This window comes from Streptomyces piniterrae (assembly GCF_005048155.1).
In the GTDB taxonomy this organism is placed as follows: Bacteria; Actinomycetota; Actinomycetes; order Streptomycetales; family Streptomycetaceae; genus Streptomyces; species Streptomyces piniterrae.
In genome coordinates this window covers 346,029-393,690 of sequence record NZ_SUMB01000009.1, presented here as the reverse complement: position 1 = coordinate 393,690, position 47,662 = coordinate 346,029, and the positions used below count along the sequence as shown (strand labels likewise).

Genomic DNA, 47,662 nt, shown 5'->3' with positions numbered 1-47,662 from the left:
GTGGCCGGCTCGGATCTGCACCGGCGGATCGAGCTGGGCGGCCCGGACGACGAGCTCAAGGAGCTCGCGGACACCTTCGACGAGATGCTGGACCGTCTCGACCGGGCCTTCGAGTCACAACGTCGCTTTGTCTCCAATGCCTCGCACGAGCTGCGCACCCCGTTGGCGATCAACCGCACGCTGCTGGAGGTCCAGCTCGCCGACCCGGACGCCTCCCCCGAGCTGACGCAGCTCGGCAAGACGCTGCTGGCGACCAACGAGCGCAGCGAGCAGCTGGTGGAGGGCCTGCTGCTGCTCGCCCGCAGTGAGAACAAGGTCGTGGACAAGAAGCCGGTCGATCTCTCGGAGGTCGCCGCCCAGGCCGTCGAGCAGACCCGCGGGGAGGCGCACACCAAGGATGTGGAGTTCCGAGGGGTCCGCCAGCAGGTCTTCGCCCAGGGCAACGGCGTACTGCTGGAGCGCATCGCACTGAACCTCGTCCAGAACGCGGTGCGCTACAACATCCCCGAGGAAGGCTGGGTCGAGGTCTCCACCGAGGCACAACCGGGCTGCGCGGTACTGGTGGTCTCCAACACCGGACCGATGGTCCCGGCCTACGAGATCGAGAACCTCTTCGAGCCCTTCCGGCGGCTGCGCACCGAGCGCACCGGCAGCGACAAGGGCGTCGGCCTCGGCCTGTCCATCGTGCGGTCCGTGGTGCGCGCACACGACGGCACCATCACCGCCGAGCCCCGCGAAGGCGGCGGCCTGGTGGTGCGGGTCGTGCTGCCGCTCTGACGTGGACGGAAGGGGGTCGCGCGGCCCGGTGAACGCGCCGCGCGCCCCTCCGGGCACTCATAGGACATCTGTGCGTGCACTCGCCCGTCGGGCGGCGGCACACCGTCTCGCCTCCCGGTTTGACGAAACGGTGGGTCGCCGGGGATCCTTCGCCGAGTTCGCTTTGCGCGGAATTCGGCCGGCCCTCCGGCCGCCCTGATCGTGTGTGATCCCTCACAGACGCGAATTTCCGGCCATCTACGCTCCGTGATCAAAACGCCCGGTGGAAAGCCGGGAAAATCCTGGTTTCCCGGGGCCCTGATCACGGGAAGTACACGTGATGGGCTGCGCGAGGTGCGACATTCGGACCGTGTACGGTCCTGATCGCCATCCAAACCGATCACCTCTTCAGGGGGCCGGTTGGGTGTCGATTGAGTAACAGACCTTGATGTGAGGCAAAATCTCCGCCTCAGGTCGGGCACAAGTCCGGCCTCTCACGCGTTACCTGCGCTGAGACACCGCAGACACCCAGAGGGGGAGAGCGAAAATGGCTACGGATTACGACACCCCACGCAAGACCGATGACGACCTCAACGAGGACAGCATCGAGGAGCTGAAGTCGCGGCGGAACGACAAGTCCGCCTCGGCCGTCGACGTCGATGAGTTCGAGCAGGCCGAGGGCCTGGAACTCCCTGGCGCCGACCTCTCGAACGAGGAGCTCGCGGTCCGCGTCCTGCCCAAGCAGCAGGACGAGTTCACCTGCATGAGCTGCTTCCTGGTCCACCACCGCAGCCAGCTGGCCGCGGAGGACAAGAACGGTCAGCCGATCTGCCGCGACTGCGCGGCCTGAGGCCCGTCGACGCCGTGGCAGGCGCGCACCCGTTCCGTAAGGGCCACAAGGGCGAGCGAGGTCCGGCGGCCGGCGCACGATCACGCGAGGAAAACGCGTCCGTGCCCGCCGACCCGGCCGCCCTCCCCGCGGAGCGGACCACCGACGCAGTGCAGGAGCGGGGCCGCACGGCCTCGCTCGCGGCAGCTGTCGGGCGCGGCGCGAGAAGGGCGGCCCATGTCGGCGCGCGGGCCGGCGGCATCTCCCGGGCGAGGTTTCGGGGGACGCTGGCCGTGATCGCCGACCGGATCATCGAGACCGCCCCGCGGATCCCGGTCCGCGACCTGGCCACGCTGCGCGCGCAGTTCCCCGGCCTGACCCCCGAGGAACTGGCCGACAAACTGGTCGCCGGTGCCTGCAGGGGCACCGCCACGGTCGGAGCGGGCGTGGGCGCGGCCGCGATGCTGCCCGTACCGCCTGCCATGCCGGCCGAGCTGGCCGCCGAGGTGGCCGGCGTCGCCTCGGTCGAGATCAAGCTGATCGCGGAGCTGCACGAGGTCTACGGCCTGCGGCCCCCGGGCAGCCTCACGCAGCGCGCCATGGTCTATCTGACGGCCTGGACCGAGGAGCGGGGCATCGAGGTCACCGCACCGGCCTCGCTGGACGCCGCGCTCGGCGGGCAGATGAGGCGCCGACTGCGCCAGCGGATCATGCGGCGCACGCTCCGCAACCTCCCCAACCTCGTACCGTTCCTGATCGGCGCCACGGTCGGCGCCCTCATGAACCGACGGGACACCCGAAAGGTCGCGGAGAAGATCCGCAGGGACCTGCGCGACCGTCAGGTTCCGTGGGACGCCCTTCCCGGCGCCTCGCACGAGGCCCTCCCGGTGGGCAAATGGGCCGGCACGGGCCGGTCACGGGCGCGCCACTGACGCCGCCCCTCCCGCGCCGCCCGTCAGGCGCGTACGGCCGTCAGGGCCGCCACCAGCCGCTCCGGTTCACGCGTCGAGAGGTACGCGTACGGCGTCGGGTCCGACGGGTCGTCGATCTCCACCCGCACCGCGGTCGGAATGTAGCTGCGCAGCAGCAGGAACGCGCGGGCGTCGGCCTTGTGCGTACGCCACGCCAGCGCCTCCTCGGCGTCCAGCGCCCGCGCCTCGCCCAGCACCGCCACCGGGATCTTCGCGTCGCCGGCGACCAGCGCGCCGCCCACCACCCGGATCCGCACCGAGCCGTACGAGCTCACCGCCACCGCCGCCAGCGCCGCGCCGCCGATCAGTCCGCCGAGCATCGGGAGCGTCCCCAGGGGGAGCAGCATCAGGGCGCAGGAGACGCCGATCAGACCGGCGATCACCCACCAGGAGCGGGGCACGGTGAGGCGTTCTTCGTACGACTGCATGGCTCCAGCTTGGCACGGCGGCGCGGGCCCGTTACGCGCGCGGGTAGGGTCTGCACTCGTGAGTGGAACTGACAGAACGACGACCGGGCAGACGGGCCTGTCGCGGCTGACCCCACCCGAGGGCGCCACCGCTCCGGTCCGGCACCCCGACGCGCCGGCGCCCGGAGAACTCCTCGGTGCGCACTACGAGCGGTGCTTCGGCTGCGGCACGGGACAGCCGCACGGTCTGCACCTGGAGGCGCGGGCCGGCGACGGTGTGAGCGTGCTCGCCGAGTTCACCGTCAAGGAGGCCCACCAGGGCGCGCCCGGCCTGGCGCACGGCGGGGTGCTGGCGACCGCGCTGGACGAGACGCTCGGCTCGCTGAACTGGCTGCTGCGGGTGATCGCGGTGACCGGCCGGCTGGAGACCGACTTCGTACGGCCGGTGCCGCTGGGCACGGTGCTGCATCTGGACGCGCGGGTGACCGCGGTGCACGGGCGGAAGATCTACTCGACGGCCGTCGGGCGGATAGGCGGCCCGGACGGCCCGGTCGCGGTGCGCGCGGAGGCCGTCTTCATCGAGGTGAAGGTCGACCACTTCATCGAGAACGGAAGGACCGAGGAGATCCAGGCGGCGATGTCCGACCCGGACCAGGTCAAGCGTGCGCGTGCCTTTGAGGTGAACCCGTGAGTCAGCTTCGGAACCCGGTGGATGTGCTGCTGCGGCGGCTGGACCCGGAGGTGCCCGTCCCGGCGTACGGGCATCCGGGCGACGCGGGCGTGGACCTGGTGACCACCGAGGCCGCGGTGCTCGCACCGGGGGAGCGCGCGGTGCTCCCCACGGGTGTGTCGATCGCGCTGCCGGACGGCTATGCCGCATTTGTGCACCCGCGGTCGGGTCTGGCGGCCCGCTGCGGACTGGCGCTGGTGAATGCCCCGGGGACGGTGGATGCCGGGTACCGTGGGGAAATCAAGGTGATCGTGGTCAATCTGGATCCGCGCGAGAGCGTGCGGTTCGAGAGGTTCGACCGGGTCGCCCAGTTGGTCGTCCAGCAGGTCGAGAAGGTGCGCTTCCACGAGGTGGCGGAACTTCCCGGCTCGGCGCGGGCCGAGGGGGGATTCGGTTCCACCGGCGGTCATGCGGCGGTGGGCGGCTCCACGGGCGGGAATGGATACGCATCGGTCGGTGCCGACCGGGAAGGACAGTGACGTGTTCGGACGTCGCAAGAAGAACGAGGCTCCTGAAGAGTCGGCAGAGGTGACGGAGCTCGCCGAGGACGCGACTTCGGACGAGAGTGCCGAGCCCGGCGAGCGGGTCATCCTCCCGCCGGCGCCGCGGCCCGACGGTCCCTGGGACGCGTCGGAGGTCAAGGAGCCGGGCGAGGGCCGGGTGGACCTGGGCGGTCTGTTCGTGCCCGGTGTCGAGGGCATGGAGCTGCGGGTGGAGGTCGCCGGTGACGCGATCGTCGCCGCGACCGTGGTGCTGCAGGACAGTGCCGTGCAGCTGCAGGCCTTCGCGGCCCCCCGTAACGAGGGGATCTGGGGCGAGGTCCGCGAGGAGATCGCCTCCGGCATCACCCAGCAGGGCGGCGTCATCGACGAGGTCGAGGGCCCGTTGGGCTGGGAGCTGCGCGCCCAGGTACCGGTACAGCTGCCGGACGGGACGAACGGCGTGCAGGTCGTGCGGTTCGTCGGTATCGACGGCCCGCGCTGGTTCCTGCGCGGTGTGATCTCCGGTCAGGGTGCGGTGCAGCCGCAGGCCGCCGGGGTGCTGGAGCACATCTTCCGGGACACCGTCATCATCCGCGGTGACGCCCCGATGGCGCCGCGCGACCCGATCGTCCTGAAGCTGCCGGACGACGCCCAGATGGTGCCGGACGGCGTGCAGCAGGAGCCGGCCGAGGGGTCCCGCTTCGGCGGTGGCGTGGAGCGCCTGGAGCGCGGGCCGGAGATCACCGAGATCCGCTGACACATGCCGCGGGCCCGGCGGCGGGAAACGCGCCGGGCGGCGGCTCGATAACGAGGGTCACGGAGGGCCGGACTCCCCTTGAGGGGTCCGGCCCTCCGGCGTTTGCGCAGGTCAGAGCCCGAGCCGTATGGGTTCCGTCAACGAAGCGCTAATGGCCGTAAGGGAGGCGTCAACGGCCTCCGTAACCGGTCGGAGGGACGGTTTGCTCTAGGGGTCCCATCCTCCCCATCACCTAGGAGCACACGATGGCCGACGTGGCCTTCGTCGTCGTCACGATCGCGGTCTTCGCGTTGGTGGCTCTCGTCGCCAAGGGGGTGACGAAGCTGTGACCGTGGAAAACATCGTCGGCCTCATCGTGGCCATCGGTCTGCTCGGCTACCTGGTCCTCGCCCTCGTCTTCCCGGAGAGGTTCTGAGAGCCGTATGAGCCCCGTTCTCGCGGGCGTGCTCCAGCTGACAGCGCTGATCGCCGCGCTTGCCCTGGCGTACCGTCCCCTCGGCGACTACATGGCCGCCGTCTACAGCTCCCCGAAGCACCTCCGTGTCGAGAAGGTCGTCTACCGCTGCATCGGCGCCAATGCGGACGCCCAGATGCGGTGGCCCGCCTATCTGCGCAGCGTCCTCGCGTTCTCCGTCGCGGGCGTCCTCTTCCTGTACCTGCTGCAGCGCGTCCAGGGCGGCCTGCCGCTGTCCTTCGGCTTCGCGTCGATCAGCCCGGACCAGGCGTTCAACACCGCGGCGTCGTTCGTCGGCAACACCAACTGGCAGTCCTACAGCGGCGAACAGGCCATGGGCCACGTCGTGCAGACCGCCGGCCTCGCGGTGCAGAACTTCGTCTCCGCCGCCACCGGCATGGCCGTCGCCATCGCGCTCGTACGGGGCTTCGCCCGCAGTGTCCATAGCCGGCAGGCCGGCGGGCACACCGGAGACCTCGGCAACTTCTGGGCGGACCTGGTGCGCGGCACCGTGCGGGTGCTCATCCCGATTTCCGTCCTCGGTGCCCTCGTCCTGGTCGCCTGCGGCGCGATCCAGAACTTCTCCGGCATCCACGAGGTCGGTCAGTTCATGGGCGGTACGCAGCAGACCGGCGGTGGCGCGTACGCCTCGCAGGAGGTCATCAAGGAGCTCGGCACCAACGGCGGCGGCATCGCCAACGCCAACTCGGCCCACCCCTTCGAGAACCCCGACGCCTTCACCAACCTCTTCGAGATCTTCCTGATCCTGGTGATCCCGTTCTCGCTGACCCGCACCTTCGGCAAGATCGTCGGGAATGTGAAGCAGGGCTACGCGATCCTGGCCACGATGGGCGTCATCTGGCTCGGCTTCACGCTGCTGATGATGTGGACCGAGTTCGCCCACGGCGGCCCGGCGCTCCAGGCGGCCGGCGCGGCGATGGAGGGCAAGGAGACCCGCTTCGGAGTCGGCTCGTCCGCGATCTTCTCCGTCGCCACCACCCTCACCTCGACGGGCGCGGTGGACTCGTTCCACTCGTCCTTCACGGCCTTCGGCGGCGGGATCCAGCTGCTGGGCATGATGCTGGGTGAGATCGCACCGGGCGGCGTCGGATCCGGCCTGTACGGCATGCTCGTGATGGCGATCATCGCGGTGTTCATCGCCGGCCTGATGGTCGGCCGTACGCCCGAGTACCTGGGCAAGAAGATCGGCACCCGCGAGATCAAGCTCGCCGCGTGCTACATCCTCATCACCCCGACGCTGGTGCTCGGCTTCTCCGCCGCCTCGATGGTGATGCCGGACGCCCTGGGTTCCATGCTCAACACCAAGGCGCTGGGCGCGGGTTCGCACGGCTTCTCCGAGGTGCTGTACGCCTTCACCTCCGGCGCCAACAACAACGGTTCCGCGTTCGCCGGACTCAACGCCAACACTCCCTGGTACAACACCACGATCGGTCTGTGCATCCTGCTCGGCCGCTTCCTGCCGATGGTGTTCGTGCTCGCGCTGGCCGGTTCGCTGGCCGAGCAGAAACCGGTCCCGGAGACCGCGGGCACCCTGCGTACCGAGAAGCCGCTCTTCGCCGGGCTGCTCGTCGGCACGATCCTGATCATCACCGGTCTGACCTACTTCCCGGCGCTGGCCCTCGGGCCGCTGGCGGAGGGCCTGTCATGACCGCCCCCGTGAAACCAGAGGAGCCGGGCTCCATGGCCTCCAGCTCGACCGCTACTCCGACCCGTGCTCCGCACCAGGACGTCCCCAGCGGGCACCAGGCCGGTGACGGCCGGGTGGGCGGCGGTCTCTTCGATCCCAAGCAGCTGGTCAAGTCCTTCCCGGACGCGATACGCAAGCTCGACCCCCGGGTGATGGCCAAATCCCCGGTGATGTTCGTGGTCGAGGTCGGCTCGGTGCTGACCACGATCTTCGCCGTCAAGTCCCCGACGGACTGGTTCGGCTGGGCGATCGCCGCCTGGCTCTGGCTGACCGTCATCTTCGCCAACCTCGCGGAGGCGGTCGCCGAGGGCCGCGGCAAGGCGCAGGCCGACACCCTGCGCAAGGCCAAGACGGACACGGTCGCGCGCCGGCTGTCCGAGGACGGCAAGACCGAGGAGCAGGTCCCCGGTACCGAGCTGCGCATCGGCGACCTGGTCGTGTGCGAGGCCGGCGACATCATCCCCGGTGACGGCGATGTCGTCGAAGGTGTCGCCTCTGTCGATGAATCGGCAATCACGGGTGAGTCGGCGCCGGTGATCCGGGAGTCGGGTGGCGACCGTTCCGCCGTCACCGGCGGTACGAAGGTGCTGTCCGACCGCATCGTCATCAAGATCACGACGAAGCCGGGCGAGACCTTCATCGACCGCATGATCAACCTGGTGGAGGGCGCCGCCCGCCAGAAGACGCCCAACGAGATCGCGCTGAACATCCTTCTCGCGTCCCTCACCGTCGTCTTCCTGCTCGCGGTCGTCACCCTGCAGCCGTTCGCGGTCTACGCGGGGGCCGAGCAGCCCATGATCGTGCTGCTCGCGCTGCTGGTCTGTCTGATCCCGACGACGATCGGCGCCCTGCTGTCGGCCATCGGCATCGCCGGCATGGACCGGCTCGTGCAGCGCAATGTGCTGGCGATGTCCGGGCGGGCCGTCGAAGCCGCAGGCGATGTATCGACATTGCTGCTCGACAAGACCGGCACCATCACCCTCGGCAACCGCCAGGCCGCCGAGTTCGTGCCGGTACGCGGCACCACCGAGGCCGAGGTCGCCGACGCGGCTCAGCTGTCCTCGCTGGCCGACGAGACGCCCGAGGGCCGCTCCATCGTCGTGCTCGCCAAGGAGAAGTACGGGCTGCGCGAGCGTCACCAGGGCGAGCTGGTGGACGCCGAGTGGGTGCCGTTCACCGCCCAGACCCGGATGTCGGGAGTGGACGTCACCGACGACGGTGCCCACCGCAAGGTGCGCAAGGGCGCGACCGGTTCGGTCATCGCCTGGGTCGAGGAGCGCGGCGGCGAGGTCGCCGAGGACGCCCAGCAGCTCACCGACGCGATCTCGCAGGCCGGCGGCACCCCGCTGCTGGTCGCCCTGGAGGACGAGCGCGGTCCGCGCGTCCTGGGTGTCATCCACCTCAAGGACGTCGTCAAGGAGGGCATGCGCGAACGGTTCGTCGAACTGCGGAAGATGGGCATCAAGACCGTCATGATCACGGGTGACAACCCGCTGACGGCCAAGGCCATCGCCGACGAGGCGGGCGTGGACGACTTCCTCGCGGAGGCCACACCCGAGGACAAGATGGCGCTCATCAAGCGGGAGCAGGCCGGCGGCAAGCTGGTCGCGATGACCGGCGACGGCACCAACGACGCGCCCGCGCTGGCCCAGGCGGACGTGGGCGTGGCCATGAACACCGGTACCTCGGCCGCCAAGGAGGCCGGGAACATGGTGGACCTGGACTCCAACCCGACCAAGCTCATCGAGATCGTGGAGATCGGCAAGCAGCTGCTGATCACCCGGGGTGCGCTGACCACCTTCTCGATCGCCAACGACGTCGCCAAGTACTTCGCGATCATCCCGGCGATGTTCGCGGTGGCCTACCCGGGCCTGGACACCCTCAACATCATGCGGCTGTCCAGCCCCAACTCCGCGATCCTGTCCGCGATCATCTTCAACGCGCTGATCATCATCGCGCTGGTGCCGCTGGCCCTGAAGGGCGTGCAGTACCGGCCGGTGAGCGCCGACAAGATGCTGCGGCGGAACCTGGCCGTCTACGGACTCGGCGGCCTGATCGCCCCGTTCATCGGCATCAAACTCATCGACCTGCTCATCTCCCTCATCCCCGGGCTGCATTGATTTAGAGACATGGTGAAGACCGTGAACAACTCCGTACGCAACAGCGCCCGGTTGCTGGCGGCGGGGCTGCGCGCCCTGCTCGTCCTGACCGTGGTCTGCGGGGTGATCTACCCCCTGGTGGTCACCGGAGTGGCGCAGGCCGCCTTCCCCGCCAAGGCCAACGGGTCCGAGGTGAGCTCCGACGGCAAGGTGGTCGGCTCGTCGCTGATCGGCCAGCGCTACGACAAGGGCACGGACAAGAAGGGCGATCCGATCCCGGACCTGCGGTACTTCCAGTCGCGCCCGTCGGCCGGCCTGGGCAGCAACAAGGACAACGGCGTCAACACCCGCTACGACCTCCAGGTCTCGGGAGCCTCCAACCTGGGCGCGAGCAACACCGACCTGGTCGACGCGGTGCACGAGCGCAGGAAGTGGGTCGCCGAGACGTACGGCGTCCCGGAGTCGAAGGTCCCGGCGGACGCCGTGACCTCGTCCGGCTCCGGCCTCGACCCGCACATCTCCCCGGAGTACGCGGAGCTGCAGGCCGCCCGCGTCGCCAAGGAGAACCACCTCGACGCGACGAAGGTGGCGGCCCTGGTGAAGGAGCACACCGACGGCCGCGTCCTGGGCTTCATGGGCGAACCGCGGGTGAACGTCCTGGAGCTGAACATCGCGCTCAAGGATCTGGCGCAGCGGCACGGCGGGGGCTGACCCGCCGCGCAGCGGGCGGCCCCCGGGGAGAACGTTCCCCGGGGGCCGCCCGTCTTCGCGTGCACACCCCGGCGGACCCGCCGCCCCGTCACCAGACGTCGCCGTCGCGCCAGTCGCAGGTGAGGTCCGCGTCGAGATCGAGGGGGACCGCGGCCGACGGCAGGACGTAGAGGAAGCCGTCCTCGTCCTCGGTGCGCCGGATGCCGGCCGGGGTCAGCGCCCAGGCGCGGCCCCGCCACAGCCGCCAGCCGCGCGCCGCGTAGAACGCCGCGGCCGTGTCGGAGGCGCCCAGCGCGCCCAGGTCGTAGCCGCCGCGCACCACCCGCTCCAGAGCGTCCATCAGGGCCGCGCCATGACCGCGGCCGCGCCGGTCCGCGCGGACTCCCACGCCCTCCACATAACCGCAGCGCAGCGCCCGGCCGCCGTGCAGCAGCCGCCGCTGCACCACGGACGCGTGCCCGATCAGCTGCCCGTTCTCATGGACCAGCGCGTGCATACCGCCGAGCGCGTGCTCCCAGTCGTCTTCGGTCATGTCGTCGAAGACGTCGTACAGCAGCGCGCGGGCCGCGGTCAGAGTGGCGGTGTCCAGATCGGCGCTGTGGGCGACGGTGACGTGTACGTCCGTCCCGCCGTTCATTTCGGTCATACGGGGATCCTCGCGGTCGGTTCGCGGCGGGGGAGCGGACCCGTATCAGAGTCGCGTCAAGACCCGGCGCCAAGCCGCTACCTGGGCCTTTTGTCCGCCTGTGGGGTCTGTAGGGTCGAAACAGGCCAGCCCGGTGGGGGCGGCTGTCACGTAAGACAATGAGGCCATGGCACGCGGAAATCGTGGAAAACTCCGCATCTATCTCGGCGCGGCACCGGGCGTCGGCAAGACGTACTCCATGCTGTCCGAGGCGCACCGGCGGCTGGAGCGGGGCACGGACGTCGTCGTGGCATTCGTCGAGCACCACGGCAGGCCCCGCACCGAGGTCATGCTGCACGGCCTGGAGCAGATCCAGCGCCGGGAGCTGGACCACCGCGGCACCGTGTTCACCGAAATGGACGTGGACGCGGCCCTGGAACGCAAGCCGGCCGTCGCGCTGGTCGACGAGCTGGCGCACACCAACGTCCCCGGTTCGCGCAACGAGAAGCGCTGGCAGGACATCGAGGAGCTGCTGGAGGCCGGGATCGATGTGATCTCGACGGTCAACATCCAGCATCTCGAATCGCTCGGGGATGTCGTCGAGTCGATAACGGGGGTCCGGCAGCGGGAGACGGTTCCGGACGAAATCGTCCGGCGCGCCGACCAGATCGAGCTTGTCGACATGTCGCCTCAGGCACTCCGTCGCCGTATGGCACACGGCAACATCTATCGGCCCGACCGGGTGGACGCCGCGCTGTCCAACTACTTCCGCCCCGGCAACCTCACCGCGCTGCGCGAGCTGGCGCTGCTGTGGGTCGCCGACCGGGTCGACGAATACCTCCAGCAGTACCGCACCGAACACAGCGTCTCGACCATCTGGGCCGGCCGTGAACGCATCGTCGTCGGCCTCACCGGCGGCCCCGAGGGACGCACCCTCATCCGCCGCGCCTCCCGTATGGCCGCCAAGGGCTCGGGCAGCGAGGTGCTCGCCGTCTACATAGCCCGCAGCGACGGGCTGACCTCCGCCTCGCCCAAGGAGCTCGCCGTCCAGCGCACGCTGGTCGAAGACCTGGGCGGCACGTTCCACCACGTCATAGGCGATGACATACCGAGCGCACTGCTGGAGTTCGCGCGCGGGGTGAACGCCACCCAGATCGTGCTGGGCTCCAGCCGCCGCAAGGCCTGGCAGTACGTCTTCGGGCCGGGCGTGGGCGCCACCGTCGCCCGCGACTCCGGGCCCGACCTCGACGTGCACATCGTCACCCACGACGAGGTCGCCAAGGGCCGGGGACTGCCGGTACCGCGGGGCGCGCGCCTGGGCAGGACCCGGAACATCGCCGGCTGGCTCACCGGCGTGGTCGGGCCGGTCCTGCTCACGCTGCTGCTCACCAGCCTCAGCAGCGGCCCCGGGCTGGCCAACGACGTCCTGCTGTTCCTCTTCCTGACCGTCGTCGCGGCGCTGCTAGGCGGACGGCTGCCGGCGCTGGCCTCCGCGGCCGTCGGTTCGCTGCTGCTGAACTTCTACTTCACGCCACCCACTCATACGCTCACCGTCAGCGACCCCAAGAACATCGTCGCCATCGTGATCTTCTTCGCGGTGGCGGTGTCCGTGGCCTCCGTGGTGGATCTCGCCGCCCGGCGCACCCATCAGGCCGCCAGGCTGCGCGCCGAGTCGGAGATCCTCTCCTTCCTGGCGGGCAGCGTGCTGCGCGGCGAGACGACCCTGGACGCCCTGCTGGAGCGGGTCAGGGAGACCTTCGCGATGGACACCGTCGCCCTGCTGGAGCGCGGCAGCGACGTCGACCCGTGGACCTGCGCGGGCCGGGCCGGCGATACCGACGGCAGCAGGCCGCTGCTCCGCCCCGAGGACGCGGATGTCGACATGCCGGTCGGCGACCACATGGCGCTGGCCCTGACCGGCCGGGTGCTGCCCGCCGAGGACCGCCGGGTGCTGGCCGCGTTCGCCGCCCAGGCCGCCGTCGTCCTGGACCGGCAGCGGCTGGTGGGCGAGGCGGAGCGGGCCCGGGAGCTGGCCGAGGGCAACCGGATCAGAACGGCTCTGCTGGCCGCGGTCAGCCACGATCTGCGCACCCCGCTCGCGAGCATCAAGGCGTCCGTCACCTCCCTGCGCTCCGACGACGTCGCCTGGTCCCAGGAGGACGAGGCGGAGCTGCTGGCCGGCATCGAGGCGGGCGCGGACCGGCTGGACCACCTGGTCGGCAATCTGCTGGACATGTCCCGGCTGCAGACCGGCACGGTCACCCCGCTGATCCGCGACATCGACCTCGACGAAGTGGTCCCGATGGCGCTCGGCGGCGTACCGGAGGGCAGCGTCACGCTCGACATCCCCGAGGAACTGCCGATCGTCGCCGTCGACCCGGGGCTGCTGGAACGTTCGGTCGCCAATCTCGTCGAGAACGCCGTGAAGTACAGCCCGGACGGCGAGGCGGTGCTGGTCGCGGCCAGCGCGCTCGGCGACCGGGTGGAGCTGCGGATCGTGGACCGCGGCCCCGGCGTGCCGGACAGCGCCAAGAACCGGATCTTCGAGCCCTTCCAGCGCTACGGTGACGCCCCGCGCGGCGCCGGTGTGGGGCTCGGCCTCGCCGTCGCCCGCGGCTTCGCGGAGGCGATGGGCGGCACGCTTGCCGCCGAGGACACGCCCGGCGGCGGGATGACGATGGTCCTCACCCTGCGGGCCGTCGCGGGCCGGCCACCGGTCAGGCCCGACCTCCCGGCCCAGGCCACCACATGAGCCGGGCCACCCCGACCACTCTCACCAGACGTCCCGCGGGCCTGGCCCGGCGGGAACCGACACCACGAGGAGAACGCCAGTGAACCGGGTGCTTGTGGTCGATGACGAGCCGCAGATCGTACGCGCCCTCGTGATCAACCTGAAGGCGCGCAAGTACGAGGTGGACGCCGCCCCCGACGGGGCCACCGCGCTCAAGCTCGCCGCCGCCCGCCACCCCGACGTCATCGTCCTGGACCTCGGCCTGCCCGACATGGACGGGGTCGAGGTGATCAGGGGGCTGCGGGGCTGGACGAGGGTGCCGATCCTGGTGCTGTCCGCGCGCCAGACCTCCGACGAGAAGGTCGAGGCGCTGGACGCGGGCGCGGACGACTACGTCACCAAGCCGTTCGGGATGGACGAGCTGCTGGCCCGGCTGCGGGCGGCGGTGCGCCGGGCCGAGCCGACCGGACCGGCCGACGACGAGGTCGTCGTGGAGACCGACGGCTTCACCGTCGACCTCGCCGCGAAGAAGGTGAACCGCGGCGGCCGCGACATCCGGCTGACCCCCACCGAGTGGCACCTGCTGGAGGTCCTCGTACGCAACGCGGGCCGCCTGGTCAGCCAGAAGCAGCTGCTCCAGGAGGTCTGGGGCCCGTCGTACGGCACCGAGACCAACTATCTGCGGGTCTACATGGCCCAGCTCCGCCGCAAGCTGGAGTCCGATCCCTCACATCCGCGGCACTTCATCACGGAGCCGGGGATGGGCTACCGGTTCGAGCAGTGAGGTGGTGGTGGGGGGCCGGCCGGGGGTCCGGGGGTTGCCTCCGGGGTGTGCGGTATCGCGGGGCCCGGGGCGGGCTGCCGGTTCGAGCAGTGATCTCCGCGGGGCGCACCGGTACGCTGGCGCTATGAGTGCTGGGACCCGATCCGGGAAGCCTGCCGGTCGCTTCCGCCGGCTGCTCGACCGACTGTCCTCCTCCGAGGAGGAGCTGCAGTCCGCCGAGCTGCAGCAGGACGCGCACGATACGGGGTGCACCCGCATCTGCGACTGCGACGACCGCCAGATAGTGAAGGTCACCGGCACCCTGCGGCATGTGACGCTGCGGCCGCGCGCCGGTGTGCCCGCGCTGGAGGCGGAGCTGTACGACGGCTCCGCCGCCCTCGATGTGGTGTGGCTGGGACGTCGCTCCATCGTGGGGATAGAGCCGGGCCGTAAGCTCATCGCCTCGGGCCGGGTCTCCATGAGCCACGGACGCCGGGTGCTCTTCAACCCGAAGTACGAACTGCGACCGCTCGGACAGGAGTAGCCGGTGACGTCTCACGACCGACCGACCACTGACACTTCCGCAGACCTTTCGAAGGCTGCCGCGCCCACCCCCGGCGCGGGCCAGGACGCCGACGGCAGGCAGGTCACAGAGGCCGCCCTGTTCGAGGCGTTCGGCGGCGTTCGCGGCATGGTGGAGACCGTTCTCCCCGGCCTGCTGTTCGTCGCGATCTTCACGGTCAACAAGGACCTGCACATCTCGGCGATCGCCGCGCTGGCCGTCTCGCTGGTGCTGGCGGCCGTCCGCCTGGTGCGCAGGGACACCGTGAAGCACGCCTTCGGGGGCGTCTTCGGTGTGGCCTTCGGCGTGGTCTTCGCGATGATGACCGGCAATGCCAAGGACTTCTATCTGCCGGGCATGCTCTACACCCTGGGGCTGTCGCTCGCCTACTTCGTCACGACGCTGGCGGGCGTGCCGCTGATCGGCCTGATCCTGGGCCCGGTGTTCAAGGAGAACCTCTCCTGGCGCACCCGCAACCCGGGCCGCAAGAAGGCGTACGCCAAGGCCAGCTGGGCCTGGGGCCTGATCCTGCTCGCCAAGTGCGCGATCCTCTTCCCGCTGTACTGGTGGGCGGACACCACCCACCTCGGCTGGGTGCTGATCGCCCTGAAGATCCCGCCGTTCCTGCTCGCGGTCTATCTGACCTGGGTCTTCCTGACGAAGGCGCCGCCGCCCATCGATGTCTTCGCGGAGATGGAGGCGCAGGAGAAGGCCGAGGAGGAGGCGAAGAAGCAGCGGGAGCAGGAGCGCGAGATCCTGGGCCGGGTCGCGGACGATCTGTCCCGCGACATCACGCCCGACGCGATCGCCGAGCGGCCGGAGGGCCCGCGCCACCGCCGCTGAGAGGAACCCGGCGCCACCGGGCACCGGCCACCGCCCGGCACTCCGCGCACGACCCGCACACGACAGGGCCCCTGGGACCGCACCGGTCCCAGGGGCCCTCGCGTACGTCCGTACGCCGCGGCGGCCGGTCCGCTCAGTCCGCCGTGTCCTCCCGGCGCACCGACAGCAGGTCCTCCAGCTGCTCCTCGCGCGACTGGGCCGCGACGAACAGCAGCTCGTCGCCCGCCTCCAGCGCGTCCTCCTTGTTGGGCGTGAGCACCCGCGTACCGCGGATGATCGTGACCAGGGAGGTGTCCTCGGGCCACTCCACATCGCCGACCCGGGTGCCCGCCAGGGCCGCCTCCGGGGGCAGCGTGAGCTCGACGAGGTTGGCGTCGCCGTGGCTGAAGCGCAGCAGCCGCACCAGGTCGCCGACGCTCACCGCCTCCTCGACCAGGGCCGACATCAGACGCGGCGTGGAGACCGCGACATCGACGCCCCACGACTCGTTGAACAGCCACTCGTTCTTCGGGTTGTTGACCCGGGCAACCACCCGCGGCACGCCGTACTCGGTCTTGGCGAGCAGCGAGACGACGAGGTTGACCTTGTCGTCGCCGGTCGCCGCGATGACGACGTTGCAGCGCTGCAGCGCCGCCTCGTCCAGCGAGGTGATCTCGCAGGCGTCGGCCAGCAGCCACTCCGCCAGCGGCACCCGCTCGACCGAGATGGCGGTCGGCGCCTTGTCGATGAGCAGGATCTCGTGGCCGTTCTCCAACAGCTCACCGGCGATGGAACGGCCCACCGCGCCCGCGCCCGCGATTGCGACCCTCATGCGTGCGCCTCCTCAGGTCCCCCGGCGAATGCCGCTTCGACCTTCTCGACCTCGTCGCTGCGCATCATCACGTGCACCAGATCGCCCTCCTGCAGCACGGTCTGCGAGGTCGGCAGCATCGCCTCGCCCAGCCGGGTGAGGAAGGCGACCCGTACGCCGGTCTCGTCCTGCAGCTTGCTGATCTTGTGGCCGACCCAGGCAGCGGAGGTGTGCACCTCGGCGAGCTGGACGCCGCCACTCGGGTCCCGCCACAGCGGCTCGGCGCCCGAGGGCAGCAGCCGGCGCAGCATCTGGTCGGCCGTCCAGCGGACGGTGGCGACCGTGGGGATGCCCAGCCGCTGGTAGACCTCGGCGCGGCGCGGGTCGTAGATCCGGGCCGCGACGTTCTCGACACCGAACATCTCGCGGGCCACCCGGGCCGCGATGATGTTGGAGTTGTCACCGCTGGAGACGGCGGCGAAGGCGCCCGCCTCCTCGATGCCGGCCTCGCGGAGCGTGTCCTGGTCGAAGCCGACGCCGGTCACCCGGCGGCCGCCGAAGGACGAGCCCAGGCGGCGGAACGCGGTCGGGTCCTGGTCGACCACCGCGATGGTGTGCCCCTGGCTCTCCAGGGTCTGCGCGAGCGCTGAGCCCACCCGGCCGCACCCCATGATGACGATGTGCATGCTGATTACCCCGTGCCTTGGACTAGCGCGCTGACCTGCACAAACACCCTGCTCACTACTTTCTTCTCCGAGTACCGGCGACACGAAGCCACTGCTCGCGACACGGACCCGGTACGGCAACGCGAGCGCCGGGCGCACCGTGGTCCGGTACAACCGTAGCCGTAATGACGTGCCCTGGAGGGGCCGCGGTCGGCGCCGTTGTGAAGCGGTCGGGCACCGCGCCCGCATCGGATCCCGCGCCCGGCCGCGCTTCGGCGCACCGTATGAGGCACGCTACGAGGTGTGCCCAACCTGCCTCAGCAGCCCCAACAGGGCTCCCTCGCCCCGCATATGGTGGTCTGCGGCGACGATGCGCTCGCGCACCGGCTCGCCGTCGAACTCCAGGACGTCTACCGCGAACGGGTGACCCTCGTGGTGCCCTCCGCCCGCGAGCCGCACCGGCCGCGCATTCCCCCGCCGGCGCGCGCCCTCGGCCGGGCGACGGCGCTGCTGGGGCGGATGTCGGCGGCGATGGCCCGTACTTCGCTGACACCCGCCCCGCCCCCCTCCCCGACGCCGTCCGAGGCGGCCGATGACGAGGACCTGCCGCCCGAGGAGGCCATTCGGATCGTGGAGGCGGCCGAAGCCGACGACCGAGCCTTAACCGAGGCCGGTATCGCCGACGCGGGCGCGCTGGCGCTCGTCTATGACGACGACGAGACCAATATCCACGCCGCGCTGCGCGTCCGCCGCCTCAACCCCCGGCTGCGCCTGGTCATCCGCCTCTACAACCGCAAACTCGGCCAGCATCTGGAGGAGTTGCTCGACCAGGCCGCGACGGTCGACGCCCGGGAGGCCGACGGCGCGAGCGTCGACGCCTCCACCACCGTGCTGTCCGACGCGGACACCGTGGCCCCCGCGCTCGCCGCCACCGCGGTCGCCGGGACCAGCAAGGTGATCGAGGCGGACGGGCTGATGCTGCGGGCGGTCGAGCGTGCGCCGGTGCCTCCGGGCCGGCCCGCCGGACCCGGTCTGTGCACCCTCGCGGTGCTCTCCGCCTCCGCCAACGACCCGGCGGACGCGCCGAGTTCGACGGGCGGCGGCAGCGATGACGGGCCTGTGCTGCTGCCGGACGACGACACGGTCGCGGCCGCCGCCGGCTGCGGCACCGTCGTCCTGGAAACCGTCTCGTACACCGGCCGGACGGTGCGCCCCGGCGGGCTGCGCGGCCGGGGCGCACCCCTCACCTCGCTGTTCTCCCGGCGGCTGCGCTGGTCGCTGGCCGGTGTCGTCGGTGCGGTGCTGGCGGTGGCCGTGGCCTCCTGGCTCACCACCCCCGACGAGACCCCGCTGCACGCCGCGTATCTCTCGCTCCTGGACCTCTTCGCCATCAACGATCCGGCGCTCGGCGAGCCACTGCCCCGCAAGATCCTCCAGCTGCTGTCCGGACTGATCGGGCTGTTGCTGCTGCCGGTGCTGGTCGCGGCGGCGTTCGAGGGGCTCGGCACGTTCCGCAGTGCCTCGGCGCTGCGCCGTCCGCCGCGCGGTCTGTCCGGGCATGTGGTGCTGCTCGGGCTCGGGAAGGTCGGTACCCGGGTGCTGACCCGGCTGCATGAGCTGGGCATCCCCGTGGTGTGCATCGAGGGCGATCCGGAGGCGCGCGGTATCGCGCTGGCCCGCCGGTTGCGGGTGCCGACCGTTCTGGGGGACGTCACCCAGGAAGGCGTGCTGGAGGCTGCGAAGGTCGACCGTGCGCAGACATTGCTCGCCTTGACCAGCGACGACACCACGAACCTGGAGGCCGCTCTCTACGCCAGGTCGCTCAAGCCGCGGCTGCGGGTGACGCTGCGGCTGTTCGACGACCGGTTCGCCACCGCCGTCTACCGCACGCTGCGCGCCGCGCACCCGCGGGCGCTGACCCGAAGCCGCAGCGTCTCCTTCCTGTCCGCGCCCGCCTTCGCCGGCGCGATGATGGGCCGTCAGATCCTGGGGGCCATCCCCGTGGAGCGGCGGGTGCTGCTGCTCGCCCGCGTCGAGGTGCGCGGCCATGCCGTCCTGGAGGGCCGTACGGTGGCCGAGGTGCTGCGGCCGGGGCGGCTGCGGGTGCTGGCCGTCGACACCTCGGCGCCCGACGACCCCGATCCGGCGGGCTCGCCGGACACCGCCGGCGCGCCACACCAGGACACCGCACGCGGTCCGGCCCACCTGGTGCACGAGCTGGGCGACGGATATGTCCTGCGGCCGCAGGACCGCGTCCTGCTGGCCGCCACCCGCCAGGGCCTGGGCGACCTGCTGGCCCGGCGGCCGCGCGCGACCGCCGTCCGGCAGGATTGATCACGGCCTGGATGTCAGGGACCTGGCAACCAGGGAAGGGTGGGGGGTGAGCGTGCGCACCCTCTCCTGCCGGCTGGACCGGATCGCCTTCCTGACCGGCTACGACCCGGCCGACGCGCTGCAGCGCTTCACGCTGGAGACGGCGGTTATGGGCGCCCGGCTGCTGGGGTGGCCGGAAAAGCCGTTGTAGCCGGGGCCGCCGTGCGGTCTCCGTACCGCGTCAGCAGATCATCAGGAACGCATAAAGGTTGCCGGATTCCGGCAATGTGCCCGCCCCGGTGGTGCTGTCACGATCGACCCGGCCGCACGCTGCCGGCCGCCGCCGCCCACGGCTGCCCGCCGATGCGGTGCCATGGGCGCGCGCGGTCGGCGCGCGGCGTGGGCGGGAGGTGCGGATCGTGTGCAGGCGCGGTGCCCGGTGCCGTTCTGACCAGGCACGCCGGGCCGCACCGGACCTCCGCGTGACCGCCATGCGGGTGGTGGGTGGGCGTGAGCGTTGACAAAGGCTTAGCATCCTCTCCGTGTCCAAACTGACCGACGTGCCCAAACGGATCCTGATCGGGCGCGCACTGCGCAGCGACAAGCTGGGGGAGACGCTCCTTCCCAAGCGCATTGCCCTCCCCGTCTTCGCGTCCGACCCGCTGTCCTCCGTGGCCTACGCGCCGGGTGAGGTACTGCTCGTGCTCTCCGTTGCGGGGGTGTCGGCATACACATTCAGCCCCTGGATCGCGGTCGCGGTCGTGGTGCTGATGTTCACCGTCGTGGCGTCGTACCGGCAGAACGTGCACGCCTACCCGAGCGGCGGCGGCGACTACGAGGTCGCCACCACGAATCTCGGCCCGCGGGCAGGCCTCACCGTCGCCAGCGCCCTGCTCGTCGACTATGTGCTGACCGTCGCGGTCTCCATCTCCTCCGGCATCGAGAACCTGGGCTCCGCGATCCCCTTCGTCGTCGAGCACAAGACCCTCTGCGCGGTCGCTGTCATCGTCCTGCTGACGCTGATGAACCTGCGCGGGGTCAGGGAATCCGGCAAGCTCTTCGCGATCCCCACGTACGTCTTCGTGGCCGGTGTCTTCATCATGATCGCGTGGGGCGCGATCCGCGGCCTGGTGATGGGCGACACCATGAAGGCCCCCACCGCCGACCTCACCATCCACGCCGAACAGGGCGGCCTGGCCGGCTTCGCGCTGGTCTTCCTCCTGCTGCGCGCGTTCTCCTCCGGGTGTGCCGCGCTCACCGGCGTCGAGGCGATCTCCAACGGCGTCCCGGCCTTCCGCAAGCCCAAGTCCAAGAACGCCGCCACGACGCTGGCGCTCATGGGCGGCCTGGCCGTCACCATGTTCTGCGGCATCATCGCCCTGGCCATGGCCACCAACGTGCACATGGCGGAGAGCCCGGCCAAGGACCTGCTGAGGAACGGCACACCGGTCGGCGCCGGCTTCACCCAGGACCCGGTCATCTCCCAGGTCGCCGCCGCGGTCTTCGGCAGCGGCTCGTTCCTCTTCGTCGTGCTGGCCGCCGCCACCGCGCTGGTCCTCTTCCTGGCCGCCAACACCGCGTACAACGGCTTCCCGCTGCTCGGCTCGATCCTCGCCCAGGACCGCTATCTGCCGCGCCAGCTGCACACCCGCGGCGACCGCCTGGCCTTCTCCAACGGCATCGTGCTGCTGGCCGGCGCCGCCGCCGTCCTCACCTATATCTACGGCGCCGACTCCACCCGCCTCATCCAGCTCTACATCGTCGGCGTCTTCGTCTCCTTCACGCTCAGCCAGATCGGCATGGTCCGCCACTGGAACCGCCACCTGCTGACCGAGAAGGACCCGGCCAAGCGCCGCCGGATGCAGAGCTCGCGCGCCATCAACGCCTTCGGCGCCACCTTCACCGGCCTCGTCCTCGCCGTCGTGCTGCTGACGAAGTTCACCCACGGCGCGTGGGTGGCGCTGCTCGGCATGGTCATCTTCTTCGTCACGATGACCGCGATCCGCCGCCACTACGACCGGGTCTCCGACGAGATCGCCGCCGACGACACCCCCGACGACGACGTCGTACGCCCCTCCCGGGTGCACTCCCTCGTCCTGGTCTCCAAGGTCCACAAGCCCACCCTGCGCGCCCTGAACTACGCCAAGCTGATGCGCTCGGACACTCTCGAAGCGGTCAGCGTCGACGTCGACCAGGCCGACACCAGGGCGCTGCGCGAGGAGTGGGAACGCCGCGGCATCGAGGTCCCCCTCAAGGTCCTCGCCTCCCCCTACCGCGAGATCACCCGGCCGATCATCGACCACGTCAAGTCGCTGCGCCGGCAGAGCCCGCGCGACGCCGTCTCCGTCTACATCCCGGAATACGTCGTCGGCCACTGGTACGAGCACCTGCTGCACAACCAGTCGGCGCTGCGCCTCAAGGGCCGCCTCCTCTTCACCCCCGGCGTCATGGTCACCTCCGTGCCCTGGCAGCTCGACTCCTCCGAAGCCGCCAAGAAGCGGGCCCGCAAGCGCGCCGAGTGGAACGCACCGGGCGCGGTGCGGCGGGGGCCGGTCGCCGCCCAGCCGAAGAAGGACAAGACCACTCAGAAGGACAGGGCCGCCCAGAAGGACAAACAGGAGAAGACGCCGGCCACCGAGCGGTGACCGCCGGTCCCCGGGCCGGCGGGCAGGGGCATCGCACAACGCCACGTAGAATTGACGGCTGGCCTCCCGCCCGGAGGCCGGCCGTCATGCTCACTCCCCCGCACCCCTGGAGCCCTCCCACCATGCAGACCGAACCCAAGAAGTCGCTGGTAGGGGAGGAGTACGAGGTCGAGGTCGGCCCGGTCGCGCACGGCGGCCACTGCATCGCCCGTACGGCCGAGGGCCAGGTCCTCTTCGTACGCCACGCCCTGCCCGGCGAACGCGTCATCGCCCGCGTCACCGACGGCGAAGAAGGCGCCCGCTTCCTCCGCGCGGACGCCGTGGAGATCCGCACCGCCTCCAAGGACCGGGTCGAGGCCCCCTGCCCCTTCTCCGGCCCCGGCCGCTGCGGCGGCTGCGACTGGCAGCACGCCGCGCCCGGTGCCCAGCGCCGCTTCAAGGGCGCCGTCATCGCCGAGCAGCTGGAGCGGCTGGCCGGTCTCTCCCCGGAGGAGGCCCGCTGGGACGGCACCGTCGAGCCCGCCCCGGGCGACAAGGTCGCCAAGGGCGAGGTGCCGGCCTGGCGTACCCGCGTCCAGTACGCCATCGACGACGAGGGCCAGGTCGGCCTCCGCAAGCACCGCTCGCACGACGTCCAGCCGATCTCCCACTGCATGATCGCCGCCCCCGGCGTCTCGGAACTGGGCATCGAGAAGCGCCAGTGGCCGCAGATCGCCACCGTCGAGGCCATCGCCGCCACCGGCTCCCACGACCGCCAGGTCGTCCTCACCCCCAAGCCCGGCGGCCGCCTCCCGATCGTCGAACTCGACAAGCCGGTGTCGGTCATGCGGGTGAGCGAGAAGGACGGCTCCGTCCACCGCGTCCACGGCCGCCCCTTCGTCCGCGAACGCGCCGCCGACCGCACCTGGCGGGTCGGCAACGGCGGCTTCTGGCAGGTCCACCCGAAGGCCGCCGACCTCCTGGTCGAGGCCGTCATGCAGGGCCTGATGCCGAAGAAGGGCGACATGGCCCTCGACCTGTACTGCGGCGTGGGCCTCTTCGCCGGCGCCCTCGCCGAACGCGTCGGCGACAAGGGCGCGGTCCTCGGCATCGAGTCGGGCAAGCGGGCCGTCGAGGACGCCCGCCACAACCTCCAGGACCTCGACCGCGTCCGCATCGAACACGGCAAGGTCGACCAGATCCTCCCCCGCACCGGCATCACCGACGTCGACCTCATCGTCCTCGACCCCCCACGCGCCGGCGCCGGCAAGAAGACCGTCACCCAACTCGCCGCCCTCACCCCGCGCCGCATCGCCTACGTCGCCTGCGACCCGGCGGCCCTGGCCCGCGACCTGAAGTACTTCGCGGAGGCGGGGTATGTGCCGCGCAGGATGCGGGCGTTCGATCTGTTCCCGATGACGCATCACGTGGAGTGCGTGGCGATTCTGGAACCCAGCGGAAAGCAGCGCTGAGCCGGGGGCTCCTGGGCCGGAGGCAGGCTCGGGGGCCGGTGGAGGCCATGGAGCTCGAACGCGCCGGACCCCCGCACCCATGCCGGATGCGGGGGCCGGTCGAGCGCCCGTCGGGCGGATCGTGCGACTCGGTCAGAAGAGACCCTGCGTCAACGCGACCGAGTCGGGCACCGCGACCTCCTCGGGGGCCGAGAGAGGCATGATCCCCATGATCTGCTGGCACACGTAGTGGGCCGACATCATGGCGCCCTCCTGCCAGCCGGGCAGTGGGGAGATCTGGTCGCCGGTGATGTAGAACGCGTCGGTTCCCTCGGGCTGGAGCAGTTGTTTGTACGCCGTTTTGTGGGCGGGCTCATCTGGTTTCCAGGCCGCCCAGCCGCCCAATTGGTGGGGCACTTTGTGCCAGGCGATGGTGACGCCCTTGTCGTCGGGGACGAGGTCTCTGTTCTTGAACTCCGGGTGGAGTTCCATGGCGCCTTTGCGGGCCATTTCCAGACGTTCGGCAGGGGAGCAGTTGCCGAGTTCCTCCGCCTGCTTCTGGAAGTTGTAGGCGCCGGTCAGAGTTCCCTTGTCGGAGAAGTAGTCGTTGGACGGATACCACAGCTGGGTGATGTTGTGGCCGGTCCAGCTGATGCCTCCGTAGATGCCTTCGGTGTCGCTGACGCTGTCGAGGTCGCCTTCCCAGAAGCGGCGGTTGGCCTGCCAGCCGACCTTGCAGGTCTTCTCGAAGTCGACGGCCTGGATGGCGTTCTCGAAGGGAGTCGTGAAGTTGGTGCGGTCGATGTCGCGGAGCACCGGGATCGGGATGTTGCTGACGCAGTAGCGCGCCTCGGCGGTGAACAGGTCGTCGTCCTTCGCATATCTGACGCTGACGCGGGTGCCGTTTTTGTCGCGCTTGTCGATCTTGATGTCGGTGACCTCGGCACCGAGTACGAATTTCGCCCCGGCCCGTTTCGCCTCGCGGGCCAGCGCCTTGACGATATGGTCCATGCCGCCGACCGGCTGGAACATCGTGGCCTGCCACAGATAGTCGATCGGCTGGTAGAAGCGGGCCTTCCAGAAGCCCGAATTCACCAGGTCCTCGAACGACAGCGGCGGGGCCGGGGTGGGCCACTCCTCGATATCGGGCGGGGCCAGATATCCGGAGCGGGTGGTGCCGCGGTATTTTCCGTTCTCGTCGAGCGCACCGAACACCCGCAGCATTTTGCGCATTTCATCGGTGAAATTGTCGAGGTCGTGCAGCGTCTCGTGGAGCTTGGCCGCGATATGGCCGCGGGTGTCGTTCGCCACCCGGCGGTTGGGCCAGGCCACCTTGGCATGCGGCGGACGGACCCGGTTCGCCGTGGTCTCCATGACGTACGGCTCCAGCTCCACGCCGAAGTCGCGGCAGTACTTGAGCACCCGCCGGTGGTGGTACGGGATCCGGCCCGGCCCCAGGTTGAGGTACATGCCGTCGTCGAACGCGCAGGTGTGCGTGTGGGTGAGCTCCCCGGACTCGTCGACCTCGTAGAGCTCGTCGCCGTTGCGTGCGGTGCGGTTGCGGCCGCCGACGCGCTGCGACGCCTCCAGGACGGTGCACCGATAGCCGAGCCTGCTCAGCTCGTAGGCGGCCGTCAGGCCCGCGACGCCGGCACCGAGGATCAGTACCCGCTCGCCGCCGCCCGGCGTTCCCTCGGGCCCTACGGTGCCGGTCCATCCGATGGCCTCCGGCCCGGACAGACCGCTCATGGCGTGCCGGAGCGCTTTCGCCGAGTCGCCGGCGGGACCGTTCGCCGATGCCGTCCGCTGCTTGTTGGCGGTGGTCATCCCACTCTCCCTTCCAAGGGCTCGCCGACGGGCGGCGGACAGTTCTCGTCGATCTTGTACTGGAGCGCCCGGGGGTAGTCGTGCCGCGCCAGCTTCACCCGCACGACGATCGGGCCCCGGTTGATCGGGTCATGGGGCTCGGCGATCTGCTTCAGCAGCTTTTCGAGGTCGTCGTGCTTTCGGACGGCGACTCCGTGCATCGGTTGCTTCTCGGAGCCGAAGACCTTGGCGAGTTCCTCGTACCGCCACGGATGCAGGTTGTTGTAGAAGTCCGCGCCGTCGGAGGCCGGTACCGCGCCCTTGTAGTAGCAGGGGTGGACGAGCATCTGCTCGATGCCGTAGAAGCCCTCGTTGTCCAGGACGAACACGATGGGGCGCAGCCCGTGCCGGACATGGGTGGACAGCTCCTGGCAGGTCTCCTGGAACGAGCCGTCGCCGACGAAGACCATGGGGCGCTTCCCGGTGGAGCGACGGCCCAGCGCCACCCCGGTGGCCGCGCCGACCGAGTAGCCGATGGACAGCCAGCTGTTCTGCGCCACATAGGAGGCGCGTTCCGCCATACGCAGGTTCATCGAGCCGATCAACGCGAACGCGGCGTCGCTGACCACGGTGAACGGATGGCTGAGCGCACCGGACTGCTCCTCCTCGGTCTGCGACTCCAGGAAGGCGTTGATGTGCCGGAAGAAGCTGTCGTACGTCACGTTCTCCGGATAGCGGCCGCCGGTCAGTGAGGACAGGTGGGCGGCGGTGCTCTCGGGAACGTCGAGGCCGTCCTCGTAGGCGCGGGCGAAGTAGTCCGCCGCGAAGGCACCGGCGCCGAACTCGACGACCAGGCGTTCCCGCAGCGCGGGGATGAACTGGGCGAGCTGCACGTCCGGGAAGTACGAGGCGCCGACGTGGACGCCCTCGTGGGCGGCCACCGCCCAGTCCTCGCCGATCGACCGCTTGCCGCCGAGGTTCTTCGAGGTCGCCCAGGAGCCCAGCCCGATGCGGCAGCCGGCGTTCTGGAAGACCTTGGCCACGTCCGGATGACTGGCCTTGCCGTTGTAGACGCCGGAGAAGCCCGGGGTGTACTCGGAGACGACGGACTTGGCGCCGACGGTGGTGCAGAACGGGATCCGGGTCTCCCGTACCAGCTTCTCGAACTCCTCGGACAGGTTGAAGCGGTCGATCTCCTCGCCGGCCCACAGCACCGGATTGCGGTAGCGCCGGACCAGGTCCACACATGCGGTGACCGCGGTGTCCAGCATCCGTCTGTTCTGCGCGGTCGGCGGCCGTTCCCGGCGCGTCAGACGGCCGCGCGGTGCCGGGCACCGTGCCTCCCAGACGTCTTCCATGACCTCCAGGTAGACCGGCCGCCGGTGGGACAGACAGGCGGTGAGGGCGCCGTCGATCTGGGTGGGGGCCAGACCGGGGTTGGAGATGGCCTGGGCGTCCACCGTCACCTGCCGGTAGATGTCCAGATTGCTCTCCGGACGCTGCGACATATGCGAGGTGAGCAGCCCGATCGCCTGCTGGTTCAGCCACTGCTCGTAGGTGGGGGCCGCGTTGATGGCGATCAGCGGCACGTACTCGGTGAAGGCGCCGCCGACCGCGTTGAGCAGGTTGAACGCGCCCACGCCGTAGGTGACGGCGGCCGCGCCGATGCCCTGCTCGCCGAGCGCGATCTCGGCGTCGGCGACCTTCACCCGGGTGTAGCCGTCGGCGGCCTGGCCGGCGCCGCCCTCGGTCGGGGTGCCCACCCAGCGCACCCCGGTCTTCTCGTGCAGCGTCGACAGGAACGGGCCGAGGTGGTTGCCGGGGACGCCGAACAGATGGGTGATGCCGAGCTGTTCCAGCCGGACGGCCAGGTACTCGGCCACCGTGCAGGTCTTTGCTGTGGTGGTCATGAGGTCAGCACTTCCTCTCGTGGCCGGTCCGATCGATGCCCGTCCGACGATGCGGCCGCCGCCCTGCGCTCGCGTGGCGCCTCGGCCGGCAGGGGAACGGCGCCCTCGCCCGGCGCGGGGGCCTCGTGCACGGCGATGGCGGCCCGTACGGCCGTCTCCACCGCGCCTTCGATCCAGGCGTGTTTGAGGGACACATGCTCACCGGCGAAGTGGACCGGGCCCTCGGCCCGTACCACGTCCAGATGGAAGCTGGTCATCTGATGCGGGGTGTAGACCGCGGCCTCACCGCATGCGTACGGGTCGCGCAGCCAGCTCTGGGTCTGGCCGGCACCGGTGTAGAACACCTCGATACGGCGGCCGTGCACCGACTGGAGGTTGCGCAGCGCGTACCCGTAGCGCTCGTCGTCCTCCATGGAGTCCCAGCGCGCGGCGTCGTCCGACCAGGAGTAGGCGGCCAGCACGACCCCGCCCTTGCTCCTCGGAACGGGATGCGAGGGGTAGTACATGAACCGGTTGGGGTTGTCGGTGGTGGAACCGCCGCCGAAGACGTTGGTGGCCGGTCGCACGGTGCCGCCGCGCGGCGGCTCGTTGCGCAGGTAGGCCACCTGCCCGGCGCTGATGCGCTTCTCGTCGACGCTCGGGTGGGCGCCGAGCAGCCCGGTGGGCAGCTTCCGCAGCTTCTGCGGGACGGCCGCGGCCGCCTCGGCCCCGTCCTCTCCCCGCTGCTGGTAGTACTCGTAGAGGCCGGGTTCGATGGCGTCGAGTTCCCGCTTCCAGTCCGCCTCGGTGAACTCCCACCAGCGGCGCGAGAACTCCAGGAGCACCTTGGTGGCCTGGTCGTAGTGCGTCTCGATGACGGCGCGCCGCTTCTTGTACGAGAACGGCGGCGTCACCGCGGTGAAGCGCAGACCGGAGAACGGGACGGTGACGATCGCCAGGTCGCCGTACCACGTCTCCGGCTCGCAGTACGGGTCTCCCTCGGGAACCGTCTGGATCGCCACCGCGGATCCGCCCGGTCCGACCAGCCCGTTGTGCGCCCCGTCGCGGCTCGGGTCCCAGTACTCCAGCCGGGTCATGCGCTGGCCCATCACGATCTGGTCCCGCAGATCCTTGGCGAGCGCCTCCGGGAGCTTGCGGCTGCCGCCCTCGATCTCCCAGTAGGTGACGTCCGGGTTGATGTCGCTGCGGCCCAGGAAGGTGTGGAAGAACGCGAGGTGCAGCCGCGAGGTCATGTTCTCGATCGTGCCGATCGCCTCGACGGCCTCGTCGCTGAACCCGGCGTACTCGCGCAGGAAGCGGCCCATCGAATAGCCGTCGAAGTCGCGGATGACCCCGGCCCAGCCGTCCAGCCACTGCTTGAACGGCTTGTCGACCCGCTTCCCGCCGACCACGTCCGAGTAGTAGTCGCGGACCGGCTCCAGGGCCTGGTTGACCATCTCGGCGACGGTCACCCGCGTTTCGCAGCCGGTGAGCTGGAAGCCCCCGTTGATCCCCGAGGGGTCCTTGGCGTACTGGGCGCGCCGGACCTGCTGGCGGTTGGTGCGGATCCAGGTCTGGTTGCGCTTGTCCGGCTCCTTGAACTCCGGGCTGGGGTCGCCGTTCGTCCATACCTTGTTGTCCTTGAACGAGCGGTAGACGACCGGTGGGACCGGGGCCTGCTGATTGCCCGTCCCGGGGGCGATGTCGACATTGAAGAACAGCCGTCGCTTCAGGCCGAGCTTGTCGACCAGCGCCAGCGTCAGCGGGTGGAAGCTGGGCAGCCGCATCGCCCCGGCTTCCGCGTACTGCGCGGGGTCGGTGAAGGGCGACGGCTCTCCCTTCTTGGTGTGGAAGGTCTTGATGCGGCCCCCGACCCGGTTGGCGTTGGCCTCCAGGATCGTCACGTCGTGTCCGGCGCTGCTGAGCAGCGAGCCGGCCACGAGACCGGCGATGCCCGCTCCGACGATCAGTACGCGCTTGGGTTCGCTCGCCTGCGGGAGCCCGCTGTCGATCAGTACGTCGAGGTAGCGCAGCTTGAGGTCCTCATTGGCCGGCTCGGGACCGATTAACAGGAGTTCGCGCGCCAGCTGCTGGAACGTCTTCCACTCGGCGCGCTCGACGCCGGTGCTTTCCCTGCGGGTGGTGTTGTCCATGGCGCCTCAGTCCTTCTCGTGCAGGGGCTTGTTCGCGGCGAGCCGCCGCAGGGTGCTGATCGAGGGGGTGAACGCGTACACCGCGCCGGTCGTCTGGACGAATCTGTCCATCGACACGGTGCCTTCCTGGCCGTCGGCCAGCACGATGTGCGCGTCTGGGTCCCCGCCCCACTGGGCGAGGCCGGTCACCTTGTCGATGCCGTTGGGGGCGCCGGGCGTGCCGGGCAGGAACTTCGGGCTGTTCGACCAGTCCCGCTGCACGAACTCGAACTGCCGCTCCAGCGAGGTGCCGTAACACACGAACATCAGGCCTCGGTCGGCGTCTGCCGATTGCGGTGTGTAGGCGGGACCGTACGGAATTCCGCGGCGCATGATGCGGTGCTTCTGTGACGACACGAAATGGCGGGGGTGTGATCTGCGGATATGCGCGGCGCAGGGGGTGAATTTCCCCTCGCCGTCGTTCGCGTAGGTGAAATCGTTGGCGCTCGAACCGACGCCCGTCAGCGGGTTGTCGGCCGGTGCGAGAGGTGTGCCGTCCTTCTTGCGGCCGACCAGGCACGCGCCCAGCATTTCGGGGCTGATGGGCCGTGGTGTGAATTTGTCGGCCTCGCGCACCACCGCGTCGTTCCAGCCCTGGACGTCCTGCCGCAGCCGGCGCACGACTTGCAGGGAACCGTTGTCCATCCACTTGGGGCCCTCGGGCGGCTGCCCGCTCTCACTCTTGTGGCCGAAGACGAATTCGCCGGGCTCGACCATGTCGGCCCCCGGACGGTTCTCCCGGAACCCGGGATTGTCGCGGTCCTCGCGGTGGAAGTCCCGCACACCCGGTTGCGAGATGCCGTCCCGGTAACCGAAGTGCTCATGCCCGCGCAGATCGCCGGTCAGGGTACGGCCGTCGTCCTGATGCACCACCGTCACACCGTGCGCGGAATCCGCGGCGGCGATGTTCTCCAGCTTGTCGTTCAGCGCCTCTTCCGAGTCGGCGGCCACGATCAGTACGGCGTGGACACCGGTATGGCCCGAACCGAACAGCCAGCGCTCGGGGCCGCTCGGACCCTCGTCGCCGAGCTGCTCCGCCATTTCCGCGGGGCCCTTCACAAACGAGGTGAACGACGCCAGATCCTGCCTGACCTTGTCGGGTTCGCGGGCGACTTCGAGCAGGCCCGGGAACGTCAGGGAAACCCCGACCCAGGTGGCGGTGAGGGACGGGTCCTGGCCGTAGGCCCGGCGGGAAAGGGAGAACTCCTCGTTGAAGTCCTCGACGGCGGCGGTCACCGCGACGGTGTTCAACATGACGGACAGCCAGCCACGGCCGCCGACACCCCCGTCGTCGGGGAAGCACACATAGCGGAAAGCCATGTAGTCCTTGTTGAAGGCCGCGAGAATATTGCCCTGGATTTCCTTGGATCGGCGCAACGGCGGTACCGGCATCTGCTCTATGGGCGGTACGGCTGTGGGACGCGCGGAGATCGTGGTCACTCGTGTTTTCTCCTTCTCTGGGTTGTGCCCGGAGTCCTGTGCGGAGCCTTGTGACGTGCCGTTTTCGGGACGTGACGTGGCCCTGCCCGAAGTCCGGTGGGGTGCTTAGCGATGCTTCCGGTGCAATATGGCGCTTGCCTGGGGCATATGACTGACCAGCCGCAAGGGCACACCGAAACAGCCGACGCACGGCTTGCGCTGTCAGCCCAACATCGAATCCGACGGCCCGCAGAAGCACCGGCGCCAACTGGAGCACGGGCGCTACTCGAACCAGTGAGTTCGCGTCGGTCGCGGTGGACGACGCCGCGCAGTGAGCAGAGTCAGGGATGCACCGCGAGGGGTGCCGACCGAATCCGTCAAGGAGCCGACATGACCGCGATCATGCCCCGCTACGAAAGTGACACCATCACCCGGCTGCTCCGCACACCCACCGAGGAATGCGGTGTGGAATGGCTCAGAGAGGCCCTGCAGCAAGCCATTCTCATCGAGATCGCCACCATTCCGCCGTACTCCATCGCCCTGTGGTCGATTGAGCAGAACCTCGACGACGACAGCGGGAACACCATCTACCGCGATATCCGGGAGATCATCTTCGATGAGATGTCCCACATGGGCCTGGTGTGCAACATGCTCACCACCATCGGCGGCACCCCTTTCATCGCCGACGAGGCGGTCATCCCCAAGTACCCCGGGCCGCTCCCCGGCGGCGTACGCCCCTGTATCCGCGCCTTCCTCAGCGGACTGAACAGGGACTCGGTGGAACTGTTCTCCGAAATCGAGAAGCCGGAAACGCCGATTGTCACGATGGGACTCCAGGCGGGCGAGACCTACACCTCCATCGGTGTGTTCTACAACAAGATCCTGGACACCTTCAGGACCATCCCGGAGTCGGAGATCACGGGAGCGCGCCAGGTCGAATTCCCGCTCGGTGTGAAGCACGGCAAGGGGAACGACATCGTTCCCCTGAGGAACCTCGCAGCCATCGAGAAGGCGATCGACATCATCAAGGAGCAGGGAGAGGGGACCAGTGCGTCACCCGTGAATCCCTACCCCGGCTACAAAGATGAGCTCGCGCATTACTACACGTTCCGGCAGATGTTCCACGGTAAGAAACTGGAGAAGAACCCCACGTCGGGCAAGTGGGAGTTCACCGGCCCGCCCGTCGAACTGCCCCGAGCCCATCCGGTGGCGATGGTCCCGCGCGGCGGCTGGCAGCGAGACCCGATCAACCGGCCGGACACGGACACCCAGAAACTGCTGGACAGCTTCAACGAGACCTACACCAGCATGCTGCGCTACCTCGAGGACGCCTGGCTGACGGAAGACGGATCGAAGGCACTGATCGGGAAGGCCATCGGCGCCATGGGGGAGATGCGCCTGATCGCTTCCCAGATCGTCGTCATCCCGCTTCCCGACGGCAGCGGGCGCACCTACGGACCGGAGTTCCTCTACCGCAGGAAGTGACCGTTCCGCGGCGCACCCCTCCGCCGCCGTGCCACGCTGTTGACCACACGATGGCGAAACGGTGTGCCGGAACGGGGCGGTGGAGTGGTGGATCCGATCCTTGCCAGTGCGGGTACGGCCCTGGTCGGGCTGATGGTGACGGAGGCCTGGGGCCAGGCCAGGGAGGGTGTGGTCGCACTGTGGCGGCGGGTTCGGCCCGCCGACGCCGACGCCGTCGGCCGGGACCTCGACGAGGCGCGTGCCGAACTCGTCGAGGCCCGGACCGAGGGCGACGACGGCGACGCGACGGAACGGGAACTGGTCGGTGAGTGGCAGCGACGACTGCTGCGGGTGCTACGGGACGACCCGGCGGCCGCCGACGAGTTGCGGCGCGTACTGGAGGAGGCGGGGCGCGCGGCCGGGGCCACGGAACCTCCCTCCGCCGGCGTGCATCTCCAGGCGCGCGCCGAGGGGCACGCCCAGATCTACCAGGCGGGGCGCGACCTGCGAGTGCAGAAGCCATGAGCGACGGGGCGTCCTTCCGGTCGGACGCGCGCGACCAGGCGCAGAGCTACCAGGCCGCCCGTGATCTGCACATCACCTATCAGCAGGGCGAATCCCCCGGAAAGCCGGCCCGGTTCTCGCTGCCGCACCTGCTGTCGTGCTTCGCCGACGCCCCGCTCCCGGTGTCCGTGCTGTCCCCCGAGGCCGTGGCCGCCGTCCGTATGCCGGGACTGTCGGCGGAGCGGGTGGCGTCCGAACTCGACGCGCTGCGGGCGGCGTCCGGTGCTCCGAGCGGGGCGGACGCCGAACCCGCGGCCGCTCCCGCTCCCGGTCCGCCGGTCGCGTGCGTCCGAGCGGACCCGGCAGCCGTCACGCGAGCGGCCAGGGAGCTGACCGACGACGCACGCACACAACTGAGCACCTGTGCCGCGGCATTGCTGGACCACGCCATGCCCCGGTCCCCCGACGGCCCGGAGCTGGACCTCTTCGCTCCGCATGTGATGGCGCTGCTGTGGCGCCCCGGCCGTGATCACGTACGGCCGGTCGCCGCCGCGCGCCGGGTACGGGACGCGTACGAGAGGCGCGGACGCTACGAGGAGGCCCTGCCGTTCGCCGACCGGACCGTCGAGTCGACGGCCGGGGCCGCCGGGCCCGCTACCGGATCCCGCACCGGAGCGGCGACCGGGTTCGGCGAATCGGACGCCAGAGCCGCCGACGCCCTCGCACTCGGCCAACTCCACAACCACTGCGGCCACTTCGGCGAGGCGGAAGCCGTACTCCGTCCGCTGCTCGCGCAGGCGGAACAGAAGGCGAGCGGACGAGGTCTGTCGCTGGCCGGCCGCACCGGCCCCAGCCTGGCCGAGATGCTCCGGGAGAACTCCAAGGGCCCGTTCACGAGCCGGCTCTCCCCGGTCGACTGCGATGTGCTGGCGCATGTCGCCGACGTACAGCACGCGTTGGCCGACGCACTCTACGGGCAACGCCGCTACGCCGAGTGCGAGCGGCTGCTGTTCACGGCCGTCGGGCTGTACTGGCGGGTCCTGGGCGCCGCGCACCCGGCGCGCATACTGGGCCAGTTGCATCGGGCACGGGTGCTCGGCCGGCAGCGTCTGTGGCTGGAAGCCGTCTCCTTGGTCCGCGACGCCCTCGCCTTTCGCGACACGGCCGCACTCGAACGGGACAGTCCACGGGACGACGCGCTGATCCGCCTCGCACATGCGGAGGTGACCGTGGCGGCGCTCCGTTCCTTGCAGGAGGAGGGCGCGAGCCGGTCGCGGGCCGTCGGCATGTTCCCGGCCCCCGTGGTCCGGTTTCTCGACCGCACGGCGGGCACCAACGCCAGGCTGGACAAGCTGACATGGGACGACGCGCGGCGCCTGGCCGAGGACGCGGCACGCGCCTGCGACCGCGCCTTCGGCTCCGATCACCCTCGTACGCGCACCGCCCGAACACTGCTCGACAGTGCCGGCGGACCCGGCACTCCGGCAGGCACCGCCCGGTAGCCCGTGGCGGTTCCTGTCATCTGCCGGTGCCTCCGGACCACCCGGGCGGCCCGGAACGCTACACGACCGTCCTGCCGTCCGACGTGTTCATCATCGGCGACTCGATGTACCTGCACCTCATGCGCGGCCCGATCTACGACACCCATCACACGGACCTCTGGCGTTCCACCGACGACGGGGAGACCTGGGAGTACCTCTGCGAATGGGATCGCGGCCTGTATGAAGGGCAGTTCCAGCAGAAGACCTACGCGGTGGCCGACGACGGCTTCTGCTACGTCCTGTCGTCGGAGCTCAACCGCCGGCAGGTCTCCGGCCTGCTGCTGCACCGCGTCGGCCACGACCAGGTCGGCGACCCCGCCGCGTACGAGCCATGGGGGGTTCGCCGACGGCAACTGGGCCTGGGGCAATCCGCCGACCGCCGTCGCCAGGCCCCGTACCTGGGGCGAGATCTGCCTGCGCGCGATGGGCGGCGGGTACGCCTTCACCTGGCTGGACATGGCGCCGGCGCCGCTGAACCAGCCGGAGATCAGGGCCAGGTCTTCCCGCTGCCGACTTCGGACCTGTTCACCACGCCCGAGCAGACCCTCATCGTCAACGGCCCACCCGACCAGCAGGGCGGGCTCCTCGTCACCAGCCCGTACGGCGGATTCATCATTCCTGGCTCGACCTTGGACAACTTCCATATCGCGGTCAGTCAGTGGTACGACGACAAGAACTACCGGGTCATGCAATATCGGGGTTCCGTCGACGCTCCTGCCGGCTGTTGAACGGTAAGGAATTCAGGGGCAGTTCGAATGCGTGAGCGGGCCTCGGGAATGCCGGGCTGAAGATCCGATCGCGACGTCTACCGCGGCGCACCCCGGGGTAGTGCTGTGCCCGTCAGGGGGGGCGTACTGCGGCACGCCTTCCTTCCGTGCGTATCGGGAGAGGTCAGCAGCGATGACACAACCATTCGAATTGCCGAGCTTCTACACCCCTTATCCGGCACGGCTGAACCCGCATCTGGAGGAGGCGCGGAAGCACTCGAAAACATGGGCCCGCAGCATGGGGATGCTCGAAGGATCGGGCATCTGGGAGGAGCGGGACCTCGATGCACATGACTATGCCCTGCTGTGCTCCTATACACACCCGGACGCCCCGGAGCCGGCGCTCTCGCTGGTGACGGACTGGTATGTGTGGGTCTTCTTCTTCGACGACCACTTCCTGGAGAGGTTCAAGCGGACGCTGGACCGCGAGGGCGGCAAGGAGTATCTGGACCGGCTGCCGGCCTTTATGCCGATGGATCTGTCCACGCCCATGCCCGAGCCGACAAATCCCGTCGAAGCGGGACTGGCGGATCTGTGGACGCGCACCGTTCCGCATATGTCCATGGACTGGCGGGCGCGGTTCGCCGAGGCGACCGAGCATCTGCTCAATGAATCGCTGTGGGAACTGTCCAATATCAATATCCACCGCGTGCCCAATCCCGTCGAGTACATCGAGATGCGACGCAAGGTCGGCGGAGCGCCGTGGTCGGCGGGACTGGTGGAGTTCGCGACCAGCGCCGAGGTGCCCGCGGCGGTAGCCGATTCGCGTCCCCTGAGGGTCCTCAAGGACACCTTCTCCGACGCCGTACATCTGCGTAACGACCTTTTCTCCTACCAGCGGGAGACGGAGGACGAAGGAGAGCTGAGCAATGGCGTTCTGGTGCTGGAGACATTTCTGAACTGCACCACGCAGGAGGCCGCCGACGCCGTCAACGAACTCATCACCTCGCGACTCCAGCAGTTCGAGAACACCGTGCTGGGCGAACTCCCGGCGCTTTTCGTGGAGAAGGGGCTCGACCCGCGGTCCTGCGCGGATGTTCTGGCGTATGCGAAGGGGCTCCAGGACTGGCAGTCCGGCGGTCACGAATGGCATATGCGGTCCAGCCGGTACATGAATGGCGGGGGAGCGGCAGCAGAGGCGGGACTCGGCGCGGCGGCCGGCACGGCATCCGGGGCCCAGCTGTCGTCGTCCCCGCCGTCCTCCCTCTCGTCATCCCTGTCACCCACGTCCTCCGAATCCTCCTCCCCTCCCGAATCCTCCGTGCCCTGGTCGCCCTTCGCCCTCAGCGGCCTCGGTACCTCGGCGGCCGACTTGAAGACGGCGCTCGCCAGGGATTTCGGGCAGCGCCTCCGCAGCCACAGCCACGTCCCGTACACAAAGGTCGGGCCGTCCCAAATCCCCGACATCTACATGCCGTTCACCACCACGCTCAGCCCGCATCTGGACGCCTCCCGCCGAAACGTCATCGCGTGGGCGCACCGTATGGGCATGCTCCAGCCGCAGCCCGGAGTGCCCTTCTCCGGTGTGTGGGACGAGCCTTCGATGGCCCGTTACGACTTCGCGCTCTGCGCGGCCGGCCTCCACCCGGACGCCGGCCCGGAACAACTCGACCTGGACTCCGAGTGGCTGGCCTGGGGCACCTACGCGGACGACTACTACCCCGCGGTCTTCGGACGGACCCGCGCTCTGGCCGCGGCCAAGGAGTGCACCGCGCGCCTGTTGGAGCTGATGACCGTCGATTCCTCGGCGCCCACGATCGAACCGGCCAACGCCCTCGAACGCGGCCTTGCGGACCTGTGGACCCGTACGGCGGGTCCGATGACTCCCGAGGCGCGGGTGACGTTCCGTGCCACCATCGAGAAGATGCTCACCAGCTGGCTCTGGGAGCTGGAAAACCAGGCGCTGAATCGTATCCCCGACCCGGTCGACTACATCGAGATGCGCCGGGCGACCTTCGGCTCCGACCTCACGATGGCCCTGAGCCGTATCGGACACGGGCGGCAGGTCCCGCCCGAGATCTATCGCACCGGCCCGATGCGCTCACTGGAGAACGCCGCCGCCGATTACGCCTGTCTGCTCAACGACGTCTTCTCCTACCAGAAGGAGATCGAGTACGAGGGCGAGGTCCACAACGGCATCCTGGTCGTCCAGAACTTCTTCGACTGCGACTACCCGACCGCGCTGACCATCATCCATGACCTGATGACGTCCCGTATGCACGAATTCCAGCATGTAGCGGCCAATGAACTCCCCATCGTCTACGACGACTTCAAGCTCTCCGAAGATGCACGTGCGGTTCTCGCCGGCTATGTGAAGGAGCTGGAGAACTGGATGGCCGGAATTCTCACCTGGCACCAGGACTGCCGCCGCTACCGCGAGGAATACCTGAGCCACGGACTGACCGCACCGATTTGGCTCGCCGGACCGACGGGGCTGGGCACCTCGGCCGCGCGACTTCTTCCGCCGGTGCCGAGCCTGAGCGCGGGATAACGGACGCGGGCGCAAGGAACTTGTCGACTGGCCGGCGCCGGCCGGGCCCCGTACGGAACGCGGTACGGGGGCCCAGCCGCTGCGCCGCGACCCTCCCTCTGGTTTCCGTGCGGCGATTGCCCGGGTCAGCCCTCATCCATCTGGTGGGCGTCGCGGGCCGCGTCGACGAAGTCCTCCAGCGCCTTCCAGAACGGGTGGTAGGCGGCGTCGAATTCCTCATGGTTGTCGATATCGGAACGGGCACTGGTGCGTTCTGCGTCCGCGTCGGCATCCAACTCGGCTTTGAAAGCAGCAAAGAAGGGGCCGGTCGCCTTTTGCAGGGCGAGCGCCGCGGCGGCGGCCGACGGCGGGCCCTCCAGTTCCACGACGCGCGCACAGCGGCGCATTTTCGCGTACTCGGCGAGCTCCCGGTCGTACAGCTCGCGCAGTGCGGCGCTGCGGTCGGCGGAAGGGGACGACCGCAGCACGGCGGATATCTCCCAGAACAACTCGCCTATCCGGTGGGTCTCTTCGATCAGATCGAGATAGGCCGCGCGCCGGCTCTCGCGCAGCCGCTCGGCGCGCTGCGATCGCGCGACGATCTCCGCCTGGATCCTGGCGGCCTGGGTACTGCCGCGGCTGGTGACCCAACTGGCGATCACCGCGGTGCCACCGGTCAGCGCCGCGATCGCCAGGGTCCATAGAGTGCTGTCGCCCACGTGGCGCCACGATACCCAGCGGTCCGCACCCAGCCGCAGGCCGGGCCGTATGAACCGTGGTTCCGGCGGGGGCGAGCGCTGCTTCGGCGCCCCGCACTACAGCCAGTCCCGTCGTTTGAAGATGAGATACAGCGTGACGCAGACGACCGCCATCAGCAGGATGGCGAAGGGATAGCCGGCCGCCCACTTCAGCTCCGGCATCATTTCGAAGTTCATGCCGTAGTGCGTGGTCGGCCACGTCGCGCAGATAGCGGCGGAGTTCCTCGTCGATGGCGTACTTCTCGAAGCCCGCGGTCAGGCTCTCCAGCATGCGGTTCAGCGGGCGGGTGGCGCGCTGGAATTCCACGACCTCGCGGGAGAGTTCGTAAATACGGCGGGAAACCCGCGGATCGCCGCCGAAGACCTCGGTCTCGATTTCGTCGATGTCGTTCTGGACGCCGGATACGACCGGTGCGTAGCCGTCCACGACGGCGTCCAGAATGGCGTAAAGGACCGCTTCGGGGCCGCACGGTGATGACGAAGTCGCGGCCCACGAAGACGTGCACCTCACCGAAGTCGACCTCCTCGGAGTCGTCCAGGTAGCGCGCGGCGCGCAGAACGACGAAAAGGGTTCCCCCGTAGCGCTCCAGTTTCGGCCGTTGATGGGCCTCCAGGGCGTCCTCGACGGCATGGGGGCACCTCCCATGCCCGTTCAGGGCTATGGGGGAGGGTGGAGGTCGAACTCCGAGGCGAGGCTGACGAGTTCGGCGGGGGTGGGGCGGTGCAGGCCGATCCAGGCCAGCGTGTCCGGGGTGGCGAGCAGCTGACGGAAGGTGTCGGCGAGGGTGTCGTGGGTGCTGACGCGGTGTCCGTCCCGGTACAGGGCGGCATTGATGACGCTGTTGGTGGTTTCGGGGGGCGGCTCCGGCGCATCGGGCCGTTCGGCGGTTTCGGCCGGCGGCACTGCGGCGGGCCGCTTCTTCGCGGGTTTGCGCAGGCCACGCAGGCCGCGCAGGCGCCGGTGGGGAGGTTCATCGCTCATGACAGAACCGACCTCCGTCACAAGGGGGGATGAACAGGCACACAGAAACTCGACGCAGGATATCTGCCGAGGCTGTCAGCACTGGTCAGGGGGCATGGTGCAGGATGGAGCCGGGGTGTGACGCCGCGTGTCGCATCCAACGGCCTTTGTGTGTTTATCCATAGAATCGTGCGATGCAGATACCGGTACTCCAGACAGCCAGTGCTCCTCTGAGTGAGGTGATTCGGTGAACGACCCCGATGCCACCGACGAGCAGTGGGAAGGGCTCGCCGAGGTCGTCCCGCTCCGCAGCAGCAGTGAATGGCCGTCCTGGCCCGACCACCGCGCCCTCCCGGAGGAGGAACCGGCGGAGGAGATGCGGCGGTTCATCGTCATCCGCGTCCAGACCTTCGCGGACGCGCGCGAGGTCGCCGAGTACCTCATGGCGCAGATCCCGGTCCTGTTGGACCTCAGCAGCGCCGACACCGATGTCGCCAAGCGCATCCTGGACTTCTCCAGCGGTGTCGTCTTCGGGCTCGGCAGCGGAATGCACCGCGTCGACACCAATGTGTTCCTGCTCGCGCCGATCGGCACCGAGGTCGCGGAACCGGCGGGCGGCGCCGTCCCCCGTTCGTAGGAAGAGCTCTCGGGCGTAACGGTTCTCCGGTGGAGCCGCTGCATAGCGTCCCCGCATGGATACCGACAGTGTGCGGCCGGCGGTCACCGAATTGCGGCTGTCCGCCTTCAAGACCCATCGGGGCGTCAGACTGCCGCTCGGCCCGCTGACGCTGCTGACCGGCGAGAGCGGCAGCGGCAAGTCCAGCGCGCTCCAGGCGTACGAGATCCTCGCCCGGCTCGGCAGCGGGGAGCGGCTGGGGCGGGCCGTCCGGGAGGTGGCGGGCGGTGGCACGGCATGTGTGCCGGCCGGGGCGCGCCCCGACGGACAGGGGCGGCGCGGATTCCGTATCGGCTGCACGGTCGACGGTCCGGCCGGCCCCGTCCACCTCGATCTCGCGGTGCAGGCCGAGCCCGAACTGCGCGTCGTCGGCGAGCGGTTGACCGGCGGCGGCGAGACGCTGCTCACCACCGCGCTCACCGACCCGGCCCGCCCCGCCGTCCAAGCGGCCTGGCATACGGCGGGCGCTACTCCGGTGACGCGTGCGCCGCTTCCCGACGACCGGCTGGGCACCTCGCTGCTGCCGTTGCGCGTCGCGGGCAAGACGGCGGGACAGCGGCTGGTACTGGCCGCGGCGGAGCAGGTCGTGGTCGCGCTCCGGTCGGCCTTCGTCTGCGACCCGCGGCCGGAGGTGATGCGGGCGGCGGGGAGGGACGGGGCCGGGGACGGGGACGGTATGGAGGGCGGGGGTGCTGGTGCCGGTGGGTCCGACAGGTCCGGTGGGTCCGGTGGGGGAGGCGTGGCGCGGAACGGGGCTCGTGGGGGTGGCCGGGCGGGGGGTTCCGGGGGAACTCGCGGGGCCGGGCGCCCGGGTGCGCGTACGGGGCGGCGGGGTGCCGGCGCGACCGGCGACTGGGGGCGTGACGGTGATGAGGAGGTCGACGAGGGCCGGCTGCGGTCCTCCTGCGACAACCTTCCGGCGGTGCTGGAGCGGACGAGCCGTGAGTGCAGGGTGCGGCACGAGGTGCTGGTCAAGGCCGTACGGGACGCATGCGGCGGGCCCGTCGACGGGCTGCGGGCGGTGCCACGGCAGGGGAACGGCGAGGGGCCGGGGGCGGACGCCGCGGCCGGGTCGGGGCAGGCGACCGGGCCTGCGGCGGCACGAGTGGGGCAGGCGCCGGACGGGGCTCAGGTGACACAAGGGGCTCAGCCGGTGTCAGCGGTTCATGCAGGTCATGCAGGTCATGCAGGTCATGCAGGTCATGCAGGTCATGCGGGTCAGGCGAAGGATGGGGCGCGGGCGGCGAATGGGGTCCAGGTGGGGAATGGGTCCCAAGGCGTCCGGGCGGTGATCGACCGGGGCGCGCTGGGGGCGTTGCCGGTCGAGCAGCTCGGCGATGGTGAGCTGCGCTTTCTCGCACTGGCGCTGGTGCTGCTCACCGGTCCTGGGGTGCTGGCCATGGACCCGGCCGGAGAGATCCCGTCGGCGCAGCAGCAGATGACGGTCCTGGCGGACGGGATGGACCGCTGCATGGACGGCAGGCAGGCGCGGGAGCTGGTGTCGCTGGCCGTGCGGATGGCCGAGCGGGGGCATGTCCGGTTGCTGGGGACGGTGCGCGACCCATCGGTCGTCGAGGGGCTGCCCGGCGTTCGGGTGCTACACCTAGGGGTATGAGTGACGATCTTCATGCCCTGCAACGACGACTCGCGGCATTCGCGGCCGCCCGGGACTGGCAGCAGTACCACACCCCGAAGAACCTGGCGGCGGCGCTCAGCGTCGAGGCCGCCGAACTGGTCGAGATCTTCCAGTGGTTGACCCCGGAGGAGTCGGCGAAGGTCATGTCCGACCCGGAGCGCGCCGGCCGGGTCGAGGACGAGGTCGCGGATGTGCTCGCCTACCTGCTGCAGTTCTGCGATGCCCTGGGCATCGATGCCCTTACGGCGCTCGCCGCGAAAATCGAACGCAACGAGTCGCGTTTCCCGCCGGTGCGCCAGGCGCGTCCGGACCGGCCGCGGGGGAGCGAGGAGTAGGGCGGCGACGGGCGGGGCGGACGTTCCCGAGGCTTCCCCGCCCCTCCATTCCATTCCATTCCATTCCGTTCGGCTCGTTATGACGTTCGTTGGCCGCCGGCGGCTGCGTAGGCCGATGGGCGGGGATCGCGTTGATCGGTGTGACGGGAGTGTCGGCGGTAGCCCAAGTGGCCTGTGGTGGGAGGGTGGTTGGCGGAACCAGGGGGACGTGAGGGGGAAAGGGCGGACTTAAACCGGCCTATTGTCACTCTATGGAGTCATGGATCTTTCCACAGCGTCTTGCTTGTCCACAGATTTGCGAATTCCCCTGGCTTTTTTGGGTGTTCGACCTCACTCTGGGTAGTGGAAAGAGTGTAGAGGGAAAGTGACTGATGAGGAAAGGAGGGGGCGCGGATGGACGCGGTGCGGATCATCGCGGCCAACCGGCGCGGTCTGGCGCAGGCGGACACGGCATATGCCGTGGTCGTCGAAGCATGGCAGGCGCAAGCCTTGGCTGAGGCGATCGGCGGCCATCTCGCGATATTCGGGCCGTATGAAGTGCGGGCCAGGGCGCGCGGGTTGGGCGAGGCGGGCGGGCGGTCAAGCGGGGGACTGCTGTGCCCGGCGCCTGCGGCCGGTGGGCTGCGGGCGGCTCAGCTGTCCGAAGTGCGTGATGTCAAGGCCGCTTTAACCGGCTTGTGCCAACTGCTGCAAGAGGTGTGCGAGGCGCTGGTCAGTGTGGTGTCGACGGCGGAGGAGGAGGGGATGTACTGGACCTGTGTCGAGGCCATCGACATGGCCGATGAAGCGAGGGACCGCGTGGCCGGAATACTGGAAAAGCTGGAGGTGCGCGACCGGGATCTCGCCTGACGCGGAATGCGTGCACCCGCAGGAAAGCTCACACCTTACGCCCACACCCACACCCACGTCCGTCGCCCTGGCAGGCCATGAGGTCGGCCATGGGGGCCGTCACCGTCACCGCCACCGTCCGCCGCCGCAAGAGCCGCCGTCCAGCGGGCACCGTCCACCGTCCGCCCACTGCCCTCGATCGTTCGCGGCTACCGCGACCGCTCCCCGGCCACCCGTCACCACTTCTGCGGTTGTCGTCGCCACTCCGCCGTTACCGTCACCTCTCCCGCGTCCTCCGGCGTCCCGCCGGGCGAGCCGCACCTGTTCCGATGCTCCGACGGGACGCCGAGCGGTCAGCCGAGTTGCGGCATGACCTCTGAAGCGATGAGTTCCATGTGGTCCAGGTCGGCGAGGTCCAGCATCTGGAGATAGACGCGCTGCGATCCGAGGGCCGCGAACTGCTGCAGTCGTTCCACGACCTCGGCCGGAGAGCCCGCCAGCCCATTGGCCTTCAGCTCTTCGACCTCTCGGCCGATCGCGTCGGCACGGCGCTTGATCTCGGCGTCGGTCTTGCCCACGCAGGCGACGAGGGCGTTGGAGTAGACGAGGTCATCCGCCTTACGGCCGCGCTCTTCGGCCGCCGCCCGGACGCGCTTGAACTGCCGCTCCGTGTCCTCCAGAGACGCGAAGGGGATGTTGAACTCGTCGGCGTACTGCGCGGCGAGGGCCGGTGTGCGCTTGGCGCCGTGTCCGCCGATGAGGAGGGGGACATGCGGCTGTGCCGGCTTCGGGAGTGCCGGGGAGTCCTGCAGCTGGTAGAAAATCCCGTCGAAGTTGAAGCGGTCGCCCACGGGTGTGTCCCAGAGGCCCCTGATGATCGCCAGTTGTTCTTCAAGCCGGCCGAACTTTTCCTTCGGGAACGGGATTCCGTACGCGGCGTGCTCCTCCGCGTACCAACCGGAGCCGAGTCCCAGATCCACCCTGCCGCCCGACATCTGGTCGACCTGGGCGACTTGGATGGCGAGTACGCCGGGAAGGCGGAAGGTGCCCGCCGTCATCAGCGTGCCGAGCCGGATCCGTTTGGTCTCGCGGGCCAGACCGGCGAGGGTGATCCAGGCGTCCGTAGGGCCGGGCAGCCCGTCGACATTGCCCATGTGCAGGTAGTGATCAGAGCGGAAAAAGGCCCCGTAGTTGAGCTCTTCCGCGGCTCGCGCGACGCGGAGCAGCGTCTCGTAGGTGGCTCCTTGCTGGGGTTCAGTGAAGATGCGAAGTTCCATACCGTCCATATTGCCTTGATGATCGCTGCCGACACGAGCCAGCGGGAGCGCGTCGCGGACAGCGACAATTCGGCTGTTGCGGCAGGTCAGGCGGGATGTCGGTGGTGGTTGCAGGAAGCGCTCCGACGGCCTGTTTCGGCTGAGACCTTGCGGAAGCGACCGCGGCGCATCCGCGCAAGTAGACCAAGGCAGTTGACGGCTCACACGGCGGAACTTCGCGCGCACCTATCGCCGGTGTGTACGGCGCGCGGACACGGCAGGGGGGCCATCAACGTCTTGCGATATCGTTGAACAATTCTCTAGGTTGGCCCGTGAGTCTTCCGCCGCAATCAGCGCGCCCTCCCGAGGGCACGCCATGGCAAACGGGGTGATCACCATGTGGTCGACGATGCAGGACTCGGGCTCCTGGACGCCGAAGCGGGCCAGGGCCGCGTTCCGGGACGGTCTGGATGTGCCGACATCGGGGCTGGCGCCCGGTCACACCCAGGTGAACGTGCTGACCGTGCCGAGGGAATACGCCTACGACGTGTTGCTGTTCGCGCAGCGCAATCCCGTCCCTTGTCCTGTTCTGGAGGTCACCGACCCCGGCAGCTGGCGATCCGTCCTGGCGCCCGGTGCGGATCTGCGCACCGATCTTCCGGGCTATCTGCTGTGGGAGGAGGGGCAGGTCAGCGCCAAGCTGCCGAACGCAACCGCTGTGTGGCGGGAGGACCTGGTGACCTTCCTCATCGGATGCAGCTTCAGCTTCGAGACCCTGCTGCACGACGCGGGCGTGCCGCTGCGCCACGTCGAGCAGGGCACGGCCGTCCCCATGTTCCTCACCAACCGGCCCTGCAATCCCGCCGGACGCATGCATGGGCCCATGGTCGTCTCCATGCGCCCGATACCCGCTCGGCTCGTCTCCAAGGCCGTTCAGGTAAGCGGCATGATGCCCGCCGTCCATGGAGCGCCCGTCCAGATCGGGGATCCCGAGGCCCTCGGGATCCGGGACCTCGGCCGCCCCGACTTCGGTGATCCCGTCGAGATGCGCGACGGCGACGTACCCGTCTTCTGGGGCTGCGGGGTGACCACCCAGGCCGCACTGATGGCCGTCAAGCCGCCCTTCGCCATCAGCCATATCCCGGGCCGTATGTTCATCACCGACGTCCGCGACACCGAATACCGGATCGCCTGAGCCGGATACGCGATCGCCTGAGCGGGATGGGGGATCCCCGTGTGCCGGCTCCCGAGGTCATACGGATCGGCGAAGTCGAGCCCGAGGAAACGGCCCGATGGGATCGGGTTGTTGGCGGGCGATGCCGCTCACCGTTCCGAGTAGCTCCGGACGAGCTCGGTTTCGGCGTCGTCGAGGTACGAGGCCAGCAGCAGCTCCGCCTTGACCCTGTCGGCCGCCTCCAGGGCGGCCAGGATCTCGCGGTTGCGCGCCAGGTACGGCTCGTGGAATTCGCGCGGGTTCTCCATCGCGTGGAAGACCAGCCGCAGCTCGGCCAGCAGACCGCTCATGAGGTCGTCCAGGCGCGGGCTGCGGGTGAGGGTGATGATCGCCCGGTGGAAGTGGATGTTGGCGGTGCCCAGATCGCGCCAGGCGCCCTCCGCCGCGGCCCTCTCGCCTTCGGCGACCGAGGCCGCGGCGGAGGTCAGGTCGTAGGGCGGTACGCCGAGGTTGCGCACGGCGGCGCATTCGATCAGCCGCCGCACCCGGAAGATGTCCTTCACGTCGTAGACGGTCAGGACGCGGACGAACACGCCGCGATTGAGCTCGTGGACCAGCAGCCGCTCGTGGGTGAGCAGTCGAAACGCCTCTCGCAGCGTATTGCGGGAGATGCCGAGGGCCTCGCCGATCGCGTCTTCCGAGAGCTTGGTCCCCGGCGAGAGGTACCCCTCCGCGATCCGCGTGCGCAGAATGTCGGCGACCCGTTCGGCGGTGCTCGTGCGTCCGAGGAGAGGGCGATCGCTGACGAGCCCGGAGGGGTCGACCTCGGCTGCCATGGTGTCCATCCTTCCCCCGGCGTCAGAAGGTTCTGACGACCTTGAAGTACTGCCACCGATTGTAGGCAATCCGGGGATTGGTGAACGAGAGGGGCGCAGCCTCGTTGGATCGTTCGATGATTTTGCCGGCCTGAGCCGCGCGCAACCGGCAGCCCGCTCCGAGGTGGCGACGAGAGCACGCGGCTGGTGGCTTCAGGTGAGGTCGGTGCCGCGGGTTTCGGGGAGGCCGAGGAGGGCGACGAGGGCGAGGGCGTAGCCGACGGCGCCGTAGGTGAGGGCGCTGCCCACGCCCGCGCTGCCGGCGGAGAAGCCGACCGCGGTGGGGAAGAAGGCGCCCACGGCGCGTCCGACGTTGTAGGTGAAGCTTTGGCCCATGCCGCGGACGGTGGTGGGGTAGAGCTCGGCGAGGAAGGAGCCGAAGCCGCCGAAGATGGCCGAGGCGGAGAAGCCGAGGGGGAAGCCGAGGATGAGCAGGAGTTGGTTGCTGCCCGGGGGGATGTTGATGTAGGCGATCAGCAGGCCGGCGCTGAGGACGGCGAAGAGGGCGAAGGATTTCTTGCGGCCGAGGAGGTCGACGAGGTAGCCGGCGGTGAGGTAGCCGCAGAACGCGCCGGTGATGAGGGCGAACAGATAGCCGCCGGTGCCGACGACGGTCAGTCCGCGTTCGGTTTTGAGGTAGGTGGGCAGCCAGGTGGCGATGGTGTAGTAGCCGCCTTGGACGCCGGTGGCCAGCAGGGTGGCGAAGAGGGTCTTGCGGCCCAGGCCGCCGCGGAAGATCGAGGCCAGGGGGACGCGTTCGGCTTTGTGGGCCAGCTGCTCGGTGACCTCGGGGGCGTCCTTGACGTGGCGGCGTACGTAGACCAGCAGCAGTGCCGGCAGGGCGCCGGTCCAGAACATCACGCGCCAGGCGAGCTCGGGTGCGACGTTGTCCATGACGACGGTGGCCACGATGACGGCCAGTCCCCAGCCCACCGCCCAGGAACTCTGGATGAAGGCCAGGACTCGGCCGCGGTAGCGGGTGGAGGCGTACTCGGCGATCAGGACCGCACCGGCCGCCCACTCACCACCGAAACCGATGCCCTGCAGAGCCCGGCACACCAGCAGCATCGGATAGCTCACCGCGAAGCCGCACAGCACCGTGAAGACGGCGTACGTGGCCACCGTGATCATCAGGGTCTTCACCCGGCCGACCCGGTCGATCAGCACCCCGGCCAGTACGCCACCCAGCGCGGAGACCAGCAGGGTGACGGTGGTCATCAGTCCTGTCTGCGCCGTGGTGAGGCTGAAGTAGGCCGCTATCGCGACCATGCTCAGCGGCAGGACCTGGAAGTCGTAGGAGTCGAGAGCGAATCCGCCGAACGCTCCCTTGAAGGCGCGACGGCCTTGGGCGTTGAACGACCGGTACCAGGCAAACGGGCCGGTGGTCTCACCGCCGGCTGCCGGGGCGCTGGTGGGCGTGGTTGTCACGATGCACCTCACTGTGGGGCCTGGACGTCTGGCTGTTCGCGTACCTGCGGCTCACATGGGTGGGGCCAAGGGGGCCGGGGCCAGGGGACCAAGGTATGGATCGTTCAACGATCCCTCAAGAGGGTGTGAGGGATTTTCTGGAACTCGGGTCGGTTCTCATGGGGTGGCGCGCCGAACGCGCAGGAAGACTGTGGGTCGTCCGTGGAGGTGTGGCCTCGTGGGAGCAAGCCTTGTCGGATCGTTCAACGATTACTATATTTGCGGCGGGTCGCATGCCGCGATGGGCACCTGCGCCTGGCTTGCCCGTGACGAGAGGATCTCCCATGGCGACAGTCGCCCCCGTAGAGACGCCGGGCACCCGCCGGACACCAGTGATGAGACGTCATGTGAGCGGCCCCACAGGCGAGTTGAC

The 47,662-nt window shown here is 69.5% G+C and carries 38 protein-coding genes and 3 pseudogenes; 28 read left to right on the top strand and 13 right to left on the bottom strand.

The genetic code is table 11. The features are described from left to right. From FCH28_RS25895 to FCH28_RS25885, 3 genes are all read left to right on the top strand, one after another. Positions 1 to 777, top strand: a 777-nt coding sequence (locus FCH28_RS25895) for a HAMP domain-containing sensor histidine kinase (RefSeq protein WP_136742539.1), incomplete at its 5' end; no start/stop codon positions are given. A gap of 526 nt (positions 778 to 1,303) precedes the next feature. Continuing rightward, on the top strand, positions 1,304 to 1,606 hold the full coding sequence (locus tag FCH28_RS25890; protein WP_003982531.1) for a DUF4193 domain-containing protein: 303 nt from the start codon (positions 1,304 to 1,306) through the stop codon (positions 1,604 to 1,606). A gap of 14 nt (positions 1,607 to 1,620) precedes the next feature. Continuing rightward, positions 1,621 to 2,517, top strand: coding sequence for a hypothetical protein (locus tag FCH28_RS25885; protein WP_425471995.1), 897 nt, complete (start codon positions 1,621 to 1,623; stop codon positions 2,515 to 2,517). Positions 2,518 to 2,540: 23 nt separating this feature from the next. Here FCH28_RS25885 and FCH28_RS25880 read toward each other — a convergent pair whose 3' ends face one another. After that, a complete protein-coding gene (locus FCH28_RS25880; protein WP_136742537.1) occupies positions 2,541 to 2,984 on the bottom strand; it encodes a DUF3093 domain-containing protein in 444 nt (147 codons plus the stop codon). Between the two features lie 58 nt (positions 2,985 to 3,042). On the opposite strand from FCH28_RS25880, the gene FCH28_RS25875 reads away from it, so the two are divergent. The 7 genes from FCH28_RS25875 (at position 3,043) to kdpC (ending at position 9,904) form a co-directional block, all read left to right on the top strand. Beyond that, positions 3,043 to 3,654: a PaaI family thioesterase gene (locus FCH28_RS25875; RefSeq protein ID WP_169314251.1), complete on the top strand. Its 612-nt coding sequence runs from the start codon at positions 3,043 to 3,045 to the stop codon at positions 3,652 to 3,654. After that, positions 3,651 to 4,172, top strand: a complete 522-nt coding sequence (gene dut, locus FCH28_RS25870) for a dUTP diphosphatase (protein WP_136742536.1) — start codon at positions 3,651 to 3,653, stop codon at positions 4,170 to 4,172. Before FCH28_RS25875 ends, dut begins: the two co-directional genes overlap by 4 nt. Position 4,173: 1 nt before the next feature. After that, entirely contained in the window at positions 4,174 to 4,932 is a 759-nt protein-coding gene (locus FCH28_RS25865; RefSeq protein ID WP_136742535.1) for a DUF3710 domain-containing protein, read from the top strand. Between the two features lie 325 nt (positions 4,933 to 5,257). Continuing rightward, on the top strand, positions 5,258 to 5,347 hold the full coding sequence (gene kdpF / locus FCH28_RS25860; RefSeq protein ID WP_136742534.1) for a K(+)-transporting ATPase subunit F: 90 nt from the start codon (positions 5,258 to 5,260) through the stop codon (positions 5,345 to 5,347). Positions 5,348 to 5,354: 7 nt separating this feature from the next. Further along, complete coding sequence (gene kdpA / locus FCH28_RS25855) at positions 5,355 to 7,055, top strand: potassium-transporting ATPase subunit KdpA (RefSeq protein WP_136742533.1); 1,701 nt, start codon at positions 5,355 to 5,357, stop codon at positions 7,053 to 7,055. A 32-nt stretch (positions 7,056 to 7,087) separates the two neighbouring features. After that, on the top strand, positions 7,088 to 9,214 hold the full coding sequence (kdpB, locus tag FCH28_RS25850; RefSeq protein WP_425471994.1) for a potassium-transporting ATPase subunit KdpB: 2,127 nt from the start codon (positions 7,088 to 7,090) through the stop codon (positions 9,212 to 9,214). Between the two features lie 9 nt (positions 9,215 to 9,223). Next, entirely contained in the window at positions 9,224 to 9,904 is a 681-nt protein-coding gene (gene kdpC, locus FCH28_RS25845; RefSeq protein ID WP_136742531.1) for a potassium-transporting ATPase subunit KdpC, read from the top strand. Between the two features lie 88 nt (positions 9,905 to 9,992). Here the strand turns inward: kdpC and FCH28_RS25840 are convergent, their stop codons facing one another. Beyond that, on the bottom strand, positions 9,993 to 10,541 hold the full coding sequence (locus tag FCH28_RS25840; protein ID WP_425471998.1) for a GNAT family N-acetyltransferase: 549 nt from the start codon (positions 10,539 to 10,541) through the stop codon (positions 9,993 to 9,995). 175 nt (positions 10,542 to 10,716) lie between these two features. On the opposite strand from FCH28_RS25840, the gene FCH28_RS25835 reads away from it, so the two are divergent. From FCH28_RS25835 to FCH28_RS25820, 4 genes are all read left to right on the top strand, one after another. Beyond that, positions 10,717 to 13,281 carry a sensor histidine kinase gene (locus FCH28_RS25835; protein ID WP_136742529.1) on the top strand — a complete coding sequence of 855 codons (2,565 nt, stop codon included), beginning with the start codon at positions 10,717 to 10,719 and terminating at the stop codon, positions 13,279 to 13,281. A gap of 79 nt (positions 13,282 to 13,360) precedes the next feature. Then, entirely contained in the window at positions 13,361 to 14,044 is a 684-nt protein-coding gene (locus tag FCH28_RS25830) for a response regulator (RefSeq protein ID WP_136742528.1), read from the top strand. 124 nt (positions 14,045 to 14,168) lie between these two features. Further along, complete coding sequence (locus FCH28_RS25825) at positions 14,169 to 14,567, top strand: OB-fold nucleic acid binding domain-containing protein (RefSeq protein ID WP_136742527.1); 399 nt, start codon at positions 14,169 to 14,171, stop codon at positions 14,565 to 14,567. Positions 14,568 to 14,570: 3 nt separating this feature from the next. Next, positions 14,571 to 15,428, top strand: coding sequence for a DUF3159 domain-containing protein (locus FCH28_RS25820; protein WP_136742526.1), 858 nt, complete (start codon positions 14,571 to 14,573; stop codon positions 15,426 to 15,428). Positions 15,429 to 15,561: 133 nt separating this feature from the next. Here FCH28_RS25820 and FCH28_RS25815 read toward each other — a convergent pair whose 3' ends face one another. Together FCH28_RS25815 and FCH28_RS25810 are read right to left on the bottom strand one after the other, a co-directional pair. After that, entirely contained in the window at positions 15,562 to 16,239 is a 678-nt protein-coding gene (locus tag FCH28_RS25815; RefSeq protein ID WP_136742525.1) for a potassium channel family protein, read from the bottom strand. Next, complete coding sequence (locus tag FCH28_RS25810) at positions 16,236 to 16,904, bottom strand: potassium channel family protein (RefSeq protein WP_136742524.1); 669 nt, start codon at positions 16,902 to 16,904, stop codon at positions 16,236 to 16,238. The genes FCH28_RS25815 and FCH28_RS25810 overlap by 4 nt, the downstream gene beginning before the upstream one ends. A gap of 330 nt (positions 16,905 to 17,234) precedes the next feature. On the opposite strand from FCH28_RS25810, the gene FCH28_RS25805 reads away from it, so the two are divergent. From FCH28_RS25805 to FCH28_RS25790, 4 genes and pseudogenes are all read left to right on the top strand, one after another. Continuing rightward, the gene (locus tag FCH28_RS25805; RefSeq protein ID WP_136742571.1) at positions 17,235 to 19,217 is read left to right on the top strand and encodes an NAD-binding protein; all 1,983 of its coding nucleotides are present in this window, start codon (positions 17,235 to 17,237) and stop codon (positions 19,215 to 19,217) included. A 43-nt stretch (positions 19,218 to 19,260) separates the two neighbouring features. Continuing rightward, positions 19,261 to 19,407, top strand: a pseudogene (locus FCH28_RS25800) (PucR family transcriptional regulator); the annotation flags it as partial. Between the two features lie 331 nt (positions 19,408 to 19,738). Further along, entirely contained in the window at positions 19,739 to 21,841 is a 2,103-nt protein-coding gene (locus tag FCH28_RS25795) for an APC family permease (RefSeq protein WP_136742523.1), read from the top strand. 122 nt (positions 21,842 to 21,963) lie between these two features. Continuing rightward, complete coding sequence (locus FCH28_RS25790) at positions 21,964 to 23,292, top strand: class I SAM-dependent RNA methyltransferase (protein WP_136742522.1); 1,329 nt, start codon at positions 21,964 to 21,966, stop codon at positions 23,290 to 23,292. A 132-nt stretch (positions 23,293 to 23,424) separates the two neighbouring features. Here FCH28_RS25790 and FCH28_RS25785 read toward each other — a convergent pair whose 3' ends face one another. From FCH28_RS25785 to FCH28_RS25770, 4 genes are read right to left on the bottom strand one after another with little or no spacing between them, the layout of a single operon-like run. Next, a complete protein-coding gene (locus FCH28_RS25785) occupies positions 23,425 to 25,098 on the bottom strand; it encodes a flavin monoamine oxidase family protein (RefSeq protein ID WP_136742521.1) in 1,674 nt (557 codons plus the stop codon). Continuing rightward, positions 25,095 to 26,987, bottom strand: coding sequence for an alpha-keto acid decarboxylase family protein (locus FCH28_RS25780; RefSeq protein ID WP_136742520.1), 1,893 nt, complete (start codon positions 26,985 to 26,987; stop codon positions 25,095 to 25,097). Before FCH28_RS25780 ends, FCH28_RS25785 begins: the two co-directional genes overlap by 4 nt. Further along, on the bottom strand, positions 26,984 to 29,119 hold the full coding sequence (locus tag FCH28_RS25775; RefSeq protein ID WP_136742519.1) for a flavin monoamine oxidase family protein: 2,136 nt from the start codon (positions 29,117 to 29,119) through the stop codon (positions 26,984 to 26,986). The genes FCH28_RS25780 and FCH28_RS25775 overlap by 4 nt, the downstream gene beginning before the upstream one ends. Before the next feature lie 6 nt (positions 29,120 to 29,125). Then, positions 29,126 to 30,598 (bottom strand): Dyp-type peroxidase, encoded by a 1,473-nt coding sequence (locus FCH28_RS25770; protein WP_222852450.1) that lies wholly within the window; start codon positions 30,596 to 30,598, stop codon positions 29,126 to 29,128. Positions 30,599 to 30,967: 369 nt separating this feature from the next. Here FCH28_RS25770 and FCH28_RS25765 point away from each other — a divergent pair, with 369 nt between their 5' ends. From FCH28_RS25765 to FCH28_RS25745, 5 genes and pseudogenes are all read left to right on the top strand, one after another. Continuing rightward, positions 30,968 to 32,062: a ferritin-like domain-containing protein gene (locus FCH28_RS25765; RefSeq protein WP_136742518.1), complete on the top strand. Its 1,095-nt coding sequence runs from the start codon at positions 30,968 to 30,970 to the stop codon at positions 32,060 to 32,062. Positions 32,063 to 32,149: 87 nt separating this feature from the next. Next, a complete protein-coding gene (locus FCH28_RS25760; protein WP_136742517.1) occupies positions 32,150 to 32,566 on the top strand; it encodes a hypothetical protein in 417 nt (138 codons plus the stop codon). Further along, positions 32,563 to 34,047: a tetratricopeptide repeat protein gene (locus FCH28_RS39420; RefSeq protein ID WP_136742516.1), complete on the top strand. Its 1,485-nt coding sequence runs from the start codon at positions 32,563 to 32,565 to the stop codon at positions 34,045 to 34,047. Before FCH28_RS25760 ends, FCH28_RS39420 begins: the two co-directional genes overlap by 4 nt. A 26-nt stretch (positions 34,048 to 34,073) precedes the next feature. Beyond that, a pseudogene (locus tag FCH28_RS25750) lies at positions 34,074 to 34,814 on the top strand (DUF4185 domain-containing protein); the annotation flags it as partial. A gap of 172 nt (positions 34,815 to 34,986) precedes the next feature. Beyond that, entirely contained in the window at positions 34,987 to 37,344 is a 2,358-nt protein-coding gene (locus FCH28_RS25745; protein ID WP_136742515.1) for a terpene synthase family protein, read from the top strand. 125 nt (positions 37,345 to 37,469) lie between these two features. On the opposite strand, the gene FCH28_RS25740 is transcribed toward FCH28_RS25745, so the two are convergent. Continuing rightward, a complete protein-coding gene (locus FCH28_RS25740; protein ID WP_136742514.1) occupies positions 37,470 to 38,042 on the bottom strand; it encodes a hypothetical protein in 573 nt (190 codons plus the stop codon). 96 nt (positions 38,043 to 38,138) lie between these two features. Continuing rightward, positions 38,139 to 39,063: pseudogene (locus FCH28_RS25735) on the bottom strand (magnesium and cobalt transport protein CorA). A 226-nt stretch (positions 39,064 to 39,289) separates the two neighbouring features. On the opposite strand from FCH28_RS25735, the gene FCH28_RS25730 reads away from it, so the two are divergent. The 4 genes from FCH28_RS25730 (at position 39,290) to FCH28_RS25715 (ending at position 42,538) form a co-directional block, all read left to right on the top strand. Beyond that, complete coding sequence (locus FCH28_RS25730) at positions 39,290 to 39,679, top strand: cell division protein SepF (protein ID WP_136742513.1); 390 nt, start codon at positions 39,290 to 39,292, stop codon at positions 39,677 to 39,679. A gap of 55 nt (positions 39,680 to 39,734) precedes the next feature. Continuing rightward, positions 39,735 to 41,333 (top strand): biotin transporter BioY, encoded by a 1,599-nt coding sequence (locus FCH28_RS25725; protein WP_136742512.1) that lies wholly within the window; start codon positions 39,735 to 39,737, stop codon positions 41,331 to 41,333. Next, positions 41,330 to 41,689 carry a nucleotide pyrophosphohydrolase gene (locus tag FCH28_RS25720; protein WP_136742511.1) on the top strand — a complete coding sequence of 120 codons (360 nt, stop codon included), beginning with the start codon at positions 41,330 to 41,332 and terminating at the stop codon, positions 41,687 to 41,689. Before FCH28_RS25725 ends, FCH28_RS25720 begins: the two co-directional genes overlap by 4 nt. Before the next feature lie 393 nt (positions 41,690 to 42,082). After that, positions 42,083 to 42,538, top strand: coding sequence for a DUF6099 family protein (locus FCH28_RS25715; RefSeq protein ID WP_136742510.1), 456 nt, complete (start codon positions 42,083 to 42,085; stop codon positions 42,536 to 42,538). A 332-nt stretch (positions 42,539 to 42,870) separates the two neighbouring features. Here FCH28_RS25715 and FCH28_RS25710 read toward each other — a convergent pair whose 3' ends face one another. Beyond that, the gene (locus FCH28_RS25710; RefSeq protein WP_136742509.1) at positions 42,871 to 43,794 is read right to left on the bottom strand and encodes an LLM class F420-dependent oxidoreductase; all 924 of its coding nucleotides are present in this window, start codon (positions 43,792 to 43,794) and stop codon (positions 42,871 to 42,873) included. 355 nt (positions 43,795 to 44,149) lie between these two features. Between FCH28_RS25710 and FCH28_RS25705 the strand changes: the two genes are divergently transcribed. Continuing rightward, positions 44,150 to 44,968, top strand: a complete 819-nt coding sequence (locus FCH28_RS25705; protein WP_246103187.1) for a putative hydro-lyase — start codon at positions 44,150 to 44,152, stop codon at positions 44,966 to 44,968. Positions 44,969 to 45,096: 128 nt separating this feature from the next. On the opposite strand, the gene FCH28_RS25700 is transcribed toward FCH28_RS25705, so the two are convergent. Further along, on the bottom strand, positions 45,097 to 45,783 hold the full coding sequence (locus FCH28_RS25700) for a GntR family transcriptional regulator (protein WP_136742508.1): 687 nt from the start codon (positions 45,781 to 45,783) through the stop codon (positions 45,097 to 45,099). 192 nt (positions 45,784 to 45,975) lie between these two features. Continuing rightward, entirely contained in the window at positions 45,976 to 47,250 is a 1,275-nt protein-coding gene (locus tag FCH28_RS25695) for an MFS transporter (protein WP_246103186.1), read from the bottom strand. Between the last annotated feature and the right edge of the window lie 412 nt (positions 47,251 to 47,662).

Coding starts and splice junctions, on each gene's coding strand:
- FCH28_RS25890 (WP_003982531.1), top strand. CDS start 1,304: ATGGCTACGGATTACGACACCCCACGCAAGACCGATGACGACCTCAAC.
- FCH28_RS25880 (WP_136742537.1), bottom strand. CDS start 2,984: ATGCAGTCGTACGAAGAACGCCTCACCGTGCCCCGCTCCTGGTGGGTG.
- kdpA (WP_136742533.1), top strand. CDS start 5,355: ATGAGCCCCGTTCTCGCGGGCGTGCTCCAGCTGACAGCGCTGATCGCC.
- kdpB (WP_425471994.1), top strand. CDS start 7,088: ATGGCCTCCAGCTCGACCGCTACTCCGACCCGTGCTCCGCACCAGGAC.
- kdpC (WP_136742531.1), top strand. CDS start 9,224: ATGGTGAAGACCGTGAACAACTCCGTACGCAACAGCGCCCGGTTGCTG.
- FCH28_RS25840 (WP_425471998.1), bottom strand. CDS start 10,541: ATGAACGGCGGGACGGACGTACACGTCACCGTCGCCCACAGCGCCGAT.
- FCH28_RS25835 (WP_136742529.1), top strand. CDS start 10,717: ATGGCACGCGGAAATCGTGGAAAACTCCGCATCTATCTCGGCGCGGCA.
- FCH28_RS25825 (WP_136742527.1), top strand. CDS start 14,169: ATGAGTGCTGGGACCCGATCCGGGAAGCCTGCCGGTCGCTTCCGCCGG.
- FCH28_RS25815 (WP_136742525.1), bottom strand. CDS start 16,239: ATGAGGGTCGCAATCGCGGGCGCGGGCGCGGTGGGCCGTTCCATCGCC.
- FCH28_RS25810 (WP_136742524.1), bottom strand. CDS start 16,904: ATGCACATCGTCATCATGGGGTGCGGCCGGGTGGGCTCAGCGCTCGCG.
- FCH28_RS25805 (WP_136742571.1), top strand. CDS start 17,235: ATGGTGGTCTGCGGCGACGATGCGCTCGCGCACCGGCTCGCCGTCGAA.
- FCH28_RS25790 (WP_136742522.1), top strand. CDS start 21,964: ATGCAGACCGAACCCAAGAAGTCGCTGGTAGGGGAGGAGTACGAGGTC.
- FCH28_RS25785 (WP_136742521.1), bottom strand. CDS start 25,098: ATGACCACCGCCAACAAGCAGCGGACGGCATCGGCGAACGGTCCCGCC.
- FCH28_RS25780 (WP_136742520.1), bottom strand. CDS start 26,987: ATGACCACCACAGCAAAGACCTGCACGGTGGCCGAGTACCTGGCCGTC.
- FCH28_RS25775 (WP_136742519.1), bottom strand. CDS start 29,119: ATGGACAACACCACCCGCAGGGAAAGCACCGGCGTCGAGCGCGCCGAG.
- FCH28_RS25765 (WP_136742518.1), top strand. CDS start 30,968: ATGACCGCGATCATGCCCCGCTACGAAAGTGACACCATCACCCGGCTG.
- FCH28_RS39420 (WP_136742516.1), top strand. CDS start 32,563: ATGAGCGACGGGGCGTCCTTCCGGTCGGACGCGCGCGACCAGGCGCAG.
- FCH28_RS25745 (WP_136742515.1), top strand. CDS start 34,987: ATGACACAACCATTCGAATTGCCGAGCTTCTACACCCCTTATCCGGCA.
- FCH28_RS25725 (WP_136742512.1), top strand. CDS start 39,735: ATGGATACCGACAGTGTGCGGCCGGCGGTCACCGAATTGCGGCTGTCC.
- FCH28_RS25720 (WP_136742511.1), top strand. CDS start 41,330: ATGAGTGACGATCTTCATGCCCTGCAACGACGACTCGCGGCATTCGCG.
- FCH28_RS25715 (WP_136742510.1), top strand. CDS start 42,083: ATGGACGCGGTGCGGATCATCGCGGCCAACCGGCGCGGTCTGGCGCAG.
- FCH28_RS25710 (WP_136742509.1), bottom strand. CDS start 43,794: ATGGAACTTCGCATCTTCACTGAACCCCAGCAAGGAGCCACCTACGAG.
- FCH28_RS25705 (WP_246103187.1), top strand. CDS start 44,150: ATGGCAAACGGGGTGATCACCATGTGGTCGACGATGCAGGACTCGGGC.
- FCH28_RS25700 (WP_136742508.1), bottom strand. CDS start 45,783: ATGGCAGCCGAGGTCGACCCCTCCGGGCTCGTCAGCGATCGCCCTCTC.